Annotated in this window: 53 protein-coding genes and 2 tRNA genes (1 of these 55 running past the window's edge); 35 read left to right on the top strand and 20 right to left on the bottom strand. The window is 32.7% G+C overall.

Going from position 1 to position 57,671, the window contains the following annotated elements; translation table 11 throughout:
* The 4 genes from mecA to BTJ66_RS06130 all read left to right on the top strand — a co-directional run.
* A protein-coding gene (gene mecA, locus BTJ66_RS06145) for an adaptor protein MecA (protein WP_099090092.1) crosses the window boundary here: on the top strand, window positions 1-377 show its 3' portion. 340 nt of this gene lie to the left of the window's left edge; only the last 377 of its 717 coding nucleotides appear in the window; its start codon lies beyond the left edge, outside the window; the stop codon is at window positions 375-377.
* Between the two features lie 210 nt (window positions 378-587).
* On the top strand, window positions 588-1,586 hold the full coding sequence (locus BTJ66_RS06140) for a competence protein CoiA (protein WP_099090091.1): 999 nt from the start codon (window positions 588-590) through the stop codon (window positions 1,584-1,586).
* Between the two features lie 51 nt (window positions 1,587-1,637).
* Window positions 1,638-3,446, top strand: a complete 1,809-nt coding sequence (gene pepF / locus BTJ66_RS06135) for an oligoendopeptidase F (protein ID WP_099090090.1) — start codon at window positions 1,638-1,640, stop codon at window positions 3,444-3,446.
* Between the two features lie 321 nt (window positions 3,447-3,767).
* Complete coding sequence (locus BTJ66_RS06130; RefSeq protein ID WP_099090089.1) at window positions 3,768-4,382, top strand: NAD(P)-dependent oxidoreductase; 615 nt, start codon at window positions 3,768-3,770, stop codon at window positions 4,380-4,382.
* Window positions 4,383-4,452: 70 nt separating this feature from the next.
* Here the strand turns inward: BTJ66_RS06130 and yjbH are convergent, their stop codons facing one another.
* From yjbH to BTJ66_RS06115, 3 genes are all read right to left on the bottom strand, one after another.
* Window positions 4,453-5,241, bottom strand: a complete 789-nt coding sequence (yjbH, locus tag BTJ66_RS06125; RefSeq protein WP_099090088.1) for a protease adaptor protein YjbH — start codon at window positions 5,239-5,241, stop codon at window positions 4,453-4,455.
* A 23-nt stretch (window positions 5,242-5,264) separates the two neighbouring features.
* A complete protein-coding gene (locus tag BTJ66_RS06120) occupies window positions 5,265-5,630 on the bottom strand; it encodes a truncated hemoglobin YjbI (RefSeq protein ID WP_099090087.1) in 366 nt (121 codons plus the stop codon).
* An 87-nt stretch (window positions 5,631-5,717) separates the two neighbouring features.
* A complete protein-coding gene (locus BTJ66_RS06115; protein WP_099090086.1) occupies window positions 5,718-6,302 on the bottom strand; it encodes a CYTH domain-containing protein in 585 nt (194 codons plus the stop codon).
* A 187-nt stretch (window positions 6,303-6,489) separates the two neighbouring features.
* Between BTJ66_RS06115 and BTJ66_RS06110 the strand changes: the two genes are divergently transcribed.
* The 7 genes from BTJ66_RS06110 (at window position 6,490) to fabI (ending at window position 13,466) form a co-directional block, all read left to right on the top strand.
* Window positions 6,490-6,837: a UPF0738 family protein gene (locus tag BTJ66_RS06110; RefSeq protein ID WP_099090085.1), complete on the top strand. Its 348-nt coding sequence runs from the start codon at window positions 6,490-6,492 to the stop codon at window positions 6,835-6,837.
* Between the two features lie 16 nt (window positions 6,838-6,853).
* Window positions 6,854-7,489, top strand: coding sequence for a GTP diphosphokinase (gene yjbM, locus BTJ66_RS06105; RefSeq protein ID WP_099090084.1), 636 nt, complete (start codon window positions 6,854-6,856; stop codon window positions 7,487-7,489).
* 11 nt (window positions 7,490-7,500) lie between these two features.
* A complete protein-coding gene (locus tag BTJ66_RS06100; RefSeq protein ID WP_099090083.1) occupies window positions 7,501-8,310 on the top strand; it encodes an NAD kinase in 810 nt (269 codons plus the stop codon).
* Window positions 8,310-9,164, top strand: coding sequence for an RluA family pseudouridine synthase (locus BTJ66_RS06095; RefSeq protein ID WP_099090082.1), 855 nt, complete (start codon window positions 8,310-8,312; stop codon window positions 9,162-9,164). Before BTJ66_RS06100 ends, BTJ66_RS06095 begins: the two co-directional genes overlap by 1 nt.
* Before the next feature lie 25 nt (window positions 9,165-9,189).
* The gene (gene mgtE / locus BTJ66_RS06090) at window positions 9,190-10,575 is read left to right on the top strand and encodes a magnesium transporter (protein ID WP_099090081.1); all 1,386 of its coding nucleotides are present in this window, start codon (window positions 9,190-9,192) and stop codon (window positions 10,573-10,575) included.
* A gap of 9 nt (window positions 10,576-10,584) precedes the next feature.
* The gene (locus BTJ66_RS06085) at window positions 10,585-12,429 is read left to right on the top strand and encodes a monovalent cation:proton antiporter family protein (RefSeq protein ID WP_099090080.1); all 1,845 of its coding nucleotides are present in this window, start codon (window positions 10,585-10,587) and stop codon (window positions 12,427-12,429) included.
* A 266-nt stretch (window positions 12,430-12,695) separates the two neighbouring features.
* Complete coding sequence (fabI, locus tag BTJ66_RS06080; protein WP_099090079.1) at window positions 12,696-13,466, top strand: enoyl-ACP reductase FabI; 771 nt, start codon at window positions 12,696-12,698, stop codon at window positions 13,464-13,466.
* Window positions 13,467-13,607: 141 nt separating this feature from the next.
* Here fabI and cozEa read toward each other — a convergent pair whose 3' ends face one another.
* On the bottom strand, window positions 13,608-14,693 hold the full coding sequence (cozEa, locus tag BTJ66_RS06075) for a lipoteichoic acid biosynthesis protein CozEa (protein WP_099090078.1): 1,086 nt from the start codon (window positions 14,691-14,693) through the stop codon (window positions 13,608-13,610).
* Between the two features lie 332 nt (window positions 14,694-15,025).
* Between cozEa and BTJ66_RS06070 the strand changes: the two genes are divergently transcribed.
* The 3 genes from BTJ66_RS06070 (at window position 15,026) to BTJ66_RS06060 (ending at window position 18,036) form a co-directional block, all read left to right on the top strand.
* Entirely contained in the window at window positions 15,026-16,597 is a 1,572-nt protein-coding gene (locus BTJ66_RS06070; RefSeq protein ID WP_099090077.1) for an alanine/glycine:cation symporter family protein, read from the top strand.
* Between the two features lie 97 nt (window positions 16,598-16,694).
* Entirely contained in the window at window positions 16,695-17,441 is a 747-nt protein-coding gene (locus tag BTJ66_RS06065; RefSeq protein WP_099090076.1) for an esterase family protein, read from the top strand.
* An 85-nt stretch (window positions 17,442-17,526) separates the two neighbouring features.
* Window positions 17,527-18,036: a YjcG family protein gene (locus BTJ66_RS06060; RefSeq protein WP_099090075.1), complete on the top strand. Its 510-nt coding sequence runs from the start codon at window positions 17,527-17,529 to the stop codon at window positions 18,034-18,036.
* 122 nt (window positions 18,037-18,158) lie between these two features.
* Here BTJ66_RS06060 and ltaA read toward each other — a convergent pair whose 3' ends face one another.
* Together ltaA and BTJ66_RS06050 are read right to left on the bottom strand one after the other, a co-directional pair.
* Window positions 18,159-19,364 carry a lipoteichoic acid biosynthesis MFS flippase LtaA gene (ltaA, locus tag BTJ66_RS06055; RefSeq protein ID WP_193433018.1) on the bottom strand — a complete coding sequence of 402 codons (1,206 nt, stop codon included), beginning with the start codon at window positions 19,362-19,364 and terminating at the stop codon, window positions 18,159-18,161.
* Entirely contained in the window at window positions 19,342-20,517 is a 1,176-nt protein-coding gene (locus BTJ66_RS06050; protein WP_099090073.1) for a diglucosyl diacylglycerol synthase, read from the bottom strand. Before BTJ66_RS06050 ends, ltaA begins: the two co-directional genes overlap by 23 nt.
* 403 nt (window positions 20,518-20,920) lie before the next feature.
* Here BTJ66_RS06050 and BTJ66_RS06045 point away from each other — a divergent pair, with 403 nt between their 5' ends.
* The 7 genes from BTJ66_RS06045 (at window position 20,921) to BTJ66_RS06015 (ending at window position 30,555) form a co-directional block, all read left to right on the top strand.
* Window positions 20,921-22,405, top strand: coding sequence for a UDP-N-acetylmuramoyl-L-alanyl-D-glutamate--L-lysine ligase (locus BTJ66_RS06045; RefSeq protein WP_099090138.1), 1,485 nt, complete (start codon window positions 20,921-20,923; stop codon window positions 22,403-22,405).
* Window positions 22,395-22,634: a YueH family protein gene (locus BTJ66_RS06040; RefSeq protein ID WP_099090072.1), complete on the top strand. Its 240-nt coding sequence runs from the start codon at window positions 22,395-22,397 to the stop codon at window positions 22,632-22,634. The genes BTJ66_RS06045 and BTJ66_RS06040 overlap by 11 nt, the downstream gene beginning before the upstream one ends.
* A 12-nt stretch (window positions 22,635-22,646) precedes the next feature.
* On the top strand, window positions 22,647-24,209 hold the full coding sequence (locus tag BTJ66_RS06035) for a peptide chain release factor 3 (RefSeq protein ID WP_099090071.1): 1,563 nt from the start codon (window positions 22,647-22,649) through the stop codon (window positions 24,207-24,209).
* 363 nt (window positions 24,210-24,572) lie between these two features.
* Window positions 24,573-25,373, top strand: a complete 801-nt coding sequence (locus BTJ66_RS06030; protein WP_099090070.1) for a TerC family protein — start codon at window positions 24,573-24,575, stop codon at window positions 25,371-25,373.
* 366 nt (window positions 25,374-25,739) lie between these two features.
* Window positions 25,740-27,491, top strand: a complete 1,752-nt coding sequence (locus tag BTJ66_RS06025; RefSeq protein WP_099090069.1) for a trypsin-like peptidase domain-containing protein — start codon at window positions 25,740-25,742, stop codon at window positions 27,489-27,491.
* An 18-nt stretch (window positions 27,492-27,509) separates the two neighbouring features.
* Complete coding sequence (locus BTJ66_RS06020) at window positions 27,510-28,868, top strand: TrkH family potassium uptake protein (RefSeq protein WP_099090068.1); 1,359 nt, start codon at window positions 27,510-27,512, stop codon at window positions 28,866-28,868.
* 178 nt (window positions 28,869-29,046) lie between these two features.
* The gene (locus tag BTJ66_RS06015) at window positions 29,047-30,555 is read left to right on the top strand and encodes a bifunctional metallophosphatase/5'-nucleotidase (protein WP_099090067.1); all 1,509 of its coding nucleotides are present in this window, start codon (window positions 29,047-29,049) and stop codon (window positions 30,553-30,555) included.
* A gap of 69 nt (window positions 30,556-30,624) precedes the next feature.
* Here BTJ66_RS06015 and BTJ66_RS06010 read toward each other — a convergent pair whose 3' ends face one another.
* Both BTJ66_RS06010 and BTJ66_RS06005 read right to left on the bottom strand, forming a co-directional pair.
* Entirely contained in the window at window positions 30,625-31,227 is a 603-nt protein-coding gene (locus BTJ66_RS06010; RefSeq protein WP_099090066.1) for a CPBP family glutamic-type intramembrane protease, read from the bottom strand.
* Between the two features lie 5 nt (window positions 31,228-31,232).
* Entirely contained in the window at window positions 31,233-31,418 is a 186-nt protein-coding gene (locus BTJ66_RS06005; RefSeq protein WP_002483735.1) for a YkvS family protein, read from the bottom strand.
* A gap of 199 nt (window positions 31,419-31,617) precedes the next feature.
* On the opposite strand from BTJ66_RS06005, the gene BTJ66_RS06000 reads away from it, so the two are divergent.
* On the top strand, window positions 31,618-32,607 hold the full coding sequence (locus BTJ66_RS06000; RefSeq protein WP_099090065.1) for a lipoate--protein ligase: 990 nt from the start codon (window positions 31,618-31,620) through the stop codon (window positions 32,605-32,607).
* An 81-nt stretch (window positions 32,608-32,688) separates the two neighbouring features.
* Here the strand turns inward: BTJ66_RS06000 and BTJ66_RS05995 are convergent, their stop codons facing one another.
* Entirely contained in the window at window positions 32,689-32,907 is a 219-nt protein-coding gene (locus BTJ66_RS05995) for an IDEAL domain-containing protein (RefSeq protein WP_099090064.1), read from the bottom strand.
* 252 nt (window positions 32,908-33,159) lie between these two features.
* Here BTJ66_RS05995 and BTJ66_RS05990 point away from each other — a divergent pair, with 252 nt between their 5' ends.
* The 4 genes from BTJ66_RS05990 to BTJ66_RS05975 all read left to right on the top strand — a co-directional run bounded on the left by BTJ66_RS05990 (window position 33,160) and on the right by BTJ66_RS05975 (window position 34,670).
* Window positions 33,160-33,729 (top strand): competence protein ComK, encoded by a 570-nt coding sequence (locus BTJ66_RS05990; RefSeq protein ID WP_099090063.1) that lies wholly within the window; start codon window positions 33,160-33,162, stop codon window positions 33,727-33,729.
* Between the two features lie 150 nt (window positions 33,730-33,879).
* A tRNA-Asn gene (locus BTJ66_RS05985) sits at window positions 33,880-33,954 on the top strand.
* Between the two features lie 2 nt (window positions 33,955-33,956).
* Window positions 33,957-34,045 (top strand) — tRNA-Ser (locus BTJ66_RS05980).
* A gap of 196 nt (window positions 34,046-34,241) precedes the next feature.
* Window positions 34,242-34,670 (top strand): Ohr family peroxiredoxin, encoded by a 429-nt coding sequence (locus tag BTJ66_RS05975; RefSeq protein WP_099090062.1) that lies wholly within the window; start codon window positions 34,242-34,244, stop codon window positions 34,668-34,670.
* A 73-nt stretch (window positions 34,671-34,743) separates the two neighbouring features.
* Here the strand turns inward: BTJ66_RS05975 and BTJ66_RS13955 are convergent, their stop codons facing one another.
* Window positions 34,744-34,833, bottom strand: coding sequence for an SAR1012 family small protein (locus BTJ66_RS13955; protein ID WP_011303463.1), 90 nt, complete (start codon window positions 34,831-34,833; stop codon window positions 34,744-34,746).
* Between the two features lie 120 nt (window positions 34,834-34,953).
* Entirely contained in the window at window positions 34,954-35,166 is a 213-nt protein-coding gene (locus tag BTJ66_RS05970) for a TM2 domain-containing protein (RefSeq protein ID WP_099090061.1), read from the bottom strand.
* A 181-nt stretch (window positions 35,167-35,347) separates the two neighbouring features.
* Here BTJ66_RS05970 and BTJ66_RS05965 point away from each other — a divergent pair, with 181 nt between their 5' ends.
* On the top strand, window positions 35,348-35,905 hold the full coding sequence (locus BTJ66_RS05965; protein ID WP_099090060.1) for a GNAT family N-acetyltransferase: 558 nt from the start codon (window positions 35,348-35,350) through the stop codon (window positions 35,903-35,905).
* Between the two features lie 53 nt (window positions 35,906-35,958).
* On the opposite strand, the gene BTJ66_RS05960 is transcribed toward BTJ66_RS05965, so the two are convergent.
* Window positions 35,959-36,897 carry a 1,4-dihydroxy-2-naphthoate polyprenyltransferase gene (locus BTJ66_RS05960; RefSeq protein WP_099090059.1) on the bottom strand — a complete coding sequence of 313 codons (939 nt, stop codon included), beginning with the start codon at window positions 36,895-36,897 and terminating at the stop codon, window positions 35,959-35,961.
* A 187-nt stretch (window positions 36,898-37,084) separates the two neighbouring features.
* Between BTJ66_RS05960 and BTJ66_RS05955 the strand changes: the two genes are divergently transcribed.
* The 5 genes from BTJ66_RS05955 to BTJ66_RS05935 all read left to right on the top strand — a co-directional run bounded on the left by BTJ66_RS05955 (window position 37,085) and on the right by BTJ66_RS05935 (window position 42,530).
* Window positions 37,085-38,437, top strand: coding sequence for an isochorismate synthase (locus BTJ66_RS05955; RefSeq protein WP_099090058.1), 1,353 nt, complete (start codon window positions 37,085-37,087; stop codon window positions 38,435-38,437).
* Entirely contained in the window at window positions 38,430-40,112 is a 1,683-nt protein-coding gene (menD, locus tag BTJ66_RS05950) for a 2-succinyl-5-enolpyruvyl-6-hydroxy-3-cyclohexene-1-carboxylic-acid synthase (protein ID WP_099090057.1), read from the top strand. The genes BTJ66_RS05955 and menD overlap by 8 nt, the downstream gene beginning before the upstream one ends.
* Complete coding sequence (gene menH / locus BTJ66_RS05945; protein WP_099090056.1) at window positions 40,099-40,905, top strand: 2-succinyl-6-hydroxy-2,4-cyclohexadiene-1-carboxylate synthase; 807 nt, start codon at window positions 40,099-40,101, stop codon at window positions 40,903-40,905. Before menD ends, menH begins: the two co-directional genes overlap by 14 nt.
* Entirely contained in the window at window positions 40,898-41,716 is an 819-nt protein-coding gene (gene menB, locus BTJ66_RS05940; RefSeq protein WP_099090055.1) for a 1,4-dihydroxy-2-naphthoyl-CoA synthase, read from the top strand. The genes menH and menB overlap by 8 nt, the downstream gene beginning before the upstream one ends.
* A 340-nt stretch (window positions 41,717-42,056) precedes the next feature.
* Window positions 42,057-42,530 (top strand): MarR family winged helix-turn-helix transcriptional regulator, encoded by a 474-nt coding sequence (locus BTJ66_RS05935; protein ID WP_099090054.1) that lies wholly within the window; start codon window positions 42,057-42,059, stop codon window positions 42,528-42,530.
* 98 nt (window positions 42,531-42,628) lie between these two features.
* Here BTJ66_RS05935 and BTJ66_RS05930 read toward each other — a convergent pair whose 3' ends face one another.
* Together BTJ66_RS05930 and BTJ66_RS05925 are read right to left on the bottom strand one after the other, a co-directional pair.
* Complete coding sequence (locus BTJ66_RS05930) at window positions 42,629-43,789, bottom strand: aminotransferase class I/II-fold pyridoxal phosphate-dependent enzyme (protein ID WP_099090053.1); 1,161 nt, start codon at window positions 43,787-43,789, stop codon at window positions 42,629-42,631.
* A 246-nt stretch (window positions 43,790-44,035) separates the two neighbouring features.
* A complete protein-coding gene (locus BTJ66_RS05925) occupies window positions 44,036-45,040 on the bottom strand; it encodes an acyltransferase family protein (RefSeq protein ID WP_099090052.1) in 1,005 nt (334 codons plus the stop codon).
* Between the two features lie 201 nt (window positions 45,041-45,241).
* Here BTJ66_RS05925 and BTJ66_RS05920 point away from each other — a divergent pair, with 201 nt between their 5' ends.
* The gene (locus BTJ66_RS05920; protein WP_099090051.1) at window positions 45,242-45,664 is read left to right on the top strand and encodes a MarR family transcriptional regulator; all 423 of its coding nucleotides are present in this window, start codon (window positions 45,242-45,244) and stop codon (window positions 45,662-45,664) included.
* Between the two features lie 136 nt (window positions 45,665-45,800).
* On the opposite strand, the gene BTJ66_RS05915 is transcribed toward BTJ66_RS05920, so the two are convergent.
* The 4 genes from BTJ66_RS05915 to BTJ66_RS05900 form a co-directional block, all read right to left on the bottom strand.
* A complete protein-coding gene (locus BTJ66_RS05915; protein WP_099090050.1) occupies window positions 45,801-50,078 on the bottom strand; it encodes a GW dipeptide domain-containing protein in 4,278 nt (1,425 codons plus the stop codon).
* Between the two features lie 235 nt (window positions 50,079-50,313).
* Window positions 50,314-50,736: a GNAT family N-acetyltransferase gene (locus BTJ66_RS05910; RefSeq protein ID WP_099090049.1), complete on the bottom strand. Its 423-nt coding sequence runs from the start codon at window positions 50,734-50,736 to the stop codon at window positions 50,314-50,316.
* 78 nt (window positions 50,737-50,814) lie between these two features.
* Window positions 50,815-51,285 carry a DUF2538 family protein gene (locus BTJ66_RS05905; RefSeq protein ID WP_099090048.1) on the bottom strand — a complete coding sequence of 157 codons (471 nt, stop codon included), beginning with the start codon at window positions 51,283-51,285 and terminating at the stop codon, window positions 50,815-50,817.
* 20 nt (window positions 51,286-51,305) lie between these two features.
* Entirely contained in the window at window positions 51,306-52,583 is a 1,278-nt protein-coding gene (locus BTJ66_RS05900) for an LCP family protein (RefSeq protein ID WP_099090047.1), read from the bottom strand.
* A 564-nt stretch (window positions 52,584-53,147) separates the two neighbouring features.
* Here BTJ66_RS05900 and BTJ66_RS05895 point away from each other — a divergent pair.
* Both BTJ66_RS05895 and BTJ66_RS05890 read left to right on the top strand, forming a co-directional pair.
* Window positions 53,148-54,806 carry a phospho-sugar mutase gene (locus BTJ66_RS05895; RefSeq protein ID WP_099090046.1) on the top strand — a complete coding sequence of 553 codons (1,659 nt, stop codon included), beginning with the start codon at window positions 53,148-53,150 and terminating at the stop codon, window positions 54,804-54,806.
* Window positions 54,807-54,827: 21 nt separating this feature from the next.
* Entirely contained in the window at window positions 54,828-56,003 is a 1,176-nt protein-coding gene (locus tag BTJ66_RS05890; protein ID WP_099090045.1) for a serine hydrolase domain-containing protein, read from the top strand.
* A gap of 61 nt (window positions 56,004-56,064) precedes the next feature.
* Here the strand turns inward: BTJ66_RS05890 and rihC are convergent, their stop codons facing one another.
* Window positions 56,065-56,973, bottom strand: a complete 909-nt coding sequence (rihC, locus tag BTJ66_RS05885) for a ribonucleoside hydrolase RihC (protein WP_099090044.1) — start codon at window positions 56,971-56,973, stop codon at window positions 56,065-56,067.
* Window positions 56,974-57,264: 291 nt separating this feature from the next.
* The coding region (locus BTJ66_RS05880) for a transposase (protein WP_193433017.1) at window positions 57,265-57,671 on the bottom strand (407 nt) is incomplete at its 5' end.

Below are 57,671 nucleotides of genomic sequence, written 5' to 3'. Positions count from 1 at the left end.
ATTTATTTGAACAACGTCAACAACAAAAAGAGAGCAAACAGAATCAAGACCATAATGAGCGTAATCGTCAAAATACACGTACTGTGATTGTTAAATTTAATGATTTAGAAGAAGTCATTGAGTATGCACATTATAATAACCAATCGACAGATGAATTTGAAGATTTATTATATAGTCTTAATAATATATACTATTATGCTATTCATTTTGATGAAACTGTGGATCAAGAAACAATTAATGATAGTTATAGTCAATTACTTGAGTTCGCATATCCTACTGACAAATCAGAAGTATATCTAAACGACTATGCAAAAATAATTATGAGTCATAACGTTGCATCACAAGTACGTCGTTATTTCCCAAATACAGAAGTATAAATTAAAAGTCATGGTGACGGATTTAGTTCCTAAACACACCATATAATAAATGAATTCTGACCATTTTAAACCAGCTACGGACAATATTCCGTAGTTGGTTTTTATTTATATAGAATAATAATGATTTAGAAGACATAAATTTATTAAGCAATTATAATTTTGGAAGTAATTTGTGGTTTAACAGCGTGTAATATTATGAGGTGAAGCAATGTGTTATTAGCATATAATACCCACAATCAATTAGTTTATGCCAAACATGCTGTTAAAGAGGCAAGGTATGAATGTCCGCATTGTAGAAGTAGATTAGTTTTGAAAAAGGGATTAGTTAAAATGCCACATTTTTCTCATTTGGGACAATCCTCACATTTTTGTAATAAAGGTGAGTCTCTGGAACATTATAACCTTAAATATGAGTTAGCAACGAGATTATCATATATTGGCTACCGTGTTCAAATTGAACCATATATTGCCGAGTGTTATCAATATCCTGATTTGATTATTAATGGGCGTATAGCTATAGAAATACAATTATCGAAAATGACTCTTGCGCATATTAAAAAACGTAGTCATGGCTTGTTAAGCAGTGGTTATAAACTAATCTGGATTGTCCCAGATCCAGGCTATGATAAAGCGACAAATATTGTAAAATTGACGAAATATGAACGTACATTTATAGATATCAAGTCAAAACAGTTGGTCGTATGGAATCTCAGTGAAAAACAGTTATATATATATCAAATTTATCATTTTCTTGGAGGAAATCGTTTTGTTGCGTATAAGACAAAATTAACAATTAAAGGGTTTGGATTCATTTTTAATCAATCTAATTTAGTGCATTGTGTCCCTGAAATGAAATTAAGCGAGCATACAATACAACAATACTTAAACCGTTGTCGATGTAAGCATTCTGTAAAAGAAGAGAGTTTAAGTGTGATTTATAATTTACGCTTATCAGAGTATTGGGTATGTAAAGCATTAGGTTTCATATATCCTGAACAATTATATATACAATCCCATCCTATATATTGGCAACTACAATTGATTTATATGCTTGTTAAAAAGCCACAAGAATTAAATCAATTCAACAAAAAAATAGTATTTAATTACTTTTATAATTCAGAGAATAATCACTTAGCCATAGTTAATGAACTTATTGCTAAGTTTAAAAAATCTTACGATGAAATAGAATGTAATAACGTGCAAATTTAGGTCTAACATGAGAAAATTAAACTATTGAAAATCATAGGAGGTTTACTAAAAATGACACAACAATTAACAAGAGAAGAACAAGAACGTAAATATCCTGAATATACATGGGATTTAACAACAATATTTGAATCAGATGAAGCATTTGAACATGCTTTTAAAGAAGTTGAAGATAGTCTTGGACAAGAACAGCAATTCCAAGGTCATTTGGCAGATAGCGCTGAAACTTTATATAAAGCTTTAGCGTTAGAAGACCAATTAGGTTCAAAATTGGAAAAAGTATATGTATACGCACATTTAAAACAAGACCAAGATACAGCAAACGATAAATATACAGGTTACGAATCGCGTGCACACCAATTAATTATAAAATTTAGTTCAGGTTGGAGTTTCTTAGTACCTGAAATTTTACAAATAGATGAAGGTACAATTCAATCGTTCATTGAATCGAATGAAGATTTGAAACGTTATGCATTTGATTTGAAATTAATTAATGAAAAACGACCACATGTCTTAAGTGCAGATAAAGAAAAATTACTAACTGAAGCGCAAGATGCATTATCAACACCGGATAATGTATACGGGATGTTCAGTAATGCTGATTTAGAGTTTGAAGATGCGATTGATAAAGATGGAAATGCGCATGCACTTACACAGGGGACATTTATTAAGTGTTTAGAATCAGATGATCGAGTACTACGTCAATCTGCGTTTGAAAATTTATATAAAGCATATGGTGCATACAATAACACACTAAGTGCAACATTAGCTGGAGAAGTTAAAAAGAACGTATTTAATGCAAGAACACATAATTATGAATCAGCGAGAGCAGCTGCATTAAGTAACAATCATATTCCAGAAGCTGTTTACGATAATCTAGTGAAAACAGTACATGAATATTTACCATTATTGCATCGATATACAGAGTTACGTAAAGAATTACTAGGTTTAGATGATATGAAAATGTATGATCTGTATACCCCATTAGTTAAAGATGTGAAATTTGAAATGCCGTATGAAGAAGCTAAAGATTGGATGGTAAAAGCATTACAACCGATGGGTGAAGAATATATGAAAGTTGTTAATGAAGGCTTAAATAATCGCTGGGTTGATGTATATGAAAATAAAGGCAAGCGTTCTGGTGGTTATTCATCGGGTGCCCACTTAACTAACCCATTCATTTTATTAAATTGGTCAAATACTGTTTCCGATTTATATACCTTAGTACATGAATTTGGACATTCTGCACACAGTTATTTTAGCCGTCAAAATCAACCTTCCAATTCAAGTGATTATACTATTTTTGTTGCAGAAGTGGCATCTACTTGTAATGAAGCATTATTAAGTGATTATATGGATAAACATTTGGATGATGAAAGAAGATTATTACTATTAAATCAAGAGTTAGAACGTTTCCGCGCCACTTTATTTAGACAAACGATGTTTGCAGAGTTTGAACATAAAATTCACCAAATTGAAGAAGCAGGAGAACCATTAACAGCGAATCGTATGAATGAAGAATATGCCAATTTAAACAGAGTATATTTCGGAGATTCAGTTGAAACAGACGAAGATATAAGTAAAGAATGGTCAAGAATCCCTCATTTCTATATGAATTATTATGTGTATCAATATGCAACAGGATACAGTGCGGCTCAAAGTTTAAGTCATCAAATTTTAACAGAAGGTCAACCTGCTGTTGATCGTTATATTAATGAATTCTTGAAAAAAGGAAGCTCAAACTATCCTATAGAAATTTTAAAAAATGCTGGTGTAGATATGACAACACCAGAACCAATTGAACAAGCTTGCCAAGTTTTCGAACAAAAATTAGACGCTTTTGAAAAGCTAATGAAAGCTTAATATGAATGTATTCGTTTACAATATGACAAGTTTGTGACAAACTAAATTTATTTAATTCAAATGGTTGAAAGGTACATTTTAGCGTGTTATATTATAAACATGAAATTAATCACATAACAAACATACCCCTTTGTTTGAAGTGAAAAATTTCTCCCATCCCCTTTGTTTAGCGCCGTGTAATCAGACACGGCGTTTTTTTATGTGCTTTTTTAAATAAAAGCCAAAAATGAGTGGAAATGAATAACTATTCAATTGACTTTATTTTTGAAAAGTTATATCCTCAACATGTATCTAAAATAAATACAAGAAAGAGGTGAACTAATGAAAATTGCAGTTGTAGCAGCAAATGGGAAAGCAGGACAACTTATAACTAAGGAAGCAGTTGAGAGCGCATTGGATGTGACAGCAATTGTTAGAGGCGAAAATAAAACAGTTGCGAATCAGGTTATTCAAAAAGATTTATTTGATTTGACTAAAGATGATATTGCGCCTTTTGATGTGATCATCGATGCATTTGGTCAAATGAACAAAGATAGATTAGATGAACACAGTCAATCACTGGAAGTGCTTTGCAATTTAGTTAGCGAAAGTAACAAGAGGCTCATTATCATTGGTGGGGCAGGTAGCTTGTATGTTGATAATACGCATACAGAAAGATTAATAGATTCTCCTGATATGCCAGAAGCAATAAAACCTATTAGTATGGCTCAAGTAAAAACATTTGAAGAAATTAAAGTGCGTGATGAAGTTCAATGGACATTTGTTTGTCCTGCACCAGACTTTCAATTTGAAGGAGAGAAGACGGGTACTTATAAAGTGAGTGAGGATGAAATTATAGGTAGTCACGTAAGTTATGCAGATTTTGCTAAAGCAATTATAGATGAAGCGATGGAATCTAAACATATTCAAAAACGGTTTGCAGTATTTGCAAAATAAAATAGAAAAATGCCAACCACACATTATACGTGGTTGGCATTTTTATTTGAAATAAAAATTGTTAAAGCGATTAATTTTTTGCTTTCCAAAATTTACCATCAGGTGACTTTAATTTTTCAATTTTTTGGCGCAAAGCTAATTTTTTAAGTTCTTTATTCATTAATTTTTCAGGCCACTCATAAATCGTGAGTAACTCTTCTTTAGTAACCAATTGTTGTTGTTGAATATAGTCTTCGAGACTGGGTGGTAATTCCTTTTCAATCGGTGTACCAATTAGTTCATTAATGATATATGTGTATATATGGTAAGGATATAAGCCTTCCACCTTTAAGCCTTCTTCATGAACGTCTTCATTAAAAAATACAAGAGAAGGGGCTTCTTCAATTTCCATTTCTCGAGCGATATGCAAATCTACTTGTAAACTTTCTTTTAGGCAGTTGTTGTGTAAATCTTCTTTGAATACTTCATAATCTAAACCAGCGTTAGTAATACAATTATTTACCATAGATTCAGTAATGATATCGCGCTTAGGAATAATTTCATTTTGAACGAGATGAATAAAACGTTCTGCACGTATACGTCCCTGAAGTTCGGCTGCCTTGTATGCTAGTGCGATATTATCTAAATCAGAGGTGCTCTGAGCTTGGCATTTTGTTAAAACACGTAGTGAAGGGTTCAATATATGTCTGATACTAATATATTGTTTATATTCAATACGTAATTTTGAAAGGATTGCTGATAGTTTGAAGCATTCCTTACTGAATGGATCGAAAAAAGAGTAAATTTCTATCTTACTCACAGGTGAAAGATTTGCATCTTCACGACTATTAGGTTGTATTAATCTTAATTCTTCAGTCATGTCTATTCCACCTACAATTAATTTTAGGAATTAACCATGTGATTCGCTGTTAAACGTAATCTTTCATATAAGTAATCACCAACACCAGCTGGAAATTGCGCATGTGTTATTGCATGTGACATATTTTCAAGCCATGCATCGCGTTCATGATTTGTTATTATAAAATTCATATGACGTTTCTTTAACATTGGGTGGCCATGCTCTTGTGTATAAAGGTTTGGACCACCTAAGAACTGTGTCAAGAATTGCTTTTGTTTTCTGCTAGTTTCTGTAAAGTCTCCAGGAAACAAATGGTTTATTCTATCGTCGCGTTCAACTAAATAATAAAAATGATCAATCATGTTATATAAAGCATCATGTCCAATGATTTCATATGGTGTTTGTGTCATAATATCACCGTATCCTGTTAATATAATACTAATATAACATGAATATTTACATTTGGAAGTAATTCGACTTTTTGTTATTGAGCGTAATTAATTATCAAATAAATTTGATTTACGATTGAAAAATCTTTGCACTTTATTGTCTGGTATTTCATGTTTTAGATTAAATTTTTCGAGTATATTGTTAAACTGAATTAATCCCTCATCATAATCATCTACTTCAAATTCTAGTTCAAAATCTTCGACATCAAGGTAATAACTTTTATCTAATACAAGCAAGTTACCGTTAATCTCTTTTTCAAGGCGTTCAGTTGTTAAAGCACCTAGAATAACTAATTGCGCTATGTCGAAATCCATTTTATTTAGTTGTTCTATAATTTCAGTGGGCAACATTTGTTTAGTGATTGATTTATTTAATTCAGGTACGACTTGAGTATCAAAATTATATTCCATAAGACCAACTTCGGCAGGTATTTTTAAAGTCATCTCATAAGCATTGTCTTTCACACGGATTCTTAGAGCTGAATGATGGGCCTTTAAATCGAAATGTGGTGTATCGATATAATAGTTTATTTGTTTAAATGTTTCGATATCTTGAAAGTATGTTGTATAAATGGATTGATATTGTGATTGTGTCAATAATTGTTTAAATTCGATTTCGTTATTCGTTGCCATTAAAACACTCCTCATATTACATATAATAGTTTATTTTAAATGACTTTATGCTTAATTTAAATTGAATTGCATATGAAAAATTTGAAATGAATAAAAGTAATGTATAGAACAAGTTGTAACATTAAGTTGAGACGTGTTATGTGCGATAGAATTATGTTAAAATAATGAGGAATAAGGAGGAACAAGCATGCGTATTTATGTGAATGAAATTAAAGTTACAGAAGACAGTGTAAATTGTTATACAGAACAATCTACCGAAGGCCTACAAGAAGCAGGACAAATGCTTGTTGATAGCGATAATTATAGCTTTGCATATATTTTAGACGATGGACAATCTTATTCTTATTTAATATTTGTCCAAGAAACCTGGTCTATGTTACATGAAAACAAAGGCAAGAAAATAATTATTAATGATGAGTTAGAATTAAAACAATTCGAAAATGAATTTAATTATATACTGGATAACATTCAAGGTAACTCAAATTATGGTAAGGAGTTTGTGTCCGTTGTTGAAAATACTTTCGAATTAGATTGAAGCGGAGTGAAGCACAATGAATCAATGGGATCAGTTTTTATCTCCATATAAACAAGCGGTCGATGAATTGAAAATCAAATTAAAAGGGCTAAGAAAGCAATATGAAGTAGGAGACAATGCTTCTCCTATAGAATTTGTAACTGGCCGTGTTAAACCAATGACAAGTATTATTGATAAAGCAAATAAACGTCAGATTTCGTTTGATCGTTTACATGAAGAAATGTACGATATTGCGGGTTTGCGTCTAATGTGTCAATTTGTTGATGATATAGATATTGTAGTTAATTTGTTGAGACAACGTAAAGATTTTAAAGTTGTTGAAGAACGAGATTATATTAGTAATACCAAACAAAGTGGCTATCGTTCATTTCATGTCATTATTGAATACCCAATTGAAACATTAAGTGGAGAAAAGAAAATTTTAGCAGAAATTCAAATTAGGACGTTAGCCATGAATTTTTGGGCAACGATAGAACATACATTGAGATACAAATATGATGGAGACTATCCACCTGAGATTCAACATCGTTTAGAAAGAGCGGCAGAAGCGGCGTTCTTATTAGATGAAGAAATGTCTGAAATAAAAGAAGAAATACAAGAGGCACAGAAATATTATTCGAAAAAGCGTGCGAAAAAGCATAATAATGACTAGGGGATGTTACGATGCGTTACACGATTTTATCTAAAGGTGATTCAAAATCTAATGCTTTAAAACATAAAATGATTAACCATATGAAAGATTTTCAAATGGTTGAAGATCCAGATAATCCAGAAATCGTCATTTCTGTAGGTGGAGATGGTACTTTGCTTCAAGCCTTTCATCAATATAGTCATATGCTTTCTCGTTGTGCATTTGTTGGTATTCATACGGGTCATTTAGGATTTTATGCGGATTGGCTACCACATGAGGTGGAAAAATTAATTATTGAAATCAATAATTCGGAATTCCAGGTTATTGAATATCCTTTACTTGAAATTATCGTTCGCTATAATGACAATGGCTATGAGACGCGGCACTTAGCATTAAATGAAGCAACGATGAAGACGGAAAATGGCTCTACACTTGTCGTTGATGTAAATATAAGAGGTAATCAGTTTGAGCGTTTTAGAGGTGATGGTTTATGTATGTCTACGCCATCAGGTTCAACTGCCTATAATAAAGCGTTGGGTGGCGCTTTAATACATCCATCTCTCGAGGCAATGCAAATTGCAGAAATTGCATCGATAAATAATAGAGTTTTTAGAACAGTTGGTTCTCCGTTAGTGTTACCTAAACATCATACTTGTTTGATTACACCTGTGCATCAGGATACAATTCTAACAACGATTGATCATGTAAGTATCAAACATAAAAATGTCAATGCGATACAATACAGGGTTGCTACAGAGAAAATACGATTTGCTCGATTTAGACCATTTCCATTTTGGAAAAGGGTTCACGATTCATTTATCTCAAGTGGAGACGATGAATAATGAAGTTTACTTTTAATATTACAGCTCCAGAAATGTTACGTACCTTTTTACAGAGGCACCATTTCTCAAAGCGGACGATAAGCGCCATTAAACATAATGGCGCTTTAATAGTTAACGGCCAAACTGTTACAGTTAGGAAGCAGTTAGTGGTTGGTGATATTTTAGAAGTATATCTTGCAGATGAAGTACCAAGTAAACGTCTTAAACCATATCGACAAAAATTGAATATTTTATTTGAAGATGATTATCTCATTATCATATCAAAGCCAGCCTATCAGAATTGTGCTCCTTCCAGAGACCATTTACATTATAGTGTAGTAGAACAAGTATTAGGTTATTTAAATGAACAACAGCAAGATATAAATCCTCATATTGTAACACGTTTAGATCGTAATACGTCTGGAATTGTGATGTTGGCAAAGCATGGTTTTATCCATCATTTAATGTCTAATATTAATATCGATAAAAAATATCTGTGTATTTGTCAGGGAAAGACAGAAAGAGATGGGTTGATAAATGCTCCGATTGCAAGACATCCAGAAAGTATAATTCAGCGCTGTGTTAACCTATCTGGAAAAATAGCACAAACTCGATTTAAGCGATTGAATTATAATAGGGGTTATAGTTTGTGCGAAATAACATTGTTGACAGGTAGAACACATCAAATACGTGTACATTTTCAGTATATTGGTCATCCCATTGTGGGTGATCATCTTTATGGTGGTAAACACAAAGATTATCAGCATCAACTATTAAGATGCGTACAGTTGTCATTCCTGCATCCAATAGAAAAAAAGGAAATTGTAATAAAAGATAAGTATGACGCGATAGAAACAATATTTAATATGATATAATTCAAAAATACATGGAGGTGGAATGATGGTTAATGAAAAAGATACAATCACTATGGAAGACGAACAAGTTTATGATCAAGCGTTGCTAGACGATTTGTTGTTAAACAACCATATAGATGAATTTAGAGATGAATTCTTATCCATGCATACATATGAGCAAAGTGAATACTTTGAGGATAGTAAAGAAGATATAAGACAACGCATGTATGAAGTGTTATCTCCAGAAGAAGTAGCAGATTTCTTTGAACAATTAGAAATTGATGAAGATGAATATGAAGCGTTATTCGATGCAATGAATGCAAATTATGCCAGTAAAGTACTAGAAGACATGTCATACGATAATGCAGTTGACATTATGAATCAGCTATCTAAGCAAAAAATAGTTAGTCTTTTAACATTAATGAACAAAGAAGACGCAAAAGAAATAAAAGCATTATTACATTATGATGAAGATACTGCCGGCGGTATTATGACAACGGAATATATTTCTTTGAAGGCAACTATGCCAGTAAAAGAAGCCCTAGTACATGTTAAAGAACAAGCACCAGATGCCGAGACAATTTATGTAATTTTCACAGTAAATGATAACAAGCAATTGGCTGGTGTGCTTTCGCTTAGGGATTTAATTATTGCCGAAAATGATGCCTACATTGAAGATATTATGAGTGAACGTGTCATTAGTGCAAACGCTGCAGATGACCAAGAAGACGTGGCGCAAAAGATGAGAGACTATGACTTTATTGCTATGCCAGTTGTCGATTACCAGGACCATTTATTAGGGATTATTACAATTGATGATATCCTAGACGTAATGGACGAAGAAGCAAGCGAAGACTACTCTCGTTTAGCGGGTGTGTCTGACGTTGATGCGACTAATGATTCTGTATTTACCACTGCTAAAAAAAGGTTGCCATGGTTAATCATCTTAACATTTTTAGGTATGATTACTGCAACGATTTTAGGTTCATTTGAGGATACGTTATCACAAGTAGCATTGTTGGCTGCATTTATTCCAATTATCAGTGGGATGTCCGGTAACTCTGGTACTCAGTCTCTGGCGGTATCCGTACGTAATATATCTACTGGTGAAATTTATGAACAAAGCAAATTTAAAGTAGCATTAAGAGAAGCAGGCAGTGGTTTTTTAAGTGGTCTTGTGTGTGCTGTACTGTTGTTTATTATAATTATGGTTCTTTATGGACAACCCATATTAGCTATTATCGTAGGTGGTAGTTTAACAATTGCAATGACTGTAGGGACACTAGTGGGTTCAATGATTCCTTTAGTGATGAACAAACTGAAAATTGATCCTGCCGTTGCTAGTGGGCCGTTTATTACAACGATTAATGACATTGTCAGTATGCTAATTTACTTTGGATTAGCGACATCGTTTATGTCTTATTTAACTTAAGGGGGTTATATGGAATTTGTATCGCTTGTTGTCGTTGTTTTAGCGGCATTTTTCACACCAATATTAGTCAATCGACTTAGAATTACATTTTTACCTATAGTAGTAGCTGAAATTTTAATGGGTATTGTCATTGGTCATTCATTTTTAAATTTAGTGGAACGTGACGCAATGCTCAATATACTATCAACATTAGGATTTATCTTTTTAATGTTTTTAAGCGGGTTAGAAATAGATTTTAAAGCGTTTAAGAAAGATAAAAGTTCGACTAATAAAGAGCAAAAATTGAAAAAGCAAGAGCCTGGTCATTTACAATTAGCTATTGTTGTCTTTATGTTTATTATGATTATTTCAATTGTTTTTGCATATATGTTCAAATGGTTCGGACTGATTGATGATGTTTTATTAATGATTATTATTATTTCTACAATTTCATTGGGCGTAGTCGTACCAACCCTTAAAGAAATGAATATTATGCGTTCGACAATAGGTCAATTTATCTTATTAGTAGCGGTTCTTGCTGACTTGGTGACGATGATTCTATTAACAGCTTATGGTACACTACATGCTTCGGGGAATACATCATTATGGTTGATTGGTAGTTTAGTTGTCTTTACTATTGTCTTTTATTTCTTAGGTGGTATGTTTAAAAAAGCACAATTTTTACAAAAATTAATGGATGGAACGACACAAATTGGTATTCGTGCTGTATTCGCCCTTATTATTTTATTAGTTGCTTTAGCTGAAGGCGTTGGAGCAGAAAATATTTTAGGCGCATTTTTAGCTGGTGTCGTTGTGTCATTGCTTGGTCCAGATGAAGATATGGTGGAAAAATTAGACTCGTTTGGTTATGGCTTTTTTATTCCAATCTTTTTTATAATGGTCGGAGTAGATTTAAATATTCCACAATTAATTAAGGAACCAGCTTTGCTATTAATTATTCCGTTTTTAATTCTAGCATTTTTAATTTCAAAGTTAATTCCAATGTTTTATATACGTAGATGGTTCGATATGAGAACAACGATTGCTTCAGCATTTTTACTAACGTCAACATTATCGTTAGTCATAGCTTCTGCAAAAATAGCAGAACAGTTAGGTACGATTTCATCAGAAATTTCTGGTATTTTAATTTTAAGTGCGGTCATTACATGTGTATTTGTACCTATTGTTTTCAAAAAAATGTTCCCTATGCCAGACGAAGCTACAAGACAAATTGAGGTTAGCTTGATCGGAAAAAATCAACTAACAATTCCTATCGCTCAAAATTTATCTTCGCAGCTCTATCAGGTTTCACTATATTATAGAAATGACTTAAGTGATAAACGTAAATTATCTGACGCCATTTCGATGATTGAAATAGCAGATTACGAAGAAGAATTATTAGAGCGTCTAGGTCTATTTGAAAGAAATATCGTAGTGTGTTCTACAAATGATGATGAAATTAACCGTAAAGTAGCATTAATGGCTAAATCTCATGGTGTAAAACGTGTAATTTGCCGATTGGAATCTAGTTCAACAGATGAAGAACTACAAAAAAATGGCATTGAAATCTTCAGTAGTTATATGAGTAATAAGATTTTATTAAAAGGACTCATCGAAACGCCGAATATGCTTAATCTATTGAGTAATGTTGAAACATCATTATATGAAATTGCCATGTTAAATCATCAATATGATCAAATTCAGTTACGTAATTTCCCATTTGATGGCGACATTATCTTTGTACGTATTATTAGAAACAACGAATCTATTGTGCCTCACGGTGATACACAATTACGTTATAGAGACAGAGTCATCGTCACAGGGTCTAAAGAATATGTAGATGAATTGAAACGCGAATTAGAATTCTATTATTGATTTTAAATAAACCCAATTTTAAAAATAGAGTAAATGAAATGATGTGATATGATTTCGTTTGCTTTATTTTCATGTTTTAATAAAAAATAGTGAAAATCAATGACATCACAAATGAAAGCGCATTAAATTTATGATGATAGTAAAATAAATTGTTTATTCAATCAAACCAATGTTAAAATATAGTATATTGAGCAATAATAAAAATAAGTTGTTGCGTAACAATTTGAACAATTAAAAATGGAAAATTAAATAAAGGAGTTATTTTCATGTTGAATTTAGAGAATAAAACATTCGTTATTATGGGGATTGCAAATAAACGTAGTATCGGATTTGGCGTTGCTAAAGTATTGGACCAACTTGGTGCAAAATTAGTATTTACATACCGTAAAGAGCGTAGTAAAAATGAATTAGAGAAATTAGTTGAACAATTAAATCAGGCTGAACACCATATGTATCAAATTGACGTTCAAAATGATGAAGATGTAATCAATGGTTTTGCTAAAATTGGTGAGGAAATAGGTAATATTGATGGTGTATATCATTCAATCGCTTTTGCCAATATGGAAGATTTACGTGGGCGTTTTGTTGATACATCACGCGATGGTTTCTTATTAGCGCAAGATATAAGTTCATACTCTTTAACACTTGTAGCACGAGAAGCTAAAAAATTGATGCCTGAAGGCGGTAGTATTGTAGCTACAACATATTTAGGTGGAGAATTTGCAGTTCAAAATTATAATGTGATGGGTGTTGCAAAAGCAAGTTTAGAAGCGAATGTACGCTATCTAGCATTAGACTTAGGTGAAGATAATATTCGTGTTAATGCGATTTCAGCTGGTCCTATTCGTACATTAAGTGCAAAAGGAGTTGGCGGCTTTAATACAATCTTGAAAGAGATTGCAGAGCGCGCGCCTTTAAAACGAAATATTGATCAAGAAGAAGTTGGTAAAACAGCAGCATACTTGTTAAGTGATTTTTCAAGTGGTGTAACTGGTGAAAATATCCACGTTGATAGCGGATATCATATCGTTAAGTAATAGAATCCCCCACATTGACCTGATGAAATAAAACAGGTTAATATGGGGGATTTTTATTATGATTAAACCTTAGGCGATCTTTCGCCTAAGGTTTAATCATGTTCTGATACAAATACGCTGTACTTGTATGTTTTTAAATAATCATTCTTTTACATCGCTATTCGCTTTTTCTATAATTTTCTCTCTATTATGGAAGATATTACGCACAATGGTCTTAATTACTGCATATAAGGGAACTGCTACTAAGATAAGTACGAAACCACCTAAATTACCAGCAGCGAGAATGACAACAATAATTGTTAGTGGGTGAATGTTTAATGATTTACCCATAACGTTTGGTGTAATGACATTACCTTCTAACTGCTGTGCAATCAATGTAATGATACATACCCAAATGAAAATTGTTGGACTTTGGATTAGACCAATAATACCTGCTGGTGCAAATGCCATCCATGGACCTAAAAATGGAATCATATTAGCAACACAAGCAAACATTACAAGTAATAATGTGTAATTTAAACCGACAATAGAATAGCCGATATATAAGATGATGCCTAGGATAATACTTACTGTAACTTGACCTTGAATATAAGATTTTAATGTTTCATTTAAATCTTTTAATAAATCTACTATGAATACTTTTCTATCACCTTTGAATAATTTAGCGATAAATGGAATAAAGCGTTCATGATCTTTCAACATATAAATCAAGAAGAATGGCACCATGATAAGTAAAAATAGTGTTGAGATAAATGAAGTAAGATAACTTAATGAGTTTGATAATAAACTTGCAGTACTATCACTCATAGATTGAACCATCTTATTAATTCTGTCCGTTACATCAGATGGTAATCTTTCCATTTGATCTAATGCAAAGTTAATGATGTGTTGTACTTCATGTTGCAACGCTGGAATCTGATGAATTAAATTTTCGATTTGTTCGGCAATGAGTGGTCCAATATAACCAATGACAACCCCGATAATGATAATTAATCCAATAAAGATAATAGAGATGCTTCCCCAGCGTGGGACTTTATTTTTTTCAAGTATTTTTTGAAAAGGTAAGCAAATATAGTATAAGAAGCCACTTAATAATAATGGTAATAGCACCGATTGAATAATAATTATAAACGGTATAAATACAGTGTGAACTTCCATAACTAATTTGATTAGTAAAAACAGGATTAACAGTGCAACACCTGTTCTAAACCAAACCTTATTTAGCATAGGACGTTTCCTCCTAGATTTCAATATTTAAGTACTATTTAGTATATCTTAAATAAACACAGAACAAAAGATTAAATTAGAATTCCTATGGTTAATGAAAAGGTTTAAATGTTACGTTTTTTAAAGAAAGACTGCAGTATTTTATGTTATATAGTGTGAAATTATTTTTTATAAGCATAAAATCATCTAAAATATTTCGTGTTAATTATAAAACTAAATATATAAATTGTGAAAATGATAACTAGAGAAATACGTTGCGCGGAATATTTTATATGTGTATAATGATAAAAAATATATCATTTTACATAATGGTACAACAAGGGGGATACATTATGTTAGAAGGTTTACTTACTTGGTTTTATGATATTGTTTGGAGCAAACCATTAGTTTATGGGTTGCTAATTACTGGGATTCTTTTTTCATTAATGATGCGCTTTTTCCAAGTTAGGCATTTCAAAGAAATGATTCGGTTAATGTTTCAAGGGGAAAAATCACCTACAGGAATATCAAGTTTTCAGGCAATTGCATTATCACTGGCTGGCCGTGTAGGTACTGGTAATATTGTAGGGGTATCTACTGCAATCTTTATTGGTGGACCGGGAGCTGTTTTTTGGATGTGGGCGACTGCATTTTTAGGAGCAAGTAGTGCATTTATAGAATCGACGCTGGGACAGATTTACAAACGGGAAGAAAAGGGGCAGTACCGTGGCGGGCCAGCATTCTATATTGAATATGGCATAAAAGGCAAGTTGGGTAAAATATATGGCTTGATTTTTGCAATTGTGACAGTTATATCCGTTGGTTTATTATTACCAGGTGTTCAGTCTAATGCGATTGCTAGTTCTATGAAGAATGCATTTAGTTTAGAACCATGGATTATAGCAATATTTTTAGCAGCACTTTTAGCGTTAATTATTTTTGGTGGTATTAAATGGATAGCAAATGCAGCAACTGCGATTGTACCATTTATGGCAATCGCGTATATTTTGATGGCAGTGATTATCATATTCTTGAATATTGAACAAGTACCTGCATTGATTGGACTCATTTTTAAATCGGCTTTCGGTATGCAAGCTGCCTTTGGTGGTATATTAGGTGCTATGATTGAAATCGGTGTTAAACGAGGTCTTTATTCAAACGAAGCGGGGCAAGGGACAGGTCCACATGCAGCGTCAGCAGCAGAAGTTTCCCATCCAGCTAAACAAGGACTTGTCCAAGCATTTTCAGTATATGTAGATACATTATTCGTATGTACAGCAACGGCATTAATTATATTACTTTCAGGTACTTATAATGTTACAGATGGTGGTACTACTTCAAGTGGTAAACCTAGTATGATTAAGGATAATGGTATTTTTGTGGAGATGTCGAATGGCGATAAAGACTATTCAGGTACAGCGATGTATGCACAAGCAGGTATTGATAAAGCTTTCCAAGGTGGTAGTTATCACTTTGACCCTGCATTTTCAGGTCTTGGATCGTATTTCATTGCATTTGCATTATTTTTCTTTGCATTTACAACAATATTAGCGTATTACTATATTGCAGAAACCAATATTACTTATTTGACTCGAAAAGGTACAGGAAGGGCAACTTTCTTCTGGATTAATATAACGAGGATTGTATTGATAGCAGCGACAGTTTATGGCGCAGTGAAAACGGCAGATATCGCATGGATGATGGGTGATTTAGGTGTCGGTATGATGGCATGGCTGAATATCATAGCAATTTGGATATTGCATAAACCGGCAATTCAAGCACTAAAAGATTATGAACTGCAGAAAAAACAACTCGGTTCTGGTAAAAAAGCAATTTATAAACCTGATCCCAAGAAATTACCTAATGCTGTATTTTGGTTGAAAGATTATCCTCAGCGTTTAGCAAAACAAAAACATGATGAGTAAGATGGATAATCCATTTATAAAGATTTATATTAGAATATTTTAAAATGTTGCGTCTCTTGGTACAATGTCATTAAGACTACGAGGGGGCGCATTGTTTATGGACGATTTTAAACCAGGTAATATTACTAAAGTTAATTTTCCCAGCCAAATATTAGATAGAGATATAACACTGTCTATTTATTTGCCGAAAGATTTTACGGAATTATTTAAGTATAAAATTGTATTTTGTTTTGATGGTGCTGATTTTTTCAGTTTTGGTAGAATACATAGGACATATGAACAGTTACGCGAAGCGAATGAGGTGGAAAGAGCAATCTTTGTCGGATTCCATTATGAAGATGTTGATAAAAGGCGTGCAGAATTTCATCCACAAGGTGCACGCACACATTTAACGGTAAAAGCGATGACAAATGAAATTTTGCCATATATCGATCAAACATTCCCTACATTTAAAGTAGGGAATGCACGTGTCTTATTAGGTGACAGCTTAGCCGGAAGTGTTGCGTTAATGACAGCATTATCTTATCCTCGCATCTTCAGTCAAGTTGGTTTGCTTAGCCCACAACACGATGAAACAATTGAATTGTTGATTGAGCGATGCCAATTTAAAGAACAATTATCCATATGGCATGCTGTCGGATTAGAAGAGGGACATTTTAAATTACCAACAACAGGTAAGTTTGCTGATTTCTTAACGCCCAATCGACAATTAAATCGTGTGATTGAAAAAAGTGATTTCACCTATCATTATTTAGAATTTGAAGGTGGGCATATGTGGAAGTCGTGGAAGCCTTTACTAGAAGATGTATTAAAATATTTTTTAGTAGATCGTATAGCATTTTAATAATTTGAACTAAAATGACTTTAGAGTAACGAATTTTTCAGAAATTTGATATAATGAAATTATGTTAAACAAAGGAGGAATTTAAATGATTTTAGGATTAGCATTAATTCCGTCAAAAGCATTTCAAGATGAAGTGAATGCATATCGTAAGCGTTATGATGCACATTATGCGTCTATTATGCCGCATATTACGATTAAGGGGCAATTTAAAATAAACGATGGAGATTTAGAATCTGTTAAAGAGACAATCAAATCTAAAATCGAAGGCATTCCAACGATTGATGTACATGCGACAAAAGCGTCAAATTTTGCACCAATCACTAATGTTATTTATTTTAAAGTTGAAAAAACTGAAACTTTAGAAAAATTATTTAATCAATTTAACAGTGGTGATTTTTATGGTGTGGCAGATCATACGTTTGTGCCTCATTTTACCATTGCCCAAGGATTGACAAGTCAAGAATTTGAAGATATTTATGGTCAATTGAAACTAGCGGGAATTGATTACAAAGAAACAATTGAGCAACTTTCACTAGTTTATTATGATGAAAAAGAAGAAAAATGGAAAGTGCTTGAGAATTATAATTTAGCTTAAGTTTTAACCATTTAGTGATTAGTCATAACATACGATAAATACTTGGAATTAATAAAAGCGTCACGAGTGATATTAGATAATGATTTTCTAATACGTTCGTGACGCTTTTTTATTTTATTAATTTAGTTTGATGTCTTGGTACTCTCTTTTACTTTCACAAAATAAACACCATAAAAGATAGCTAGGAATAAGAATACAAGTGCTGAGAAATAAAATGTATTATTTACCGAATTAGTAAATTCAGTAATCAACCCACCGACAAGAGGTCCTATCATTGAGCCGAAACCTTGTACACTATTAAAAACCCCCCAAGTTTCTTCTTGTTCATCTGTGTGAATGTGACTAGCCATAAATGTATTCCATGCAGGTAGCAAGATACCATACATAAGACCGATGAAGACAGCTAATACCCAGACGATTGTGATATTTGTTATTAGTGAAAGTGCAAATATCATCAGTGTATATAACACGAAGCCAACAAAGATAACCCAATACATAAATAATGTGCCATGACGATCTATGATTTTAGATAAGAAAAGCATTGAAAAGGCACAGCCAATACCACCGAATACAATTGCCATTGTATATTCTAATGTGGATACACCAACAACTTTAGTTGCATATGTAGGTAAAATTGGGACAAGTGCTGTTATTGAAGCTCCTTGTAATAATATACCTGGAAATAATAACATATGACGTTTGGTTACATTGACAATTTGTCCTAGTTGTTGTTTAACTGGACGTGTATTGTAATTCGTCAATCTTATTTTTACAAAGTAATAGAGTATCCAAGCGATTAATACAAGAAGTGACATTAAAAATGCAAATTGGGTAGGGTGGAATTTGAAGATAACGTTCATACCAACCATACCGACGAGTAAACCTAAGAGCCATGAAAAATAAACATAACCCATTTGCTTACCACGATTGTCTTCATCGACGCTTGCTAACATAATCACCCAAATGGGACTAACTGCAATTCCAAGTAATGTAGCGCTTGTTATTAAGACAATAGGTAACGTAGGGAACCAGATGACTAAGAATAAACTTGCAAAGGCAAGCAAGAAGCCCAAGGTAAGCACCAATTTTGTTCCTAACCGCTTAAGTAAAAAACCAATGACAAAATTAGTGGTTGCATCAGCAATAAAATGTATAGAAATAGCGATAGATGTAATACCTACCGCAATAGATGTAGCTGTTGGAAGCAATGTTAAATAACTAAGTATATACATACCTCTAGCGAATTCCATTAAAAATAAGATGATTAACATGATTATGAAATTTTTATTTGAATTATAATTGTAATTATTTAACGAAGAGCTTTGCATATAAAGGAACCTTTCCATATACTTCTTCATAATGAGATGAATGATTAAGTAAGTTTAGTAAGTCTTTACATAATTTGTAAGTTGAATATGGAATTCTTGACGCATCCATAGATTTTGACATTGAAGCTAATTTGCTCGGTGTATTCGTTAGCGTAGCAACTTGTTCAATGGCAGCTTCAGGTGTACTGGCAATACGGCCATAACCTTTTTCTTCAAAGTAAACTGCATTCTCAAGTTCTTGACCTGGTGCAGGATCTAAGAAAATCATTGGAATCTGTCGTGTTAATGCTTCTGAAATAGTAATACCACCTGGTTTAGTGATCATTAATTGACTCGAGGCCATCCATTCATTCATATGTTTGGTATAACCTAAAATAAGTACATTTTCAAAACCTTTAAATTGTGATGATAATGAACGTTTTAATTCTTTGTTTTTGCCACATATCATAACAACTTGCGCATGTGGGCTACGATTTAAGATTTCTTGTATCATCTGACCAAAGCCTTTAGAAACACCGAAAGCGCCTGCAGACATGAGTATGGTCGGTTTGTCAGGATTTAAATGGTTTTGGCTTAACCAGTCTGCTTTATCGATAGGCATTTCGAATTTATCTGATATAGGAATACCTGTTACTTTCAATTGCTCTTTTGGAATACCGATACTTGCGAATTCTTCTTTTAATTCTTCAGTAGCAAGATAGTATCTTTGAGAGAAAGGCGTAATCCAGTTCTTTTGCATACGATAATCCGTCATAACTGTAGCAATAGGGATATTCATATCAAATTGTTGCGTTAATACAGACATTACCGGAGTAGGGAATGTGAGTAAAATTAGGTCAGGCTTTTCTTTTAAAAGTAAATTCATTAATTTATTTAAGCCGTAGTATTTATAGAAACATTTATCTAATTGATCTGGTTGGCTATAATAAAAAGCTTTATACATATTTCTAAAGTATTTAAAGCTATTAATATACCATTTTTTACAAATAGAAGTGAGGATAGGGTGTGCTTCTAAAAATAAATCGTGTTCAATAACTGTTAAATTGTCTAGATTCATTTCTTTGAATTGGTTCACTACACTCTGAGTAACTTGTAAATGCCCATTACCAAACGATCCAGTAATTATCAGTATTTTTTTATTTTGAGTAACCATTAAAAGCCACCCTCCAATAGATTATATTTAAGTTATGCTAAGTTTAACGCATTTTTTTAGTGTGTGAAAGAAAAAACACACAATTAATGTTGATTATATCATTTTACAATCAGATATGAAATGATACATACTGTATTGGAAATTAATATACAATAAAATTAGGTTGTTGTATATCTATACAATACCACTATTAATATAGAGATACGCCTATAAAACAACAATTTAAGTAAATATATAGAAAATATTAACATTTACATAACATGAGGTTCATATTCAGAGAATTTAAAAGTATAAAATGGTTATATATAATAGGAAGAAATTAATAATATCAAATCATTAGATTCTATAAAATCTGTTGAAAATGTGTATAATAGAACTATTGGAAATAAAGGAGCGATAAATGTTGGACGCAAATGTGGTGTTTGAAAAAATAAGAGTAAAACAAGTGATTGGAACACTGGATAAAGATATCATTGATATAACTACCGATTCTCGTACGGCACAACAAGGAAGTGTGTTTGTTGCGTCAAAAGGTTATACGGTGGATAGTCATAAATTTTGCCAAGATGTGGTCAATCAAGGATGCGAAGTAATAATAGTTAATCGAGAACAAGAAGTATCTGGAGAAGTAACTCAAATTATCGTACCAGACACGTTACGCGTGGCTAGTTTATTAGCCAATGCACTGTTTAACTATCCAAGTAAACAACTTGTAACATACGGTGTGACTGGAACAAATGGGAAAACGTCAATTGCGACGATGATACATCATATCTATAGAAAATTAGGTAAAGGAAGCGCTTATTTAGGTACAAATGGCTTTCAAATAAATGAAGATAAATCAAAAGGCGCAAACACAACTCCAGAAACAGTCTCACTTACTAAAAAAATAAATGAAGCCGTTGAAAAAAAGGCTGAGGCAATGACTTTAGAAGTTTCCAGCCATGGATTGTCATTAGGAAGATTGAGTGGCGTTGATTTTGACGTTGCAATCTTTTCAAACTTAACACAAGACCATTTAGATTTTCATGGCACCATGGAAGCATATGGACATGCTAAATCATTATTATTTAGCCAATTAGGTGAAGATCTATCACAAGAAAAGTTTGTCGTTCTTAATAATGATGATGCTTTTTCAGACTATCTTGCATCTGTGACACCATTTGAAGTGTTTACCTATGGCGTAAATAATGATGCACAATTTACAGCTAGCCATATTAATGAATCATTACAAGGCGTTCATTTTACTTTTAATACACCTGTGGGTGACTTTCAGGTGAAGTCACCCTATGTTGGCTTGTTTAATGTTTCTAATATTATGGCGGCTATGATTGCAGTATGGAGTAAAGGTGTAGCTTTAAATGATATCGTCAACGCTGTAGAATATTTAGAGCCGGTAGAAGGTAGATTAGAATTACTAGATCCTACATTGCCTATCGATTTGATAATAGATTATGCGCATACTGCTGATGGTATGGACAAGCTCATAGATGCAGTTAAACCATTTGCTAAGCAGAAATTGATTTTCTTATGTGGTATGGCAGGAGAGAGAGATTTGACTAAGACGCCAGATATGGGACGGGTCGCGTGTCGTGCAGATTATGTTATTTTTACACCTGATAATCCTGCAAATGATGATCCTAAGAAATTAACGCAAGAATTAGCAAAAGGAGCCACGCATGGTAATTATATTGAATTCGATGATAGAGCTGAAGGGATTCGCCATGCTATAGACATTGCAGAACCAGGAGATACAGTTGTATTAGCTTCAAAAGGTCGCGAACCTTATCAAATCATGCCTGGTCACATCAAGGTGCCGCATAGAGATGATTTTATTGGTCTTGAGGCAGCATATAAAAAATTCGGTGGTGGGCCAAATGAAGATTAAAAATATACGTTTTAATGAAATAACTGGCCATGTGTATATTTATGAGAATAGCGTAAATCATTGTAAACTCATTGCAATCCCTGATATAAATTGGTCATTAGAAATACCATCATCTTTAAATGAAGATGATACAAATGAGGAACTTGTGATACACTTGTTTACGTTACTTGATGAGTCAACAGCATCACAGATTGCTGATGACATCGTTAAATGGATATTTGAAAGTTAAAGGAGAGTATAAATGAGTATAAAGGAAGAAGTGGAATCAAGAAAAACCTTTGCGATTATATCTCACCCAGATGCTGGTAAGACTACATTAACAGAAAAGTTATTACTATTTGGTGGTGCGATAAGAGAAGCGGGTACGGTTAAAGGAAAAAAGAGTGGCAAATTTGCTACAAGTGACTGGATGAAAGTCGAACAAGAACGTGGTATTTCTGTTACGAGTTCAGTGATGCAATTTGATTATGATCATTATAAAATCAATATCTTGGACACACCAGGCCATGAAGACTTTTCAGAAGATACGTATAGAACATTGATGGCAGTTGATAGTGCAGTAATGGTGATTGACTGTGCAAAAGGTATTGAACCACAAACATTGAAATTGTTTAAAGTATGTAAAATGAGAGGTATACCTATTTTCACATTTATTAATAAACTAGATAGAGTAGGTAAAGAACCTTTTGAACTCTTAGATGAAATAGAATCCACGTTAGAGATAGAAACATATCCTATGAATTGGCCGGTAGGTATGGGCCAAAATTTCTTTGGAATAATTGATCGTGAATCACATACAATTGAGCCATTTAGAGATGAAGAAAATGTGCTACATTTAAATGAAGAATATGAATTAGAAGAAGATCACGCGATGAAACACGACAGTGCGTTTGCACAAGCGATTGAAGAATTAATGCTTGTTGAAGAAGCAGGTGAAACGTTTGATAATGAGGCGCTGTTAAGTGGTGATCTGACACCGGTATTTTTCGGTTCAGCGTTAGCAAATTTTGGTGTTCAAAACTTCTTGAACGCTTATGTTGACCATGCACCAATGCCAAATGCACGCCAAACTAATGAAGACATAGAGGTTAGTCCATTTGACCTTGATTTTTCGGGATTCATCTTCAAAATTCAGGCCAATATGGATCCGAAACATAGAGATAGAATTGCTTTTATGCGTGTCGTAAGTGGTGCGTTTGAGCGTGGTATGGATGTTACTCTACAACGTACACACAAAAAGCAAAAAATAACGCGTTCAACTTCATTTATGGCAGATGATAAAGAAACTGTAAATCATGCTGTGGCTGGTGATATTATCGGACTTTATGATACAGGTAATTATCAAATTGGTGATACACTTGTTGGGGGTAACCAGAAATTCAGCTTCCAAGAATTACCACAGTTTACACCTGAATTATTTATGAAAGTATCTGCTAAAAATGTTATGAAGCAGAAACATTTCCATAAAGGTATTGAACAGCTGGTTCAAGAAGGTGCGATTCAATATTACAAAGCATTGCATACGAACCAAATTATTATCGGTGCAGTTGGCCAACTACAGTTTGAGGTATTCGAACATCGCTTGAAAAACGAATATAATGTTGATGTCATCATGGAACCAGTTGGACAGAAAATTGCGCGTTGGATTGAAAACGAAGAAGATATTAAAGATAAAATGAGTTCATCACGTTCGATTTTAGTGAAGGATATTTATGATAATTACGTATTCTTATTTGAAAATGAATTTGCTACTAGATGGTTTGAAGAGAAGTTTCCAGAAATTAAATTATATGGATTGTTATAAATTTTATTTTTGTGTATAATGACTATATTAATAGAATAGCCTATGACTTAGTAGTCAGAGGGGAGTAACTTAACTGTAGTTACAATGATGTATGTGTTTCGCAGTAGGATTATTAATTTAAGATATCTGATATGCTATATACATTGTTTTAACTTAGTCATTTTATCGTCATTACGAAGTAGCAAACTTCCGGTAAAATGGGCAGGACACAACTGTCGAGTGAGACCTTTGCTAATAGTGAATATTGTTTGCACATTGTTTTTTAACATAATTATCAGGGTTAAAGCAATAGTAAATTATGTATGCACTAGCTTAGCTTAGGTCTCTATTTTTATGCTTAAAAAACTAAAGGAGTTGTCCTATATGGATCCAAGTTTGATTTTACCTTATTTATGGGTGCTACTAGTACTTGTATTTTTAGAAGGTTTACTTGCCGCAGACAATGCGGTCGTAATGGCTGTTATGGTGAAACATTTACCGCCAGAACAACGTAAAAAAGCACTGTTTTATGGATTGTTAGGTGCATTTGTATTTCGTTTTATTTCTTTATTCTTAATCAGTATTATTGCACATTTTTGGTGGATACAAGCACTCGGTGCACTTTACCTACTTTATATGTCAATAAGGAATTTGATAACCTTCTTTAAAGAAAAAGATGAAGAAACGCATGATGGCACAGACAATCATCATTTCGATGAGGATGGAGAAGAGATTCATGCAAGTCCTAAAGCATTTTGGGGCACAGTATTGAAAGTTGAATTTGCAGATATTGCATTCGCCATAGATTCAATGCTTGCTGCGCTAGCAATAGCGGTAACGTTACCAGCAGTAGGTATACATTTTGGTGGCATGGACTTAGGACAATTTGCAGTTATGTTCTTAGGTGGCATGTTAGGTGTTATTATTATGCGTTTTGCGGCAACATGGTTTGTTAACCTATTAAATAAATATCCAGGTTTAGAAGGAGCAGCTTTTGCTATTGTCGGTTGGGTAGGAATTAAACTTGTTATCATGGTGTTAGCCCACCCAGATATCCTAATCTTACCTGAACACTTCCCACACAGCATTTTATGGCAATCTATCTTCTGGACAGTCATGATACTACTCGTTGTAATTGGTTGGTTGACATCAGTTCGTCAAAATAAAAAAGAAGAAAAAAAATAGGAAAGTAAATTTAAACTGGAAAATACATTGTGTTTTCCAGTTTTTTTTATGGTTAAGTGTCACACAAAATAAGTGTTGAAAATAAGCGAAGAGAAGTTATTTGTATTATTAGTCAGATAAAGTTAGAAATTCATAGTGAAAGTGATTATAATCAAAGCTAAGGCATGGATGAAAAGACGTTTAATTTTAGAAAAAATAAATTGAATAAAACTATAATTCGAAAGATGACTTATACACACATATGTAGCTATTCAAATTGGAGTAGACAATCACAATTTATAAACAGAGTTAAAATAAGGCGGAAAAATCCGTAATGATATGTCATAATAGATAATATAGAATCATGTAGTATAAGGGGGCGCTTTTGTGTCGAACAATAAAAAACATGTAATCCCAAGAGAAAAATATGGTCGTAAAAGACGTGAATTTTTTCATAATGAAGAACGGGAACAACGTGTACAAATGGAACGTCAAGCTCGAAAACAACGTGCTGAAAAAGCCGAGAAGTTAGCAAAAAATAATGAAGAACGCGTAAAAGAAAATTTAAGAAAAGCACGCATAGAGAAACTAACACAAGAAGAAATTCAACAACAACGTGCAATGGCTGAAAAACGAAGTAACAACACTTCAGACCATAGATTTGAAAAGCCTGAAGGGCATGCTCAACATAATAAATCCAATACTGATATAGAAAATGTATTGTCATCACATGAAGCTAATAATGAAGAAGCGGTGGCTTCAACTAGAAATAAAGATAATACTAACGTGGATCAGAGTGAAACTTCAAAAAAAGTAGATTCAGATATAAGCGAATCTACTAACACTGATCATTTTTATTCTGAAGAAGCGCAACAATCAAGAGTAAATAATTATATAGAAGAAGATAATTCAGAAAAAGTGCACAATCATATAGGCTCAAAATATAAATCCAAACAACATCATGATAACAAGCAACAGTCCGTAGTAGAAAGGGTTAAGTTTTTCTTTGTAGAACACTGGGCAAAAGTATTAATTGTATTAGCAGTTATATTATTAATTGTATTGATTAATGCCATCTTTAATAATGTAGATCATAATGGCAATACGAAAGACAGTATTTTCCAGAGTAGTGACAACCATAAAGAGAAAACATATACAGATACAATGAAAAGTGCGAATCATGCGATTCAATCGATTGTAACAGTCGAGAATGATACAAGTAATGATCGTTCATCTGCAGAGAAAGAAACACAAGAAGCAGGAAAAGAAAATGAATTAGGTTCAGGTGTCGTCTATAAAAAAGTGGGCGACTCTATTTTTATTATTACAAATGCACACGTTGTTGGTGAAAAAAAGGAACAGAAAATTACATACGGCAATAATGATACGACGATTGGTAAAGTAATAGGGACAGATAAATACTCTGATATTGCAGTTGTTAAAGCTAAAGTAAAATCTGGAAATGATATCAAACCGATTAAAATGGGAGATTCTAGCACATTAGTCCTTGGTGAACCAATTATTGTAGTAGGAAATCCATTAGGTGTTGATTTTAAAGGAAGTGTCTCTGAAGGCATTGTTTCTGGCTTGAATCGTCACGTGCCAGTTGATATAGACAAAGACAATCAATATGATGTACTCATGAGCGCATTTCAAATGGATGCGCCGGTGAATCCTGGTAACTCAGGTGGTGGTGTTATTGACAGAGATGGGAAACTAATTGGTATTGCCTCTCTAAAAATTGACATGGATAACGTAGAGGGTATTGCATTTGCTATACCAGTTAACGATGCAGAATCTATTGCGAAACAGCTTGAAGCTAAAGGTGAGGTTAAGTATCCTAACACGGGAATTAAAATTGCAAATGTAAAAGACATGGATGAAGCGGCACGTCAATCACTTAGTTTACCTAAAGAAGTCAATAAAGGTGTGTTGGTTGGAGATGTGAAAGAAAATTCCCTTGGTGAAAAATCTGGGTTGCAAAAAAATGATGTAATAGTAGAATTAGATGGTAAAGAAGTTGAAGATAATCTAAGATATAGACAAATTATTTTTAGTCATAAAGATGATTTAGATACATTGCCAGCAAAATTATATAGAGATGGTAAAGAACAAGATATCAAGATTAAATTGAAGTAGCGTTGAGGTGAGTAGGCGTTGTCCATTTTCAATCAATTATTAAAAAAATCAAGTCCTCAACAAGGTATTGTGATGTATTATATTGTTGCGATAATCGTTGCGTTCTTATTGTTGAATTTACCCTATGTTCATAAACCGGGCGTCTCAGTAGACCCCGTAGATTCGTTATTTGTTGCTGTATCTGGTGTTAGTGTAACCGGCTTATCACCAATTAATATAGTAGAAACATATACAACTTTTGGACAAATAATAATAATGATTATCCTTAATATTGGTGGTATTGGCGTCATGGCGATTGGAACAATGCTTTGGGTTGTACTTGGCAAACATATCGGTATGCGTGAAAGACAATTAATCATGTTGGATAATAATAAGGATACAATGAGTGGAACAGTCAAATTAATACTGGATATCGTACGTACAATTTTAATTATCGAAGTAGTTGGTGCAGCACTGTTAGCATTTTATTTTTATAGAGATAATTCGGATTTACAATATGCCATCATGCAAGGTTTTTTCGTTGCAGTATCAGCTACGACAAATGGTGGATTAGATATAACTGGTCAATCATTGATACCATATGCAAGTGATTATTTTGTACAAACTATTGTTATGTTTTTGATTATATTAGGTTCGATAGGTTTTCCTGTCTTAATTGAAGTAAAAGCATATATAAAAAATAGAATACCTAATTTTAGATTTTCACTATTTGCTAAAATTACTACAGCAACTTATTTAGTGTTATTTGTATTTGGCGTTCTCATTATTTTGTTATTTGAATATAATCATGCCTTCCAGAATATGTCGTGGCACAAATCGCTATTTTATGCTTTATTCCAATCTGCAACTACGAGAAGTGCTGGGTTGCAAACGATTGATGTCAGTCATTTTGGTGAAGGTACAAATGTGATAATGAGTATTTTGATGTTTATTGGTTCATCACCAAGTTCAGTTGGTGGTGGTATTAGAACAACAACATTTGCTATTTTAATATTGTTCTTACTAAACTTTAATAATAATAGTGAAAAATTATCTATTAAAGCATTTAATCGTGAGATACATACAACGGATGTGCAGCGATCATTTGCGGTGTTTACGATGGCATCTATACTAACATTTTCAGCGACCATTTTTATATTAGTAGTTGAAAATGGTAAAATTTCATTTTTACAAGGCTTTTTTGAAGTGATGTCTGCATTCGGTACATGTGGTTTATCCTTAGGTGTAACTGATGATTTTAACGATCTGTCTAAAGTAACACTTATGATCTTAATGTTTATCGGACGTGTAGGCTTAATTAGCTTTATTATAATGATTGGTGGTCGTAGAGAGCCTGATAAATTCCACTATCCTAAAGAACGCGTCCAAATTGGATAAGGTTATTAAAGTAATCAATATAGAAAAACACTTAATTGAACAATAGGTTTAATTAAGTGTTTTTTTTATGATTAATCGTCAAGTTTAATAAAGCATACGATGAAAATTTGAAAGTATGCTATTGGTATCGAAGTCATTTGAAAACATGTTAAACTGTCAATAACGAGGAGAGAGGCATATGAATAAAAGTGAAAAGATTGCAATAGATGTTATCACAACTTCAGATATGCATAGTTATTTTCTAAATGGAGATAATGGTTCTAATATCTATAGAGCTGGTACGTATGTAAAATCAAAAAGAAAAGAAAACGAACATGTCATTTTGTTAGATAGTGGTGGTAGTTTAGCAGGTTCTTTGGCAGCATTTTACTATGCAGTCGTTGCACCATATAAACGACATCCAATGATTAAATTAATGAATGCAATGCAATACGATGCGAGTGGAATAAGTCCAAATGAATTCAAATTTGGTTTGTCCTTCTTTTCAAGGGCAGTGTCACTTTCCAGATTTCCATGGCTTTCTGCTAATATTGAATATAACAGGACGCGTGAGCCATACTTTTCAACGCCATATACAGTTAAAGAAATTGAAGGTGTCAAAATTGCAATTGTTGGACTGACTTCAGATGGTTTAATGGAACGAGAACATTTTGAAATGGAGAATGATGTTAGTATTGAAAAAACGTTGCTATCATCGAAAAGATGGATTCGATTTATTCATGAAACCGAGATGCCAGAGTTTCTCATTGTGATTTATCACGGTGGATTAAATCAACTTAATAAGTCGTCAAACGAGCGCGAACAAAATGTCAATGAGGCAGAAAAACTCATGCAGACTTTAGGTGTTATTGATTTGCTTATTACTGGACATCAGCATCAAACATTTATTGGGAAAAATGATAAAACATTATACGTGCAAGCTGGTCAAAATGCTGAGCAGTTAATACACGTTAAAATCAATTTTAAAAAACGTACAAATTCATTTGAATTAGAAAATGTAGAATCAAAAATTATAGATTTAAATGAATATAAAGAAGACGAAGACTTATTGGATTTAACCTTTTATGATCGTAAAACAGTTGAACATTGGAGTAAAGAAAATTTGACGGATAGAGATATCAAGGCTCAAGTCGAAGGACTGGATGATGTTATAACAAAACCTCATACTTTTACCCAATTATTGCATGATAGCATACGCCAAGCATTTAATTACGATATATCATGTGTGCATTTACCGACAAGTGGTGAGAAGGGACTTACTGGTCAAATTACAAATGAGGCGTTATATAATGCCTATCCACACCCAGATGTACCAATTGATTTAACTTTAAAAGGACAACAAATTAAAGATATTTTAGAATATGGTTATGCACATATTGAATTTAGTGGAGGTTCGTTAAGCTTAACGATTGTTGATGAAACACTGTGTACATTTTGGCAAGGTGTAGACTATTCGATAGATATGAATGCACCGCCATTTGAACGTGTCCATTTAAATAATATTAATTTAGATCATATGTACCGTGTGAGTATGACAGATTACTGCTATAGAAATTATAGACAATATCTAGAAAATGCTGTGATTCATGAAACGGGCAAGATAACAATGGTAGAATTGATTTCACGAAATTTGAAAGATGAGCAATATAATATCCAGCAAAAACAAACTTTTAAAGTACTAATATAAAAAGCTGGGAGATTTCATTTTAATATGAAAATCTCCCAGCTTTTAAATTAGTAAATTTTACAATTAGGTTTATACGTTGAATATCAATAATATAACAACTGCTACAATTTGAGCTACTACAGTTGTCGCTATTCTGCGTGTATAGAAATAACTTATTGATAAAACTATTTGTACAATGAATACAAAGAAAACAATCCATAAATTATCTAGATAGTAAAATAATGAAGCAGAACATAGTGCTGTAATTATAATACTTAACCAACTTGGAACATTTAATTTAATTAATTCCTTTTGTAAAACAGTTCTCATGTAAAGTTCGTGACATGGTATAACAAAGACTAATGTCACCAACATTTGCCATTTATAATAGACACCTGTTCGTGTTAGCTCTTTTATTAATTCAGCATATTTTATATCGGAAGCAATTGCTGCAATGATGAGTTGAATCATAATCAACACGATGCCAGTGATAATGCCTATACCTAATGATGTGAGTAAGCGTTTAGATTCTATATCTCTTTGATAAAAGATATAACTAATCCCAGCAATGAGCATAATGCCCGTATAAAGATACCAATATTCTTGTTTCTCGCCCCACATGATGTAAAGAATAATGTGGAAAACGATGAAACTTACGACAAACCAAATGAGTGCCTTAGAAATTCTATTCATTTTAACTATCCTTCTTGTTCAACGATTGTGTATCGTTTGTGATTGATGACAGTTTTTTCTGGCAAGTCTAGTTCTTCGAAGTTCTCCATAATTGTTAAATCAACAATTACTGAATTGTCATTAATTTTTTCAACTCGACCTTTTAAGCCATCATAAAATTCTACGATATTTCCAACTTCTGCAACAGTCATTTTAAGTCCTCCCTAGAAATGCTAACTAGATAGTATTATACAAAAAATATACAGACAAATAAACAAAAAACCATTAAATAGCGCGATATAAAACAAATTTAGGCTTTTAGCAGAATTTCAAAGTGAATGATTGCAATTTTCAAGAAAATATTGCATAAATAAGGTAAGGGCATATATTTATGGAAAAGGAGTGCAGTAGATGAAGTTTATTAGTAACAATGATATTTTGGATCCAACATTAAATTTGGCTATGGAAGAATATGTTTTAAAAAATATGCCAAAGGATGATAGTTATTTTTTATTTTATGTAAATAGACCTTCTATTATCATTGGAAAAAATCAAAACACAATAGAAGAAGTGAATCAACCTTATATCGACGAGCATGGTATTGATGTTGTTAGAAGAATTTCTGGTGGGGGAGCAGTGTATCATGATACCGGAAATTTAAATTTTAGTTTTGTAACGGATGATGACGGGAATAGTTTCCATAATTTCAAAAAATTTACAGAGCCTATTGTGGAGGCACTGCAATCATTGGGTGTAGATGCTGATATGAGTGGTAGAAATGATATCCAAGTAGGAAAAGCCAAAATTTCAGGAAATGCTATGGTAAAGGTTAAGGATCGCATGTTTAGTCATGGCACCTTAATGTTAAACAGTGAATTGAATGAGGTACAAAATGCTTTAAAGGTCAACCCAGCTAAAATTAAATCAAAAGGGATTAAATCAGTTAGAAGTAGAGTAGCAAATATTTCTGAGTTTTTAGATGAGCCAATAGATATTAATGAATTCAAGGCAATCATCTTAAAAACAATTTTTGGAGAAGCGACCCAAGTTGAAGAATATCATTTAACTAATGAAGATTGGAAGCAAATAGAAAAACTAAGCAACGAAAAATATCGTACATGGGAATGGAATTATGGTAGAAATCCGAAATATAATTTTGAAAGAGAAGAAAAGTTTGAAAAAGGTTTCGTCCAAATTAAATTAGATGTTAAAAAAGGTCGTATTGAGCATGCAAAGATTTTCGGAGACTTCTTTGGTGAAGGTGATATCACAGAGCTAGAAAATGCATTAGAGGGTACAATGCATGAATTCGACAGTATTGAAGAAGCACTTTCAAATTATGATATTTATCATTATTTTGGTGATATTGATCGTTATGAATTAATTAGATTGATGTCATAATTATTAGCAAATAAAAAGGTCTATTCACTATCTTAAGTTTAAGTAGGGAATAGACCTTATTTTAAGTAACAAAACATTAAATTAACCAACGAGAAATTCCTCCAAGTTTTTAAATTCTTCAGTATAGCGTTTGAAATCATTCTCGTTTTTATTTTTTAAAGCATTATCAATGAGTTGTTCCAATTGTTGCTTACGGACGTTACGAAGTGATTCATCAATGATTAATTCAATGCCTAAATCATTGATTGTAGATACAAAAGATTCTAGTGTATTGTATTTTACATGTGTATTATGTTTCATCCTCAACACAGCCCCTCTATTTATATTTAAATCATATTATACAAGGTTTTAAATTTTAAATCAATGAATATTCAGACTTTTCCGAAAAAATAAGTGTAAAATGCAACTCTGCCAAAAATTCATAAATGCAAAAGTATATATACTGAAATTTAATTGTGGGAAATTTATAAAAAATATTATTCTATTTCTTGATTTCAAGATATTAGTGTTATATTATTTGATTATCACCACGACTTGCAAGGAGGTAAAAATATGATTCAACCCTATATTATAAAAAAAGGTGATATGGCTTTACAACCATGTAGTTTGCCAATTGGTAAGTATGAAGGCAGTTATCTTGTAAGATATAAAGATGACAGCAAAGTTTTAAAAGAACGAGTGCCCAAAATTATCGATCGCTCTTGTAGGTTTTATGGCAGTAGTTACGCTTTTAAAAAAGAAGACACAATGAGAATTACCGGCATTAGCAGTAAACCCCCGATTTTATTTACACCTCTTTTTCCTACTTATTTTTTCCCAACGCACTCTGACAGAAAAGAAGAAAATACATGGATTAATATTCATTATGTCCACCAGATTAAGCCTCTAAAAGAAAAGAAGTGTAAAGTTATATTTGTAGATAATCAAACAATTACAGCGAATATTTCTGCTCACAGTATGCATCACCAATACCTAAATGGTATTTACTACTACTATATGATGGATAGAGCAGCAAGAGTTGCTACATTTGATCCAGAATCTCCTATAGATTACACAAAACCACAATTAAATATTTATGAAGCATTAGCAAAGTATTCATTATTTGAAAATAAATCATCATAGTTCAAATGACTTAAGCATGTAAAAATGGCATATGTGGAATATTATATTAATTTAGTGTAAATATTCCGCATATTTTTTTGTTGTTACTACTTGAAAATTTAAGCATAGTTGATATAATAGTATTTGTGCTTGATTAGAGCAAACAATTAATCCACAGTAGCTCAGTGGTAGAGCTATCGGCTGTTAACCGATCGGTCGTAGGTTCGAGTCCTACCTGTGGAGCCATTGGAAACGTACTCAAGTTGGCTGAAGAGGCGCCCCTGCTAAGGGTGTAGGTCGCGAGAGCGGCGCGAGGGTTCGAATCCCTCCGTTTCCGTAATATTTAACACCGTAATTCAATTTTGGATTACGGTGTTTTTTTTGTATTTACAATATTAAGAAGAATTAAGCATTAGAAAACATAAGTAAATAAAAGACGCTATTTTTGTGTAAGATAAACATAAGTGATATATTATTAATGAATTACGATTGATTGTATAAAAAAATAATATAATGAAAAAGGGGTTTTGAAAATGGTCAAGCCTTTATATGAAACGACAGTTATTAGTAATGGTGGCAGAGATGGTAAGGTATTTAGCGAGGACAATACGTTCTATCAGGATTTAGCAGTACCAAAGGCAATGGGAGGTAATGGCATCACAGAATCTAATCCAGAACAATTATTTGCTGCCGGTTATAGTGCTTGTTTTAATAATGCACTTATGCACATCTTGAAAAGTGATGGTCAAGCTACGATTGAACCTGAAGTAAAAGTTACAGCATACTTGTTACCAGACAAAAAGGATGGCGGCGTCAAATTAGCAGTAGACCTTGATGTAACATTAGTTGATTTAAATCAACAAGCAGCAGAAGATTATGTTGAAAAAGCGCATAATTATTGTCCATATTCCAAAGCGTTAAAAGAATCGATAGATATTGATATTCAAGTTAATGTAAATTAAATAGTATGAATTAAACAAGCTGACTTCCTTAAAGGAAATCAGCTTGTTTAATTCATACATATTTTGTATAGGCTTATTTATTTTTACTAATTAAATTTCTAATGGCTTTAACGATATAGCCTACTGCTAAAGCTCTAAACACACGTTGGATAATATTTTTCATTCTTAAACCTCCTAAAGTACAATGCAAGTTTTTTTAAATTTGCATTATACATCCTTTACCCAATTTTGTGACAAAATATAGCTATTATTAGAAATTCATAAAATAATAAGTCATGTTAATCTATTTTTCAAACGTAATCATACCATCTTCGTCGGCTTTGTTGAAAAATATCGTTAAAATACCACTTATAATAGCTACTATGTAGGGAATGCCAGTCCAGAAGAAAATGAGATGAAGTATACCTTGTAACAGCTGATTGGAATAAAATTTATGAATACCACACCAACCTAAAATAAATGCAAGTACGACGTAAATAACTTTGTTTACTTTCATTCGTTCACATCCTTTCTGTGATTAAATTGAATACAAAAATTATCTCTTATCTTTTACAATATAACAAACGAAAGCAATTGAATATAATTATAAATATAAAAGAGGAGTAATTACTTCGAAATTTTTAATTTAATCATATATAATGAAAATAAAGCAGTAATAAATTTGAGGAGAATATATTATGATTAGAAAAGCAAACCCGAGCGATATTCAGAAGATTGCTGAGTTATGTTATATCATTTGGCAAGAATTAGAGATTGATATGGTGAAAGATATCGAAAAGGACCGACTGCTTAAAGTGATGGCACAAAGTATGATTGATGTGCCTTATAGAGGCCATTATAGTAATACGTGGATTTATGAACTTGATGGAGAGATAGCAGGGTGTTTAATTGCTTATCCAGGAGATAAGGAATTAGAATTAGAAAGTGCTTGGTTAGACATGGAGTTAGATGATGATATTAGAGCGTATGGTTCACCTATGCCTATGAAGGAAGCAAATGACGACGAATGGTATATAGAAACGGTAGCGACATTTCCACAATTTCGAGGAAGAGGTGTAGCTACACAATTAGTCAAACATGTATTAAATGAATTTGAAGACGAAAAATGGAGTCTGAATTGTGATGTATCTAATGAAGGGGCATTACATGTATATAATAAATTAGGATTCCAAGTGAATAGTGAATTTGATTTGTATGGTCATATGCATTATCACATGATTTATAAAAGCAAATAAAAATCAATCTTCAATTTTGAAGATTGATTTAGATAAATACTTATGACGTTTTTCTAAATACCACCAAGCAAGGCACTAATATAAATGCCTAGCGCGTATAATAAACCGAAAAATGTATTTGTTTTACCTGTAACTGCCATTGCTGGCATCATTGTTTGAGGTGTATCGTTTTTCTTGAATCTACGCACAGCCTTGATAGGCATTGGAAATGAAAGTAAGGCTAAAAGAAAGAAAATCGAACCACCAGGTATAAAGAATGTAATATAAATAACAAGTGCATAGGCAATAATATACATTAGGCCCAAGAAACGCACAGAGTTATTTTTACCTAATAGAATGGGTAATGTCTTACGACCGCTTTCTTTATCCTTAACACGATCACGAATATTGTTGGCCATGTTAATAAGTCCAATTGTAATTACAATTGGGATGCTTATCCATACAACAAGGCTTTGTAAATTTCCAGTTTGAATAAAAAATGCAATAAGTATAATAATCATACCCATAAATATGCCAGAAAATAGTTCACCAAAGGGTGTCCAAGATATTGGGAAAGGCCCACCCGTATAAAGATAACCGACTGCCATACACACGAGTCCAATTGGGAGTAACCAGAATGAACTTTGAATTGCGATGAAAATACCTAATAGTGCGGCAATTACATAGAATGAAATGGCTAAGTTCATTACTAATTTAGGGCTCATGCCATTTCGAACAATCGCACCACCGATACCAACAGAGGTATGATCATCTAGTCCTTTTTTGAAATCATAGTATTCGTTAAACATGTTCGTAGCAGCTTGAATTAATAAACAAGCAATTAACATTGCTAAAAGGAGACTTAATTTCAAATGGTCTTCGCTTCCTAAGAGGAAGAGTTTAGCTGAAGCGGTACCGACAAGTACAGGTACGACAGCAGCAGTCAGGGTATGTGGTCTCATTAAGTGCCAGTACTTTCTGACAGTTGAATATTGTTGATATTGAGATGCCATAATGATTTACCTCGAATTCTTTTAATTTAAAATATTTTTATCAAATATATTTTAATAGAAGAAGGTGTAAAGGTCAAATTACGTAAAAATTTGTATTAATGAAATAAGCTAGAAACCATACACACATTGTGAAAAGTGATACAATACAATAATGAGTGAAAACTGATAAATGAAAGAAGTGAAATAGATGACATTAGACCTCAGGGAAAGTGAAATTGTCGAAGCGGTATATGAAAGTAATCATACTTGGGTTTCTGTAGAAGCAAAAATAGATTACGAATTAGATCCTACAGTATTATTTCATATGACTGAAGAAAATGCTGGAGACCGTTTTTATTATAAGAAAAATGACAACGAAACTTCATTCTTTGGCTATCATGCTATTGCTAGATTTAAAAATGATTTTGAAAGTAAACAATCTATTTTCCGAGAATGGAAAAAATACAAAAGTGATATTAAATTAATACATCCAAGCTCAGACAAACATCACTTGAAAATTTGTGGTGGCTTCCAATTTTCTGCTCATAAATCTGGTGATGAATGGCGTGAATTTGGTATCAATCATTTCATACTACCTGAAGTATTAGTAACTATGGAAAAAGGTGTTTCATATATTACTTATACGGTAAAAGTAGAAAAATTTGAAATGGAACAATTTAAAGCGATTATTGATAAAATAACACAAACACGTATAGAGGCCAATTTTGAAATTGGTAATGTTAAGCGCATTGAAGATATATATAAAGATGAGTGGCGCGATTTAGTTAAAGATACAATTGATGTCTTAGATGAACACAAAAAAATTGTATTAGCAAGAAAACGCTTGATTATATTTGATAACCATATCAATATACCCTATATTTTGCAAAAAGCATCGCAAGGTGAACATAATAGTTATTTATTTGTTCTAGAATCACAGGATAGCGTGTTCTTTTCACAAACACCGGAACAGTTATTGGAAATAAATAATGAAATATTATCTACCAAAGCGGTAGCGGGGACAATCAAACGTACACATCAACCTGAAGTAGATAAAGCAAATATACAAGCTTTCTTAAACGATGATAAAAATTTAAACGAACACCGATTTGTTGTAAAAAGTATATTAAATGATATTGAAGCCTATGTTGAAAATATAACTTATAACGAATCACCACAGATATTGACGAATGACCATTTATATCATCTATATACAAAAATTAAGGGTCAGTTAAAGCAAACTTCATATATTGGACTGTTAGATAATCTACATCCAACTCCAGCGTTAGGTGGCTATCCCAAAGATGAAGCAATTGATTATATTGAACAAAATGAATTTGGTACACGAGGATTATACGGTGCACCAGTTGGTTATATAGATATGTATGATAATTGTGAGTTTATTGTAGCAATCAGATCAATGCTAATTAAGAAAAATCAAGCTACATTATTTGCTGGTTGCGGTATAGTGAAAAATTCTAATGCCGATAGTGAAGTCGAAGAAACCGCAGTTAAATTTAACCCTATGATGAAAGCTTTAGGAGTCGAAGAATATGAATAATCATACAGATGCATTAACGCAACAAGTCTTTACGATTGTTTCTGAATTATATGCTTATGGCATAAGGGAAGTTGTTATAAGCCCTGGATCACGTTCCACACCGTTGGCAATTGCTGTTGAAGCACATCCCAAATTAAAATCATGGATACATCCAGATGAGCGTAGTGCTGCATTTTTTGCGATGGGCTTACTGAAAGGTAGTGAAAAACCAGTAGCAATCCTTTGTACATCTGGAAGCGCAGCTGCAAACTATACGCCAGCAATTTCAGAAAGTAGTTTGAGTCATTTACCTTTGGTGGTACTCACAAGTGATCGTCCCCATGAACTAAGAGGTATCGGAGCGCCACAGGCTATGAATCAAACGAATATGTTTGCTAATTATGTGCAGTACCAGTTTGATTTTCCAATTGCTGAAGCAGATGATAGTAATGATGTAATGACGAATACGATTAAATTCCAACTGCAAAAAGCAAGCCAATTCCTATATGGACCACATCGAGGACCAATACATTTAAATTTGCCTTTTAGAGAACCATTAACACCGAATACTGATAAAGTTGAATGGCTAACTTCAGATACTAAGATATTGCCGCATTATCAAAAAACAACGAGTTTAAATGAAATTAGTGCATTGATGAGGAAAAGAAAAGGGTTAATTATTGTTGGAGATATGCAACACCAAGATGTAGACCAAATACTCACTTATTCAACAATACATGATGTGCCAATCTTAGCCGATCCATTAAGCCAATTAAGAAGTAAACACCATCCTAATGTTATTACAACTTATGATTTATTATTTAGATCAGGCTTAACATTAGATGTTGATTTTATCATTCGCGTAGGTAAACCATTGATTTCAAAACAAACCAATCAATGGTTGAAAGTAACGGAAGCATTTCAAATATTAGTACAAAACAATGATCTACCGGATACGTTTCCTATTACGCCTCATGTATCGTTTGAAATGTCTGCCAATGATTTCTTTAGACAATTGTCAGAAACATCAACTGTTGAGCGTAAACAATGGCTAGAAAAATGGCAGACAGTTGAAAAACAAGCAGTGGTAGCAATTAAACATCATTTAAGAACAGCGACAGATGAAGCGGCATATGTGGCAAACGTATTAGATAAATTAACAGCGGATGATAGTTTGTTTGTAAGTAATAGCATGCCAATACGTGATGTTGATAACTTGTTTGTTGATTGTGAAGCTGAAGTTTTTGCGAACCGTGGTGCTAATGGTATTGATGGTGTTACATCTACAGCATTAGGTATGGCGGTGCATAAAAAAGTTACGCTATTAATAGGTGATTTAGCATTTTATCATGATATGAATGGATTGCTTATGTCTAAATTGAATGATATTCAACTTAATATTGTGCTACTTAATAATGATGGCGGTGGTATCTTTTCATATTTACCTCAAAAAGAAGCAGCAGGTGAATATTTTGAAAGATTATTCGGTACACCAACTGGATTAAATTTTGAACATACAGCGCTATTATATGATTTTGCATTTGATAGATATGATTCTATTGAGGCCTTTAAATATGCAGACTTGTCTCAATTTGGTTCACATATTTATGAAATTATGACGCATCGAGATGACAATAAAGCGCAACATCTTAAACTCTATAAAAAGTTGAGTGATATAATCAATGTTACATTATAAATTTCATCAAGCAGCAGTATCGACAGACAAATTATTGGTTATGCTTCATGGTTTTATAAGTGATCAGCATACATTTGATCAACATATTCATAATTTAATAGACAATATAAATATATTAACAATTGATTTGCCTGGACACGGTGAAGATCAATCTGCGGTAGTTCAAGTATGGGATTTCCCTTTTATAACTAAACAATTAGATGAAACGTTGCAATCATTTAAGCAGTTTAACTTGATCTTACATGGATATTCGATGGGGGGCAGAATAGCCTTATACTATGCCCTGCATGGACAGACTCAAATAAAAGGGCTTGTACTTGAAAGTACATCAGCGGGTATAGAAGATGTTGAAGCATTACATGAAAGACAACTTGTTGATCAAGCGAGGGCAAAAGTATTAGAGATTGCTGGTTTAGAAGTGTTTGTTAATGATTGGGAAAAATTGCCACTGTTTTATACACAATATGATTTAGCTAAAGCAACCAGAAAAGAAATTCGTCAAATGAGACTGCGCCAAAATCCTATGCGTTTGGCAAAAGCTTTACGAGAATATGGAACTGGACATATGCCTAATTTATGGCCACAATTAAATCAGATTCAAATACCCACATGCATCATAGTTGGTGCATTGGATAATAAATTCTGTAAAATTGCTGAGAAATTGAGTTCCATTATTCCGAACCATGAATTAAATGTAGTAGACCACAGTGGTCATACAGTTCATGTGGAAGAAATGGCAGAATTTGATAGAATAGTAGTAGGTTTTATTAATAAGGAGGAGCAAAATGACTAGACAATGGGAAACAATTAGAGAATATAAAGAAATTAAATATGAATTATATGATGGTATCGCCAAAGTTACAATCAACCGTCCTGAGGTACGTAATGCATTTACGCCGAATACGGTTCAAGAAATGATTGATGCCTTTACAAGAGCACGTGATGATCAACGTATTTCTGTTATCATTTTGACTGGTGAAGGAGATAAAGCATTTTGTTCTGGTGGAGATCAAAAAGTACGTGGCCACGGTGGTTACGTAGGTGATGATCAAATCCCGCGTTTAAACGTACTAGATTTACAAAGACTTATTCGTGTCATTCCTAAACCAGTTGTTGCGATGGTTAGAGGTTACGCAATTGGTGGAGGTAACGTATTAAATGTTGTATGTGATTTAACCATTGCTGCTGATAATGCTATTTTTGGTCAAACAGGTCCTAAAGTTGGTTCATTTGATGCGGGCTATGGTTCGGGATATTTAGCTCGTATTGTAGGCCATAAGAAAGCGCGTGAAATTTGGTATTTATGTCGTCAATATAATGCACAAGAAGCGTTAGATATGGGCTTAGTAAATACAGTTGTGCCATTAGAACAAGTGGAGGATGAAACTGTACAATGGTGTCAAGAAATGAAGCAACATTCACCAACAGCTTTAAGATTCTTGAAAGCAGCAATGAATGCTGATACTGATGGTTTAGCAGGGTTACAACAAATGGCAGGAGACGCTACTTTACTTTACTACACTACTGATGAAGCTAAAGAAGGTAGAGATGCATTTAAAGAAAAACGTGATCCTGATTTTGATCAATTCCCTAAATTCCCATAAACGATTAATATAGTTTACTAAATATATTTATATAGAAACGAAAGTAGGTTAAATGGAATTACTGTTTAATCTGCTTTTTTTGTTTTTTTGATATACAACCTATTTTCATCATGGGAAATCATTAAAATGCCGTTTTTTAAATAAGGTAAAATTAAAATCACTAATTAATTTAATGGATAGGTGAACATAAAGAGTGTATTAATTAATGCTTCGGTGAATTTTTTTAAAAAATAAATAGTGATATACCTTTTAATGTGACCGTTTTATTACACTTTTTTATTTGTTTTGACTTTCATTAAAATTCATATTAATATTATAATAAAAGAATTGGGGGAGAGAAATGACTTCAAACATTGATGATCAAATGAGAAAAGAAATGTGTTATTTGTTCTATATAACAAGTAAAGAAGTAGTAAATAGATTTAATAAATATTTAAAGCAATTTGATATTAGTTTTCCGAATTATATCGTTTTATTATATATAGAAAATGAAAAGCCAATTTATATAAAGACTTTATGTGATGAACTATATTTAGATTCGGGGACAATCAGTCCTATTATTAAACGCTTAGAGAAAAAAATGTTAATTGAGCGTATAAGAACAGAAGAAGATGAACGAAGAGTTAAAGTTAGATTGACTGACAAAGGTTTGAAACTAAAGGATAAATTTCCTAAAATATCAGAAGATGTGATTCAACAGTTTAATATGGAGCGTGAAGATTCAATCGCATATTATCAAATATTGAAAACATTTGCTGAAAGGAATGTATATACTGAAAATGAAGAAAACAAGTCATCTGACAATGACAAGTAATACTTCATATCATTATAAATAGTAGACATGTATTATCTATATAAGAAACCGAGTAACGCTACAATTTAATGTAAGCGTTTGCCCGGCTTCTTTTTAATTTATTTATATTTTTCTGTAAGATAACGCTCTAATCTTCGCATAGCTTCTTTTAAAGCATCAAGTTCATACGCGTAAGAGATGCGTACGTGTCCTTTTCCAACATCGGTAAAAGAAGAACCAGGTACTATTGCAACATGTGCATTTTCTAATACATCCACACAAAAATCAAAATCGTTGTCTGTGAAGCGTTTAATACTTGGGAATATATAAAAAGCGCCTTCAGGTGTTGCATCTAGCTCAAAGCCTAATGATTCGAGTTTTTGTATTAGAAAATTACGACGTTCAATATACGCTTCATTCATATACTGTGGTGCTTCCATGCCTTCATTTAAGGCTGCAATACAAGCTATTTGTGCTGGCACATTTGCACAAATACAATTATAAGCATGCATAAAGGTTAGCTTTTCAATTAAATACTCTGGACCTAATAAGAAGCCAATACGGATACCTGTTGCGGAATGTGATTTACTTAATCCACCTACTATTAACAATTGATCCCTTATAGATGAAAATTCTGCAAAAGAGGTGTGTTTACCATTAAAAGTATTTTCAGCGTATATTTCATCACTAATGATAAATAGGGGTGAATTTTTTAGTGTTTCAGTAAGGGCTTGAACTTCATTGTAGGTTAAAACAACACCTGTAGGATTTGTTGGGTAATTTAAAAGTATGGCTTTGGTTTTTGATGATAAATGTGACTCAATTGCTTCAGGCGTAACTTTGTAATTGGTTTTAGTCGTATCAATGTAAACGGGCACGCCACCTAATGTCTTGATTAAAGGTATATAGCCAGCATAAATTGGGCCCGGGATTAATATTTCATCACCTTGATTAATGATGCTTCTTAATGCTGTGTCTAAAGCTTCGCTAGCCCCATTGGTAATAATAATTTCTTCTGAACTATATTCAATGTCATAACGTTGATTAAAATATTGACTAACTGCATTTCTTGTTTCAAGTAAACCTTTATTATGTGAATAGCTTGTTTGATCTTCCTTGATGGCTTGGATATATGCAGACTTTACAACATCTGGCATTGGAAAATCTGGCTGGCCAATAGTTAAATTAATACAATCTTCAATTCCGCTGATACGACTTGAAAATTGTCTAATACTTGGTGCACTTAAATATTTTGAATTATTATTTAAAGATAGTTTCATTGTATAAATCACCTCGAGATTTAGAAATAATTAAGCATATTTTAATATGTATAATTGCAACGAGCACCAAAAATAACGATACTTTTGATGCTCGTTCATTAAATATGATGCTATCATTTTGATATTAGGAATTAGGCGCTCTATTTTGCTCGATATTAAGCTATTTGTTAAGGCTTATGAAACTATCGTCAGCAATCCCTTAAAGGTATCATAACATATTTAAAATGATTGTTATTTATCCTCAGGTTATTCCTTGAATTTAGAAGGGGATTGCAAATTGATAATCGGATTTGTCCATTTCGATACCAAACGTGTTGATAACACAAACACGATGATGGCCGTAAAGAGCAGTAAAAACATATAAGTTAATATTGTTACTGGATCTTTAAATGGATAAATGCCAAACCCGCGTATGACGCCAATGACTAAACCATGTAATAAATAAACATACATTGTTCTTCGTCCAATATAAGTGTAAAATTTTTCTTTTTCAGGCATTAGATTTAAGAAAGAAAACAGTGTGATTAAGATTATAAAATACAACAATAATCTTTTTATAGGACTGTATAAATCTTGTTTGCCTTCAAGTGACATGTATGGTGAGTCCCCCAATAACCAATCTGCATTAATTGGATGATAGGCATATATAACATAAAATACAATTAAAATAATTATAGCAACAGGGACAAATTTTTTATTTTTTAAGGTTTGGATATGTTTATATTTAAACAGATAACCTAAATAAAAAATCGGGAAAAACATAATTGTTCTAGAAAAACTTAAGTAATTATCAATGTTAGTTGAATAGCCAGCAAACAACGATAAAATGATAGCTATTGGTAATACATAATACGGTTTATAGTCTTTCACAATGACTAATATAACGTGGAAAAAGAATAATGTAAGTAAAAACCATAATGCAAAAACTGGATCGAATGGATCAAATTTCACACTATCTTCTTTACCAGTCAAATAATAGTAAAAAGTGAAAAATCCAAAGAAAATGACATATGGTATTAATAGTTTTTTAGAGACTTTTTCTAAATAACCAGCTTGACCTGCTTTTTTTGCAAAATAACCTGAAATAAATAAAAAACCAGGCATATGAAAGCTGTATATTGTTAAATATAATGAAGATAGATGTTTACTAGCTTCTGTATATGGTTGTAATAAGTGACCAAACACAACAAGAAAGATTAACACCGCTCTAGCATTATCGAAAAAGTAATCTCTTTCTTTCAATTGTGGCATTATTTTTCTCCTTTAATATGTTGCGATAAAATTTATATGCACTAATTCTAATTTATTATAAATCATATGAGAAATGCAACAAAATAGTACAATTTGTCTTTTATTATTGTATATTATGAAGAATACTATTATAATATTAGAAAATAAAATAGTGTATATAATATCTTGAAAAGTTAATTTAAAGTAGTGGAGATGAACAGCATGTATAAACAACTAGAACAATTAATTACACTGACAAGCAATGACTTAAACTTGGTGAGTAGACGATTTGGGCAACGTACAGATTTAACCTCAGAGCAACTGGAAATGTTAAGAATCTTATACAATTATAAAATATTATCACAATATGATTTAACAATGAAGATAAATAAAGAGCAGTCCATCGTGTCTCGTTGGATCAAGAAGTTATGTCAAATGGGATATATTACTAGCAAACAATCCAATAAAGATATGCGATGTAAAGATTTAATGGTTACAGAGAAGTCGAAAGCTTTAGTAGAGCAAATAAATGAAGTGAGAGTAGCGCTAATTGAGGCACGTTGTCAAAATTTAACTGCCCAGGATATTGAAAGCTTAAAACAGTTATTGCAGAAATTGAATGCACATCATGTATATTTAAATTAAATGAAACTAAAAAGAAGCGTAGGGGACATATAACACTTATTAGAAAGTGATGTATGGCTTCCACGCTTCTTTTTATAATGTTTGCAGTTAAATAATGATGAGGTCACTTTAACTGTGTGGTGACATTAAGCAGTTACTATTTTTTATAAGTATCCACATCAAAGTATTTACCTAATTTGCCCATTGAATCATAAAATCCTTTAATACGTGTTGCGTTATGAGATGCCCATGCTACGTCTGTAGCATATTGATGAACGCCTGGATTTTCAGGATTCCAACGCATTTTGTAAAGTGTATTTTGTCCTTGATTGATATATGAGCCAGCAATGAATTTAGCACCGCCAACGATTGCTTTTTTAACTGTGTTCCAACCGTTATTCTTAGCAGTTATGAAACCTTGCTTAACTGCATCACTGTCAACCGCACCAATACCAAACATATTGTAGTATTTATCTGTACCATTTGTTACTACTTTACCATTAACGACATCTCCACCGTTAGCTAGTTTAGAAGTACCATTACCCGTTTCGAGTAGGGCATGTGAGATTAAATAAACTTCATTAATGTTATAGGCTTTAGCAGCTTCACTAAACGCTTCACCTTGTCCTTCTAAAATCCCTTTACCAACTAGTAGTTTATTTAAATCCGCTGAAGAGATGTTTTGTGATTTGTCTAAGCGTAAGAATTGATATTTTTGTGTAGGGTCTTTGATTAACTTACTAGAATCCATAGCATTTTTGATCTCGCTTGCTGAGGCATTTTCCCATTTACCTGCAGTGTGCTGGATTTGTGGTTTGAATTTCAAGCCTTTTTGAATAGCGACTGCTTGATCCAAAGTAAGTCCAGATTGATAATATTTCACTAATTCTTTACGCAAGTCGTCTTCTTTTACCCAAACAACTTTACCATTAGCTAATTTACCGTGGTACCAAGTAACACCATTAATGACTTGTTTTTCATATACAGTAAAGATACCTTCATAAAAGTCTTTTAATGAACCGGCTGGTTTATTAGTCGTTGGATCATTATAATAATTGCCCTTTTGATTATGAATAACATAATCGAATTTTATAGGCGTTACTGGTGATTTTGAAACTGTAGGTGCTTTAGTTGTATTATTTAAGTCTTTTGCAGCAATCCAACCAGTTTTATTATTAACAATACCGTAGACATATTCATCCTTATCTACAAAGACTGATTTAGAGGCATTAAATTGATTATTTTTTACATTTTTTAATGTATCCAATTGTTGTGATTTAGTGCCCCAAGGAACTGCATAAAGGCCATTATTTGTAGCTTTAACAGTATATTGACCATTTTTAGCTGTTGTATTACCTAGGTTACGCGTATTGATATCTTTTGTATTAATCCAGCCAATCGGCGTATTTTGGTTAGCATTTTGGATTAAAACATAAGTGTTATCTCCTTGTGTACGTTGTTTTGTGACTGTGTATGTCTTCCCAGAGAATTTAGACGCGTCTTTACCTTTTGGATCATAAACTGTTGTTTTAATGCCTGAATTATTAGCGTTTAATTGACCAATTTTGCTAACAGTTTGTGTTTGATTCGCTACAGGTTTCTTAGCAGCTTCTTTTACTGTTATATCTCTAGATTGCATCCAACCTAAATTAGTATTTGTTTTATTATCTGTAATTAAATAAAATGCATTACTACCTAAAGTGGCTTTCTTACTTAATTTGTATGTTTGACCATTTACATAAGATTTTTGTGTACCTTGTTTATCATACACAGAAGTGTATACGCCATGATTTGATTTAGCTACCGTACCTTGTTGGTTAGTAAGATTAGACACTACTAACTTGTCGGTAGTAGATGGTTTGCTTGGTGTAGTTGTTGATGTAGACAATTTACTTAAACTTACCCAACCAGATAAATTATTTACGGTACCATAAATGTAATTCGTTTTACCAATTTGTTGCTGCTTCGTTGCTTTGAATGTCTGAGCTGATTTGCCTGAAACAGTACCAACTTTTTGGGAACTTGTACCCCAAGGTACTGAATAAATAACTTCTCCAGGATTTACTTTATATGTTTTGTTAATTTTAGTAGCAGCTTTAGCGGCATTGTAACTCACATCACCTTGATGTACCCAGCCAAGTAATGTGCCTTTGTTATAATCGGACACTAAATAGTAATTCTCTTTACCTAGAGTGGCAGATTTAGTAACTTTAAGAGTTTGATTTATGCGATCCGTCTTTTTACCATTTTGATCATATACTGTTGTATATAAGCCATCATTTTTCGAATTAATACGTCCTACGCCATTATTTTCAGTCACTTTAACAGTGCCTGTTTTTGGTGGGGTAGTTGTACCGGTGTTGCCTGAACCAGTGCCGCCAGTACTACCTGATGATGTAGAACCCCAAGCAGCTGCTTTACCAGTTTTAATTAAATATTTTTCATATATTAAATCATATAGTTCATCATAACTATAATTATGTGCAGCTAAATAACCATGTGGATCACTATGATCTGAACCACCTAAATAATTACTAACTGCTTGGTGAGTCCATACAGTACCAACGCCATCATACTCTGCACTGTCTGGTGCAAGGCCATAGTATTGTAAGTTAGTTGCAGCATAATCTGCGTAGTTATTTATAGAACGCGCAAATGAATCATAGTCATGTGTATGAACTAATTCAACATGTATAAAGCGATCGTTTGCTTGCGGACCAGCACCCCATGCCAAATAGTCCGTATTAGCAGTTTCAATTATACGGTTTCCGTCTACATAGGCATGAACGAAAGCACTCGTGTAATTGTTCTTCATATAATTAATCTCACCGGTAATAGTTGAACTGTCATTTGCAGTATCATGCATAACTATACCTTCAGGTTTACCATAGCGGTAATTATATTTAGGTAAGTAACTCGCTATATCTTGTTCGTAATTTGGAGCTTTGAAATTATTTTTACGAATATAGTTATTAATTGAAGAATTAACTTTTGGTGAATATTTAGGTAATGCTGCACTTGTTGTTGCTGCTCTAGTTACTGCAGAACGTGAAGCTACTGCAGTATTAGCACTAGTATTCGCTACCCTAAGTTTAGGTGTCGCTTTTGTACTGAATGTAGTCAGCTGTACTTTCTTTTCTTCAGGCGAAGCTTTTTCCGTTGATTTAGCTACATTATTAGCTACTTTTGTTGCTGGTTCTTTACCATTTTGATCATTTTTTGAAACGTCAATGTCTTCATTATCAGCATCAGAAGCGTCATCTAGACTAGAAGCATCATCCTGTTTCGCTGACTCAGAAGCAGCAGTGTCATCGCTTTGAGCGTTATCTTGATCATCGTTAGAAGCATCAATGTCTTCATTATCAGCGTCAGAAGCGTCATCTAGACTAGAAGCATCATCCTGTTTCGCTGACTCAGAAGCAGCAGTGTCATCGCTTTGAGCTTTATCTTGATCATTGTTAGAAGCATCAATGTCTTCATTATCAGCGTTAGAAGCGTCATCTTGACTAGAAGCATCATCTTGTTTCGCTGATTCAGAAGCAGCAGAATCATTGCTTTGAGCGTTATCTTGATCATCTTTTGAAACGTCAATGTCTTCATTATCAGCGTCAGAAGCGTCATATTGACCTGAAGCATCATCTTGTTTCACTGACTCAGAAGCAGCAGTGTCATCGCTTTGAGCTTTATCTTGATCAATGTTAGAAGCATTAACGTCTTCATTATCAGCGTCAGAAGCGTCATCTAGATTAGACGTATCATCTTGTTTCGCTGATTCAGAAGCAGTAGAATCATCGCTTTGAACGTTATCTTGATCATCGTTAGATGAGTCAACGTTTTCTGTTGTATTCACAGATGGATTTTCATTTGTATTTGAAGCTTCTGTGTTATGTTCTTCGACATTTAAATTATCATCATGAGATGGTTGCACTTCTGATGAAGTATCTTGCTCTTCATTACTTGTGTTAGTTTGTGGTGTTTCAGTTGTTTCTTCTTGAACTTCTTGGTTATCATGTTCTGTTGAAGTTTGTACAATTTTTGTTGACTCACTGGCATTGTCTTGAGAGACATCTTGTTGTTCTTCTTGAACTGGTGCTTCTAGATTATATGTATCCTGTTTTGATGTCTGTTCAGAAGATTGATTATTCAATTCATCTAATTGTGCATCATAATTTTTTTCTTCATTTTCAGATGCATCTTTTACTTCTGTAGGGTCTTGGTATGTCTGTGTACCTGAAATATTTGTTGTTGGTTTGCTAATTTCAGATTTAATTTGTTCACTTTGGTTAAGTGCTTTTTCGTCATCCAATACATTTTTGTTCGGAGTTTGATCTTGTGTATTACTTGCCGCTTGAGCATGATGAGTTGTCAAAGCTGTACCTGCTAACGTAAGTGCTACAATTGAAGGTACCTTATAAGTGTTCTTTTTCTTAGCCATTAAACTGCCCCTTTAACTATATATATTTGTTTTCTATTATAATACGACAAAAGACTGAGAGAGGCTTTTTTTACTGATTTGTAATCTAAAATTAATCTAATGTCAGTCCATGAAAAACAGCAATGCTTACTAAAAAGCGTTATCACGCCTAATTCACAATATATTAAAATATTACACTTTGCGAAATGTTACAGACGCTAATTGAAAAATAGCTGTATTTTTTTGACAAAAATGATTAAACAATTTTTGTCATAGCAATATGTTCGATATTTTCTTCAATAAATGTATCGCCTATAGCTTTATATCCAAGAGATTCATAAAATCGTTGTGCATGACATTGTGCATTTAAAGATAATTTATGAAAACCTTGTTGTTTCGCAACGTTTTCTAAAAATTGCATTAGTAATTGCCCATTTCCAGATTTACGGTGACTTGGCATAATAGCTACGCGTTCAATTTTCACTCCATCATTGATTGGACGGAATCTCCCAGTTGCAAAGGGAATATGATTCGAGTCATAACCAATAACATGTGTAGCGATTTCTTCATACTGGTCAATTTCATTTTCTAATGGGACTCCTTGCTCTTTGACAAAGACATCCTTGCGAATTTGTAAGGCATCTTCCATCATCGTAGGTGTATTAACAATATTAAACATATAATTACCTCATTTCTCATTTTAGATATTAAAAATACCCTACCATAAAATTGATGATAGGGTACTATTATTTGAAATTTATTGAGCTTCTTTTCTTACAATTGCTGTATACTGCCAAAAAATACGCATTTGAGCAATATTCCAATTGTTCATTCCCATAGTGTAACCAGAGGGTTTAAATAAATTCACATCAGTGACTTCTAAAGCAGCTGCGATTAAATACTGTATAGGAACACTAATTTGTTTCATCGTTTCAGTAATACCATTTTGATCGTATACCCAAGTAAATGGTAGTTCAGATTCAAATACATCTACTTTTTCAAATATTTCTGGAAGTGCAACAATATAACACGCACCATCAACTACGGAATTAATGTCACTATCTTTGTAGTAAATTCTTAATGCCTCATAGTTTTCACGATGTTCATGATTAACATAGAAAAATTCATTTCGGAAAAGTGCCATATCTTTGCTGTGAACCAATTGTTGCTCTAAAACATTAAACATACCATTCACATGGGCAAGTTTTTCATAAGTTTTGCGTGACATATTACGAGCCCCTCTCTAGATTAGTATTGATTAGTTGGTGTTTCTTGAGTATTTTGTTGCTGGTTTGGATCGTTTTGTTGTTGAAAGTCTTGGCTGTTGTCTTGTTGATTCAAATTGTTTTGGTCATTATTGTACTGGTCCGTTTGTTGTTGATTGTTATTATTATTTTCTGTGTTATTTGTTTCTGAAGCACTACTGTCATTGTCCGTTGTTTCGTTTTCATTGTTGCTATTTTCTTCTGAACTATCTTTTTGTGATTTACTTAATAGACTTTGATCTAGCTCAGTCAGTGGTACGAGATTACCATAATAATCAATTACACGTTGATTTAATAATTCATCTGTATCTTTAATTTTAGGTAAATTCAAGTCGCTTCGCAACATATTTGTTGTTGATTGGATGTTTTTTATATCCGGATTATAATAATAAACTCCGTTTAAATAATCGTCATCACCTTCAAGTTGTGAGCTTTTAATATCTATACTATCTTTTAAGTAAGAGGTAGCAAGTACTTTAATTTCATCATAACTTAGATTGTGTTTCGCATTTTTACCTACGATTTCTACTACATCATCTAATTTGCTAAATGAGTCTGTTTTTTGTGCTTTGGCAAATAATTTTTTTATTAAATCCATCTGTCTTTGTCCACGTTTTAAATCTGAATCCTGGTGACGTGTTCTTGCTACGGCTAGAGCTTCATCACCGTTAAGGTTTTGATAGCCTTTTTTAACTTTAATCTTACCAGTATCATTCGTATTTGGCTCATTTATACTATAGGGTACGTCATATTTAATGCCACCCAATTCATCAACAGCATCAACAAAAGCTTCCATATTGATTCTTACGTAATAATCAACAGGTACATCTAATGTCGCTTCTACGGAGTCCATTGAAGCAGTAGGGCCACCGTATGCATGCGCATGAGTGATTTTATCGTAATAACCCACTTTTGGAATGTAGCTGATTGTATCACGTGGAATGCTCAACATTCTAATTTGTTTTTTATCTGCATTAAAGGTGGATAATATCATTGCATCTGTTCTAGACTTGTCAGCTGTTTGTCCATTTTTTTCACGACCACTATTATCATCAATTCCCAAAAATAGAATAGATATTGGATCTTTTGAAGGGTTTACTTTAGAGTCACGGATGTTTGACTTTCTAGAGGAGTCACTATCATTATATGAGGACTCAAAAGCGCCTTGTGAAGATTTAAGTAATATAATCGCAAAAATAATTGGAACAACGACAAGCACTAATGAAAGAAATATTAAGAAATATTTTAAAAATTTATTCATGATTGAAGCTCCCAAATAATTAGATTTTTGTACATGTAACTATATTTATACATTAGTTATAGTTCTTTTTAACTTTGTAAATTATTTGTAAAGAAGAAAATGTACTATAACTTATAATTTTATTACTATCATTAAAAAATATCAACTATGAACATGTTAATTGTTATTTTATTGGTATTGTGTAATAAACGAAATAATAAAAATGAGTAAAATTAAAGCTATTATAAGTTATCAAGTTTTGAAAGGAAACATAGTATAATTTCAATTATTAATGACATAAGTAACTGTATAACGTAGGAGATTACTATAAAAAATGGTATATATAAAGCAATATTACAATAATGTCATTTGATAAAAAATGATTTATTTATAAACATAGGATATAATATGTATTGGTAATATCGCATTAGTGACAACTACTGGTATATATTAGTGTCATTTTTTAATAGTAATATTAAGCATAATAATTGAGGTAGTAACATGTTTGAACATTCAATCATGTTCGAGCATTCAAAGATAAAGTTAACGCAATAGGATTTTAAGAAACAAGGAGGATTTATCGTCATGAAAGCATTATGGTTAGAAAATTTAAATGAAAGTTTAGTACAAGAATTTTATGAAACACAAACAGAGGAAGAAAAAAATGCAGGTTTTGAAGGCGTGTTGTCATTTGGTACAGCCGGTATCCGGAGTACCTTTGGTTTAGGTCCTGCTCGGTTAAATGCTTTTACGGTTCGTAAAGTAGCATTAGGATTAGCTCGATATTTAAATCACAAAAGCGATAACCCCTCTGTAGTAATCCATTTTGATACAAGGTTTTTATCTAAGGCATTTTCTAAAGAAATGGCGAGTGTATTAGCTAATAATGGAATAACAACTATTGTTTCACATGATTATAAATCAACTCCGGAATTATCATTTGCAGTTAGGTATTTAAAGGTAGATGCAGGTATTATGATTACGGCTAGTCACAATCCTAAAAACTATAATGGGATAAAAATTTATGATGATAAAGGCGGGCAATTATTGCCTGAAGCTTCTGAGCAGTTAAGTGACTATATTAATACAATTGAATCTCCATTAAATATCGATAAAGGAGATTATAAAGATTTTATAGAAACTGGAAAAATTAAATATATGGCAGATGAAGTGACTGAAAGTTATAAAAAAGAAGTTAAATCACTAATTGGTTCAATTGATGAGCAAAGTGCCAAAGTTGTATTAACAAGTTTACATGGTACGAGTCTGCCATTAGTAGCTGATATTTTAACAGAATTGGACTATGATAACTTTGTCATAGAAGAAGAACAATCAGAGCCGGATGGTAATTTTCCAACAGTAGCGATTGCAAATCCTGAAGATGAGTCTGCCTTTAAGCTTGGTAAAAAGCTTGCAGATAAATCGGAAGCACAACTTATAATCGCAACAGATCCAGATGCTGATCGACTAGGATTTATTGAACGTTATGATGATGGTGACTTTAGATATTTTAATGGTAATGAAATTGGATTACTTTTAATGAAGTTAAGATTTCAAGATCTAATTGAGGTAGACACACCAAAATATATAGTTAAATCCATAGTCACGAGTGAACTAGCTGAGAGGTTAGCAAAATCACTCAATGTGGAAGTTAATAATGTGTTGACAGGATTTAAATTCATTTCAGATTTGATAGAACGCAAACAAGTAGAAACTGATGAGCAGTTACTTCTAGCATTTGAAGAAAGTCATGGTTATTTAGCTAGTCCCATTTCAAGAGATAAAGATGCAATTCAGATGGTACCGTTATTAATAAAATATAAAAATTTATTAAATAAAAACGGTTTAACGTTTAAAGAAACCATTGAAGATATTTATAAAAATATTGGATCCTTTAAAGATAGAACATTAGCTCCAACATTTGAAGGAAAAGATGGAGTTAAAAAAATAGAAAATATTATGGCGCAATTTAGAAATGAACAAGTCTTTTCAATATGTGGCATGGATGTGCAACAAATTGAGGACTATCAAATCGGTACAGTTAGAAATATGATAACAGGCACAACAAGCCAGTTAACTTTACCAAAAACTAATTTAATTAGATTTATTTTTGAAAATGGTTTTATTGCATTAAGACCTTCTGGCACAGAACCTAAAATTAAATTATATTTTTCGCTAGAAGTTGAATATATAGATGAGATTACTCATCAATTTGAAACAAACTATATTAATAATATGGTTTAAACTGATGATAGAGGCAACAGGATGACAACAAAGACATTAAAAAAGGTGACAATTGTTTTAATAACAATCTTATTAGTTATTGTTTTTACAATTGGTTATAAGCAATATCAACGCAACCAGCAGGAAATAAAGGCGACGCATAATGAAAAAAAACAAAAAAATGCACAAAAATCGATAGGGCACTTAAAGACGATTGTCGAGAGTGAAAATTCGAAAATGAGCGAGATTGACCAATATTTAAAAAAATTAAAGTTCAATGGTACTGCAGCTGTATATGAAGATGGCAAGCTTAAATTAAATAAAGGTTATGGAATGCAAAATATTAATGAAGAGAAAAAGAATAAAGCGGATACCTTATACTTAATTGGATCATCTCAAAAGTTCGCAACAGGATTAATGTTGAAACAATTGGAAAATGAAAATAAAGTCAATATGAAAGACCCAGTGAGTAAATATTTGCCATGGTTTAAAAGTAAGAGACCTATTACTTTAAATCAATTGATGTTGCATAAAAGTGGATTATATAAGTATAAAGCATCACCAAACTATAAAAATTTAAATGAAGCGGTACATGCAATTCAACAAAAAGGGATTGAGACAAAATATTACAATAAAAATAGGTATAACGATGCTAACTATTTAGTATTATCGCGTGTGATTGAAAAAGTGACTAACGCATCTTATGTACAAAATTTTGAAGAAAGAATATCAAAGCCACAGCACTTGAATTTTACTGCATTTTACAATGATTCAGACTATCAGTCATATATGGCAGAAGGCTATAAAAAGGATAGTCTCACTGGGAATCCTATTCAGCAGTATCCTAATATATTAAATCAGTATGATGGAGTTGGTAATTTATATATGGCGCCAAGTGATATGGGGAAATTGATTTTAGGGTTGCAACATAATGAACTTTTAGAGAGCAGAATAGCAAGACCTCTTATTCATGAGAGTAAGACTTCTAAGTATCCACAGCCGTATCGCTATGGTTTTTATTCCTTTGCAGACAAAAATAGAATCAATGGCGGTTTTTTCGGTCAAGTATTTACAACATATTTTAATGATAAGTATATCGTAGTATTAGGTACAAATTATGAAAATAGCAGTGTGAATAATGAAAAGAAAATCAAACATATATATAGTCGAATATTGAAGCAGAATGGCGTTTATAATAGCGTGGGTAAATCTTATTAATAAAAAAATATATAAAAGCACACGACATTTTATATGCCGTGTGCTTTTTCTTTGTAACAGCTTATTTGCAATATTTTAAAACATCGAAAAACATTTTTTCAAATTCAATTGGTTCCACAGACATAACCACAGTACAGTTAGGGTAGTGGGTATTAAAATCAGTGACTGTTGCGCCTTTAGTAAGCGCTCCTGTAGTTTCTATCTGGACATCTGCTTCTTGAACATTAAATTTTCCAGAATTTAATAAATAAAGTATCGTATAAGCATCATAGACATTGATGCCTTTTTCAAGGCCATCACCTTTATAATGCTTAAAGATTTGATATAACATATCGCCTGTTTGATTAAGTGTTTGTAATTTATTGACTGCTGTGTGGCTTAATGTTGAACTTCTTGCCACGTCTAAACCGACCATTGTGATTGGCAGTCCAGAGTTAAAAACGATTTGTGCGGCTTCAGGATCACAATAAATATTGAACTCCGCCAACGGTGTTACATTACCACGACTAGCAGAACCTCCCATTAATACGATTTCTTTTATATAATCTTTTACTTCAGGATAAGTTGAAAGTAATAAGGCGATATTCGTTAAAGGGCCAATTGGAATTAAAGTAATTGGTTCATCACTTGTTTGTAGTTCTTTACGCATTGCTTCTACAGCGTGAGTAGATGATAAGTCATTATAATTAATCTCAGGGAAATCGTATCCTCCCATACCAGATTCGCCATGTACTGCACTGGCGTCTACAATATCTGATATTAATGGTTGAGAAGATCCTCTATGTACTGGTACATCACTCGAGAAAAAACGTTTGAGTTTTAAGGCGTTAGCAGTCGTTTTTTCGATTCCCACATTACCATTAACGGTTGTAATCATTCTCAAATCAAAGCTAGGATGATTTAAGGCAATACTAATTGCAGCTGCATCATCAATACCAGGATCTGTATCTATAATGATTGGTTGTTTCATAATTGAATTTCCTCCTCGAATAAATATGAACTTAACCATAGTGTACATTGTTTTTTATAAGAAGTGTTGGATAAGCAATGTGATTTAATGGAGTTACTTATAAAAAGTGGAAGGGGACTAATTCAAGATAAATAAAAAAAGACTTCTCCGAAGAGAAGTCTCAGAACGTAGACAAACCTTGCGCAAATTAATGCGTAAGGTTTGTTTATTTTTATTTATATAGTTATTTTTCAAAAAAGCATTGGTCTTTCAGACCATTGCTGGTCCTTTTACTAGCCACATTGCGATTTTTTAAAGATTCATGGCAGCACAAATTAGCGTGGTATCCATGGAAACTTTGTCATGTCCTCTATATCTCGTCCATCGCATACCATGCTGCTCTTTTGCATCACCAAATCTTCTCTCTATTGTTTGACTTCGCATTTTATATTGTTTTTTTACTGTATCCACAAACCTTAAATCTTCAACTATATCTAAATCATCTTGCCAAACATGTCTTCTAATTTGTTTTATGGCATCTTTATTTTCGGTACATTTACTTAATACCGGACAGTCTCGACATATTGAACCATCTGATACATATAACCTGTGTCCTGTCGGCATCGTTCTTTTGTATGATAAAATTTCATCATTAGGACAAATATAAGTATCATAATATTCATCGTAGATGAAATCTTTTGTTCTGAAATATCCAGGTT

The organism is Staphylococcus edaphicus, assembly GCF_002614725.1.
Taxonomy (GTDB): Bacteria; Bacillota; Bacilli; order Staphylococcales; family Staphylococcaceae; genus Staphylococcus; species Staphylococcus edaphicus.
Note: the sequence above shows the minus strand (reverse complement) of the source record. Positions and strands in the feature narration are given on the sequence as shown.

What these genes read in the sequence shown, in the direction of transcription:
- BTJ66_RS05960 (WP_099090059.1), bottom strand. Translation starts at nt 36,897, where the DNA reads ATGGCATCTCAATATCAACAATATTCAACTGTCAGAAAGTACTGGCAC.
- BTJ66_RS06115 (WP_099090086.1), bottom strand. Translation starts at nt 6,302, where the DNA reads ATGGCAACGAATAACGAAATCGAATTTAAACAATTATTGACACAATCA.
- BTJ66_RS06130 (WP_099090089.1), top strand. Translation starts at nt 3,768, where the DNA reads ATGAAAATTGCAGTTGTAGCAGCAAATGGGAAAGCAGGACAACTTATA.
- menD (WP_099090057.1), top strand. Translation starts at nt 38,430, where the DNA reads ATGAATAATCATACAGATGCATTAACGCAACAAGTCTTTACGATTGTT.
- BTJ66_RS06070 (WP_099090077.1), top strand. Translation starts at nt 15,026, where the DNA reads ATGTTAGAAGGTTTACTTACTTGGTTTTATGATATTGTTTGGAGCAAA.
- BTJ66_RS06005 (WP_002483735.1), bottom strand. Translation starts at nt 31,418, where the DNA reads ATGACTGTTGCAGAAGTTGGAAATATCGTAGAATTTTATGATGGCTTA.
- BTJ66_RS05915 (WP_099090050.1), bottom strand. Translation starts at nt 50,078, where the DNA reads ATGGCTAAGAAAAAGAACACTTATAAGGTACCTTCAATTGTAGCACTT.
- mgtE (WP_099090081.1), top strand. Translation starts at nt 9,190, where the DNA reads ATGGTTAATGAAAAAGATACAATCACTATGGAAGACGAACAAGTTTAT.
- ltaA (WP_193433018.1), bottom strand. Translation starts at nt 19,364, where the DNA reads ATGCAAAGCTCTTCGTTAAATAATTACAATTATAATTCAAATAAAAAT.
- BTJ66_RS05935 (WP_099090054.1), top strand. Translation starts at nt 42,057, where the DNA reads ATGACTTCAAACATTGATGATCAAATGAGAAAAGAAATGTGTTATTTG.
- menB (WP_099090055.1), top strand. Translation starts at nt 40,898, where the DNA reads ATGACTAGACAATGGGAAACAATTAGAGAATATAAAGAAATTAAATAT.
- BTJ66_RS13955 (WP_011303463.1), bottom strand. Translation starts at nt 34,833, where the DNA reads ATGAAAAATATTATCCAACGTGTGTTTAGAGCTTTAGCAGTAGGCTAT.
- BTJ66_RS06100 (WP_099090083.1), top strand. Translation starts at nt 7,501, where the DNA reads ATGCGTTACACGATTTTATCTAAAGGTGATTCAAAATCTAATGCTTTA.
- BTJ66_RS05995 (WP_099090064.1), bottom strand. Translation starts at nt 32,907, where the DNA reads ATGAAACATAATACACATGTAAAATACAATACACTAGAATCTTTTGTA.
- BTJ66_RS06120 (WP_099090087.1), bottom strand. Translation starts at nt 5,630, where the DNA reads ATGACACAAACACCATATGAAATCATTGGACATGATGCTTTATATAAC.
- BTJ66_RS05955 (WP_099090058.1), top strand. Translation starts at nt 37,085, where the DNA reads ATGACATTAGACCTCAGGGAAAGTGAAATTGTCGAAGCGGTATATGAA.
- BTJ66_RS05890 (WP_099090045.1), top strand. Translation starts at nt 54,828, where the DNA reads ATGACAACAAAGACATTAAAAAAGGTGACAATTGTTTTAATAACAATC.
- BTJ66_RS06015 (WP_099090067.1), top strand. Translation starts at nt 29,047, where the DNA reads ATGAATAAAAGTGAAAAGATTGCAATAGATGTTATCACAACTTCAGAT.
- BTJ66_RS06000 (WP_099090065.1), top strand. Translation starts at nt 31,618, where the DNA reads ATGAAGTTTATTAGTAACAATGATATTTTGGATCCAACATTAAATTTG.
- BTJ66_RS05905 (WP_099090048.1), bottom strand. Translation starts at nt 51,285, where the DNA reads ATGTCACGCAAAACTTATGAAAAACTTGCCCATGTGAATGGTATGTTT.
- BTJ66_RS05990 (WP_099090063.1), top strand. Translation starts at nt 33,160, where the DNA reads ATGATTCAACCCTATATTATAAAAAAAGGTGATATGGCTTTACAACCA.
- BTJ66_RS05975 (WP_099090062.1), top strand. Translation starts at nt 34,242, where the DNA reads ATGGTCAAGCCTTTATATGAAACGACAGTTATTAGTAATGGTGGCAGA.
- BTJ66_RS05970 (WP_099090061.1), bottom strand. Translation starts at nt 35,166, where the DNA reads ATGAAAGTAAACAAAGTTATTTACGTCGTACTTGCATTTATTTTAGGT.
- BTJ66_RS06065 (WP_099090076.1), top strand. Translation starts at nt 16,695, where the DNA reads ATGGACGATTTTAAACCAGGTAATATTACTAAAGTTAATTTTCCCAGC.
- BTJ66_RS05900 (WP_099090047.1), bottom strand. Translation starts at nt 52,583, where the DNA reads ATGAATAAATTTTTAAAATATTTCTTAATATTTCTTTCATTAGTGCTT.
- fabI (WP_099090079.1), top strand. Translation starts at nt 12,696, where the DNA reads ATGTTGAATTTAGAGAATAAAACATTCGTTATTATGGGGATTGCAAAT.
- yjbH (WP_099090088.1), bottom strand. Translation starts at nt 5,241, where the DNA reads ATGACTGAAGAATTAAGATTAATACAACCTAATAGTCGTGAAGATGCA.
- BTJ66_RS06110 (WP_099090085.1), top strand. Translation starts at nt 6,490, where the DNA reads ATGCGTATTTATGTGAATGAAATTAAAGTTACAGAAGACAGTGTAAAT.
- BTJ66_RS06085 (WP_099090080.1), top strand. Translation starts at nt 10,585, where the DNA reads ATGGAATTTGTATCGCTTGTTGTCGTTGTTTTAGCGGCATTTTTCACA.
- BTJ66_RS06040 (WP_099090072.1), top strand. Translation starts at nt 22,395, where the DNA reads ATGAAGATTAAAAATATACGTTTTAATGAAATAACTGGCCATGTGTAT.
- BTJ66_RS05925 (WP_099090052.1), bottom strand. Translation starts at nt 45,040, where the DNA reads ATGCCACAATTGAAAGAAAGAGATTACTTTTTCGATAATGCTAGAGCG.
- yjbM (WP_099090084.1), top strand. Translation starts at nt 6,854, where the DNA reads ATGAATCAATGGGATCAGTTTTTATCTCCATATAAACAAGCGGTCGAT.
- BTJ66_RS06035 (WP_099090071.1), top strand. Translation starts at nt 22,647, where the DNA reads ATGAGTATAAAGGAAGAAGTGGAATCAAGAAAAACCTTTGCGATTATA.
- BTJ66_RS06010 (WP_099090066.1), bottom strand. Translation starts at nt 31,227, where the DNA reads ATGAATAGAATTTCTAAGGCACTCATTTGGTTTGTCGTAAGTTTCATC.
- BTJ66_RS06030 (WP_099090070.1), top strand. Translation starts at nt 24,573, where the DNA reads ATGGATCCAAGTTTGATTTTACCTTATTTATGGGTGCTACTAGTACTT.
- BTJ66_RS05965 (WP_099090060.1), top strand. Translation starts at nt 35,348, where the DNA reads ATGATTAGAAAAGCAAACCCGAGCGATATTCAGAAGATTGCTGAGTTA.
- rihC (WP_099090044.1), bottom strand. Translation starts at nt 56,973, where the DNA reads ATGAAACAACCAATCATTATAGATACAGATCCTGGTATTGATGATGCA.
- BTJ66_RS05910 (WP_099090049.1), bottom strand. Translation starts at nt 50,736, where the DNA reads ATGTTTAATATTGTTAATACACCTACGATGATGGAAGATGCCTTACAA.
- BTJ66_RS06050 (WP_099090073.1), bottom strand. Translation starts at nt 20,517, where the DNA reads ATGGTTACTCAAAATAAAAAAATACTGATAATTACTGGATCGTTTGGT.
- menH (WP_099090056.1), top strand. Translation starts at nt 40,099, where the DNA reads ATGTTACATTATAAATTTCATCAAGCAGCAGTATCGACAGACAAATTA.
- BTJ66_RS06095 (WP_099090082.1), top strand. Translation starts at nt 8,310, where the DNA reads ATGAAGTTTACTTTTAATATTACAGCTCCAGAAATGTTACGTACCTTT.
- BTJ66_RS05930 (WP_099090053.1), bottom strand. Translation starts at nt 43,789, where the DNA reads ATGAAACTATCTTTAAATAATAATTCAAAATATTTAAGTGCACCAAGT.
- cozEa (WP_099090078.1), bottom strand. Translation starts at nt 14,693, where the DNA reads ATGCTAAATAAGGTTTGGTTTAGAACAGGTGTTGCACTGTTAATCCTG.
- pepF (WP_099090090.1), top strand. Translation starts at nt 1,638, where the DNA reads ATGACACAACAATTAACAAGAGAAGAACAAGAACGTAAATATCCTGAA.
- BTJ66_RS05895 (WP_099090046.1), top strand. Translation starts at nt 53,148, where the DNA reads ATGAAAGCATTATGGTTAGAAAATTTAAATGAAAGTTTAGTACAAGAA.
- BTJ66_RS06060 (WP_099090075.1), top strand. Translation starts at nt 17,527, where the DNA reads ATGATTTTAGGATTAGCATTAATTCCGTCAAAAGCATTTCAAGATGAA.
- BTJ66_RS05920 (WP_099090051.1), top strand. Translation starts at nt 45,242, where the DNA reads ATGTATAAACAACTAGAACAATTAATTACACTGACAAGCAATGACTTA.